Annotated in this window: 41 protein-coding genes, 1 rRNA gene and 1 other RNA gene (1 of these 43 running past the window's edge); 19 read left to right on the top strand and 24 right to left on the bottom strand. The window is 40.0% G+C overall.

Features of this window, described 5'->3' with window-relative positions; translation table 11 throughout:
* Window positions 1-73, top strand: a 5S ribosomal RNA gene (gene rrf / locus H148_RS19055); the annotation flags it as partial.
* A gap of 87 nt (window positions 74-160) precedes the next feature.
* Here rrf and H148_RS0111505 read toward each other — a convergent pair.
* Genes H148_RS0111505 through H148_RS0111495 form a run of 3 tightly spaced genes read right to left on the bottom strand, consistent with a single transcriptional unit; the run spans window position 161 to window position 1,993 of the window.
* A complete protein-coding gene (locus H148_RS0111505) occupies window positions 161-592 on the bottom strand; it encodes a DUF4268 domain-containing protein (RefSeq protein WP_029034935.1) in 432 nt (143 codons plus the stop codon).
* 1 nt (window position 593) lies between these two features.
* Window positions 594-1,262, bottom strand: a complete 669-nt coding sequence (locus H148_RS0111500) for a ZIP family metal transporter (protein ID WP_029034934.1) — start codon at window positions 1,260-1,262, stop codon at window positions 594-596.
* On the bottom strand, window positions 1,262-1,993 hold the full coding sequence (locus H148_RS0111495) for a class I SAM-dependent DNA methyltransferase (RefSeq protein ID WP_029034933.1): 732 nt from the start codon (window positions 1,991-1,993) through the stop codon (window positions 1,262-1,264). The genes H148_RS0111500 and H148_RS0111495 overlap by 1 nt, the downstream gene beginning before the upstream one ends.
* Before the next feature lie 45 nt (window positions 1,994-2,038).
* On the opposite strand from H148_RS0111495, the gene H148_RS0111490 reads away from it, so the two are divergent.
* Window positions 2,039-3,199: a THUMP domain-containing class I SAM-dependent RNA methyltransferase gene (locus H148_RS0111490; RefSeq protein ID WP_029034932.1), complete on the top strand. Its 1,161-nt coding sequence runs from the start codon at window positions 2,039-2,041 to the stop codon at window positions 3,197-3,199.
* On the opposite strand, the gene H148_RS0111485 is transcribed toward H148_RS0111490, so the two are convergent.
* From H148_RS0111485 to rlmD, 3 genes are read right to left on the bottom strand one after another with little or no spacing between them, the layout of a single operon-like run.
* The gene (locus H148_RS0111485) at window positions 3,200-3,898 is read right to left on the bottom strand and encodes a DUF6048 family protein (RefSeq protein WP_029034931.1); all 699 of its coding nucleotides are present in this window, start codon (window positions 3,896-3,898) and stop codon (window positions 3,200-3,202) included. It lies immediately after the preceding gene.
* Window positions 3,864-4,352, bottom strand: coding sequence for a DUF6452 family protein (locus H148_RS17780; RefSeq protein ID WP_051286414.1), 489 nt, complete (start codon window positions 4,350-4,352; stop codon window positions 3,864-3,866). Before H148_RS17780 ends, H148_RS0111485 begins: the two co-directional genes overlap by 35 nt.
* Entirely contained in the window at window positions 4,349-5,761 is a 1,413-nt protein-coding gene (gene rlmD, locus H148_RS0111475; protein ID WP_029034930.1) for a 23S rRNA (uracil(1939)-C(5))-methyltransferase RlmD, read from the bottom strand. Before rlmD ends, H148_RS17780 begins: the two co-directional genes overlap by 4 nt.
* 177 nt (window positions 5,762-5,938) lie before the next feature.
* On the opposite strand from rlmD, the gene rocD reads away from it, so the two are divergent.
* A complete protein-coding gene (gene rocD, locus H148_RS0111470) occupies window positions 5,939-7,183 on the top strand; it encodes an ornithine--oxo-acid transaminase (RefSeq protein ID WP_029034929.1) in 1,245 nt (414 codons plus the stop codon).
* A gap of 70 nt (window positions 7,184-7,253) precedes the next feature.
* Here rocD and H148_RS0111465 read toward each other — a convergent pair whose 3' ends face one another.
* The 3 genes from H148_RS0111465 to H148_RS0111455 are packed head-to-tail and all read right to left on the bottom strand — an operon-like array spanning window position 7,254 to window position 9,721.
* A complete protein-coding gene (locus tag H148_RS0111465; RefSeq protein WP_029034928.1) occupies window positions 7,254-7,580 on the bottom strand; it encodes a CCC motif membrane protein in 327 nt (108 codons plus the stop codon).
* 12 nt (window positions 7,581-7,592) lie between these two features.
* Window positions 7,593-7,877 (bottom strand): DUF2752 domain-containing protein, encoded by a 285-nt coding sequence (locus H148_RS0111460; protein ID WP_029034927.1) that lies wholly within the window; start codon window positions 7,875-7,877, stop codon window positions 7,593-7,595.
* A 5-nt stretch (window positions 7,878-7,882) separates the two neighbouring features.
* Window positions 7,883-9,721 (bottom strand): T9SS type A sorting domain-containing protein, encoded by a 1,839-nt coding sequence (locus tag H148_RS0111455; RefSeq protein WP_083961652.1) that lies wholly within the window; start codon window positions 9,719-9,721, stop codon window positions 7,883-7,885.
* 75 nt (window positions 9,722-9,796) lie between these two features.
* Here H148_RS0111455 and H148_RS0111450 point away from each other — a divergent pair, with 75 nt between their 5' ends.
* Window positions 9,797-10,015 carry a hypothetical protein gene (locus H148_RS0111450; RefSeq protein WP_029034925.1) on the top strand — a complete coding sequence of 73 codons (219 nt, stop codon included), beginning with the start codon at window positions 9,797-9,799 and terminating at the stop codon, window positions 10,013-10,015.
* Between the two features lie 2 nt (window positions 10,016-10,017).
* Window positions 10,018-10,566, top strand: a complete 549-nt coding sequence (locus H148_RS0111445) for a Smr/MutS family protein (protein WP_037325111.1) — start codon at window positions 10,018-10,020, stop codon at window positions 10,564-10,566.
* On the opposite strand, the gene H148_RS17775 is transcribed toward H148_RS0111445, so the two are convergent.
* Complete coding sequence (locus H148_RS17775) at window positions 10,563-11,501, bottom strand: hypothetical protein (protein ID WP_051286412.1); 939 nt, start codon at window positions 11,499-11,501, stop codon at window positions 10,563-10,565. The two genes, H148_RS0111445 and H148_RS17775, sit on opposite strands and share 4 nt — an antisense overlap.
* Window positions 11,502-11,588: 87 nt before the next feature.
* Here H148_RS17775 and H148_RS0111435 point away from each other — a divergent pair, with 87 nt between their 5' ends.
* Window positions 11,589-12,737 carry a cysteine desulfurase family protein gene (locus H148_RS0111435; RefSeq protein ID WP_029034923.1) on the top strand — a complete coding sequence of 383 codons (1,149 nt, stop codon included), beginning with the start codon at window positions 11,589-11,591 and terminating at the stop codon, window positions 12,735-12,737.
* 112 nt (window positions 12,738-12,849) lie between these two features.
* Here the strand turns inward: H148_RS0111435 and H148_RS0111430 are convergent, their stop codons facing one another.
* Both H148_RS0111430 and H148_RS0111425 read right to left on the bottom strand, forming a co-directional pair.
* Entirely contained in the window at window positions 12,850-15,303 is a 2,454-nt protein-coding gene (locus H148_RS0111430; protein WP_037325109.1) for a TonB-dependent receptor, read from the bottom strand.
* A gap of 8 nt (window positions 15,304-15,311) precedes the next feature.
* Window positions 15,312-17,003: a peptidoglycan DD-metalloendopeptidase family protein gene (locus H148_RS0111425; RefSeq protein WP_029034921.1), complete on the bottom strand. Its 1,692-nt coding sequence runs from the start codon at window positions 17,001-17,003 to the stop codon at window positions 15,312-15,314.
* Window positions 17,004-17,186: 183 nt separating this feature from the next.
* On the opposite strand from H148_RS0111425, the gene H148_RS0111420 reads away from it, so the two are divergent.
* From H148_RS0111420 to H148_RS0111405, 5 genes are all read left to right on the top strand, one after another.
* The gene (locus tag H148_RS0111420; protein ID WP_029034920.1) at window positions 17,187-17,477 is read left to right on the top strand and encodes a hypothetical protein; all 291 of its coding nucleotides are present in this window, start codon (window positions 17,187-17,189) and stop codon (window positions 17,475-17,477) included.
* A 12-nt stretch (window positions 17,478-17,489) separates the two neighbouring features.
* Window positions 17,490-17,780, top strand: coding sequence for a cell division protein ZapA (locus H148_RS0111415; RefSeq protein WP_029034919.1), 291 nt, complete (start codon window positions 17,490-17,492; stop codon window positions 17,778-17,780).
* Window positions 17,781-17,839: 59 nt separating this feature from the next.
* Window positions 17,840-17,946: non-coding RNA, 6S RNA (gene ssrS, locus H148_RS18510), on the top strand.
* A 50-nt stretch (window positions 17,947-17,996) separates the two neighbouring features.
* Entirely contained in the window at window positions 17,997-19,568 is a 1,572-nt protein-coding gene (gene rny, locus H148_RS0111410; RefSeq protein ID WP_029034918.1) for a ribonuclease Y, read from the top strand.
* Between the two features lie 106 nt (window positions 19,569-19,674).
* A complete protein-coding gene (locus tag H148_RS0111405; protein ID WP_029034917.1) occupies window positions 19,675-20,103 on the top strand; it encodes a hypothetical protein in 429 nt (142 codons plus the stop codon).
* 157 nt (window positions 20,104-20,260) lie between these two features.
* On the opposite strand, the gene pncA is transcribed toward H148_RS0111405, so the two are convergent.
* From pncA to H148_RS17770, 3 genes are read right to left on the bottom strand one after another with little or no spacing between them, the layout of a single operon-like run.
* Window positions 20,261-20,866 carry a bifunctional nicotinamidase/pyrazinamidase gene (gene pncA / locus H148_RS0111400; RefSeq protein WP_029034916.1) on the bottom strand — a complete coding sequence of 202 codons (606 nt, stop codon included), beginning with the start codon at window positions 20,864-20,866 and terminating at the stop codon, window positions 20,261-20,263.
* Window positions 20,863-22,275, bottom strand: a complete 1,413-nt coding sequence (locus tag H148_RS0111395; RefSeq protein ID WP_029034915.1) for a nicotinate phosphoribosyltransferase — start codon at window positions 22,273-22,275, stop codon at window positions 20,863-20,865. The genes pncA and H148_RS0111395 overlap by 4 nt, the downstream gene beginning before the upstream one ends.
* A 22-nt stretch (window positions 22,276-22,297) precedes the next feature.
* Window positions 22,298-23,194, bottom strand: a complete 897-nt coding sequence (locus H148_RS17770; protein ID WP_037325105.1) for a transporter — start codon at window positions 23,192-23,194, stop codon at window positions 22,298-22,300.
* Window positions 23,195-23,299: 105 nt separating this feature from the next.
* On the opposite strand from H148_RS17770, the gene H148_RS0111385 reads away from it, so the two are divergent.
* Genes H148_RS0111385 through H148_RS0111370 form a run of 4 tightly spaced genes read left to right on the top strand, consistent with a single transcriptional unit; the run spans window position 23,300 to window position 28,785 of the window.
* Window positions 23,300-23,578, top strand: coding sequence for a DUF4834 family protein (locus H148_RS0111385; RefSeq protein WP_029034914.1), 279 nt, complete (start codon window positions 23,300-23,302; stop codon window positions 23,576-23,578).
* A gap of 24 nt (window positions 23,579-23,602) precedes the next feature.
* Window positions 23,603-26,017, top strand: a complete 2,415-nt coding sequence (locus tag H148_RS0111380; RefSeq protein ID WP_029034913.1) for a YfhO family protein — start codon at window positions 23,603-23,605, stop codon at window positions 26,015-26,017.
* A gap of 21 nt (window positions 26,018-26,038) precedes the next feature.
* On the top strand, window positions 26,039-27,322 hold the full coding sequence (locus H148_RS0111375) for a glycosyltransferase family 4 protein (protein ID WP_029034912.1): 1,284 nt from the start codon (window positions 26,039-26,041) through the stop codon (window positions 27,320-27,322).
* Window positions 27,322-28,785, top strand: a complete 1,464-nt coding sequence (locus H148_RS0111370; RefSeq protein WP_029034911.1) for a lipopolysaccharide biosynthesis protein — start codon at window positions 27,322-27,324, stop codon at window positions 28,783-28,785. Before H148_RS0111375 ends, H148_RS0111370 begins: the two co-directional genes overlap by 1 nt.
* 119 nt (window positions 28,786-28,904) lie before the next feature.
* Here H148_RS0111370 and H148_RS18365 read toward each other — a convergent pair whose 3' ends face one another.
* Both H148_RS18365 and uvrA read right to left on the bottom strand, forming a co-directional pair.
* On the bottom strand, window positions 28,905-29,954 hold the full coding sequence (locus H148_RS18365) for a hypothetical protein (protein WP_156877246.1): 1,050 nt from the start codon (window positions 29,952-29,954) through the stop codon (window positions 28,905-28,907).
* Window positions 29,955-30,213: 259 nt separating this feature from the next.
* Window positions 30,214-33,000, bottom strand: a complete 2,787-nt coding sequence (gene uvrA / locus H148_RS0111360) for an excinuclease ABC subunit UvrA (RefSeq protein ID WP_029034910.1) — start codon at window positions 32,998-33,000, stop codon at window positions 30,214-30,216.
* 244 nt (window positions 33,001-33,244) lie between these two features.
* Here uvrA and H148_RS0111355 point away from each other — a divergent pair, with 244 nt between their 5' ends.
* Window positions 33,245-33,829: an RNA polymerase sigma factor gene (locus tag H148_RS0111355; RefSeq protein ID WP_029034909.1), complete on the top strand. Its 585-nt coding sequence runs from the start codon at window positions 33,245-33,247 to the stop codon at window positions 33,827-33,829.
* Between the two features lie 218 nt (window positions 33,830-34,047).
* On the opposite strand, the gene H148_RS0111345 is transcribed toward H148_RS0111355, so the two are convergent.
* The gene (locus tag H148_RS0111345; RefSeq protein WP_029034908.1) at window positions 34,048-34,710 is read right to left on the bottom strand and encodes an endonuclease III domain-containing protein; all 663 of its coding nucleotides are present in this window, start codon (window positions 34,708-34,710) and stop codon (window positions 34,048-34,050) included.
* A gap of 32 nt (window positions 34,711-34,742) precedes the next feature.
* Here H148_RS0111345 and bcp point away from each other — a divergent pair, with 32 nt between their 5' ends.
* Complete coding sequence (gene bcp, locus H148_RS0111340) at window positions 34,743-35,192, top strand: thioredoxin-dependent thiol peroxidase (protein ID WP_029034907.1); 450 nt, start codon at window positions 34,743-34,745, stop codon at window positions 35,190-35,192.
* Window positions 35,193-35,235: 43 nt separating this feature from the next.
* Here bcp and H148_RS0111335 read toward each other — a convergent pair whose 3' ends face one another.
* From H148_RS0111335 to porX, 6 genes are all read right to left on the bottom strand, one after another.
* On the bottom strand, window positions 35,236-35,607 hold the full coding sequence (locus H148_RS0111335) for a DUF4258 domain-containing protein (RefSeq protein ID WP_029034906.1): 372 nt from the start codon (window positions 35,605-35,607) through the stop codon (window positions 35,236-35,238).
* A 6-nt stretch (window positions 35,608-35,613) separates the two neighbouring features.
* The gene (locus H148_RS0111330) at window positions 35,614-36,813 is read right to left on the bottom strand and encodes an alanine dehydrogenase (RefSeq protein WP_029034905.1); all 1,200 of its coding nucleotides are present in this window, start codon (window positions 36,811-36,813) and stop codon (window positions 35,614-35,616) included.
* Window positions 36,814-36,864: 51 nt separating this feature from the next.
* Window positions 36,865-37,122, bottom strand: a complete 258-nt coding sequence (locus H148_RS18890; RefSeq protein ID WP_245583424.1) for a hypothetical protein — start codon at window positions 37,120-37,122, stop codon at window positions 36,865-36,867.
* Window positions 37,123-37,399: 277 nt separating this feature from the next.
* On the bottom strand, window positions 37,400-37,543 hold the full coding sequence (locus H148_RS18680) for a hypothetical protein (RefSeq protein ID WP_169578562.1): 144 nt from the start codon (window positions 37,541-37,543) through the stop codon (window positions 37,400-37,402).
* 278 nt (window positions 37,544-37,821) lie between these two features.
* Window positions 37,822-38,226: a tRNA (adenosine(37)-N6)-threonylcarbamoyltransferase complex ATPase subunit type 1 TsaE gene (gene tsaE / locus H148_RS0111320; RefSeq protein ID WP_029034903.1), complete on the bottom strand. Its 405-nt coding sequence runs from the start codon at window positions 38,224-38,226 to the stop codon at window positions 37,822-37,824.
* Between the two features lie 45 nt (window positions 38,227-38,271).
* On the bottom strand, window positions 38,272-39,822 hold the full coding sequence (gene porX / locus H148_RS0111315; protein WP_029034902.1) for a T9SS response regulator signal transducer PorX: 1,551 nt from the start codon (window positions 39,820-39,822) through the stop codon (window positions 38,272-38,274).
* Window positions 39,823-39,862: 40 nt separating this feature from the next.
* On the opposite strand from porX, the gene H148_RS0111310 reads away from it, so the two are divergent.
* Together H148_RS0111310 and lpxD are read left to right on the top strand one after the other, a co-directional pair.
* Entirely contained in the window at window positions 39,863-41,092 is a 1,230-nt protein-coding gene (locus H148_RS0111310; protein ID WP_029034901.1) for an HD domain-containing protein, read from the top strand.
* A 23-nt stretch (window positions 41,093-41,115) separates the two neighbouring features.
* Window positions 41,116-41,874 carry the 5' portion of a UDP-3-O-(3-hydroxymyristoyl)glucosamine N-acyltransferase gene (gene lpxD / locus H148_RS0111305; RefSeq protein WP_029034900.1) on the top strand. It continues 270 nt past the right edge of the window, so 759 of the gene's 1,029 nt are visible here — the first part of the coding sequence; the start codon lies at window positions 41,116-41,118; its stop codon lies off the right edge, out of view.

Genomic DNA, 41,874 nt, shown 5'->3' with positions numbered 1-41,874 from the left:
TTCCGAACAGAGAAGTTAAGCCCGTTAGCGCAGATGGTACTGCTATTTGTGGGAGAGTATGTCGCCGCCTTTCTTTTAAACCCTTCATCATGAATTTGATGAAGGGTTTTTTTATGCCCTATAACCACCCGCTAAAGTGTGATCGCAAGTACAACTCAAGTTACTGCTCAATAAAATCTCTATATTCTAAAAAGAATCTTTCGAGTGCATCCATTTTTTCTGAAAGCCAGCTCTGGACTTCCGGCCAATCTTTCTTATCATGGATATTCACATTCTCCTTTGTGACATAGACGCGGGAAATAATCTTTCCGTTTTCCAATTCATACACTTCAGCAAAAACTATCTCCGGTAAAAAAAACTCTTCTTTCAGGATCGTCCGGAGGCTCTGCAATTTTTCGAAGTAGTATTGTCTCATGATTTCATCTGTAGAGTCGAAGTCTATAGATACTTCAGCAAGGTTCCGGGTAAAAGAAAACTTTAGTGAAAAATCTTTTATTCTTGTGTTGTATAAAAGCCACTTGCGGGGATAATTTTTTCCGAAGCTTGTCCAGAATTCGTGCCGAATCTTTTTACTCTCCTCGCGGCTATACATTTTAAAGAAAATATGCTAAAAATATTCCGGCGATAACCACGGCAAGCTTAGATGCATTGAAACTATGGTTTTTTGAGGCTTCAAAAAGTATAGTAGTTGAAACATGAAGAAAAATCCCAATGACCATTGCGTTTATGTATGTAGAATAAGTTTCAGAAATGTCAAAATTCGAATTAATCCAGCTTCCTAGCGGTGTCATTAATCCAAAAATAATAAGAAATAGAAAGGCCCTAAATTTTCCAATTTTAGAATGGAAAAGAAAAGAAGCAAGTATTGCAGCCACGGGAATTTTATGAATTACCACTCCATGTAGTAGCTCACTGCTTTGATTGAGTGGAAAACCTTCCAGTAAAGCATGAAGGGACAAACTAAAAAGCAGCAAAAACGGGAATTTTACAGAATTGTTATCTTGATGAATGTGACCATGCTCCACCCCCTTTGAGAGAAATTCGAGAAAGATTTGCAACAGCAGACCAGCCATAATAAAGATTCCTACCTTCTCAAACCCCGAATTATAGACTTCCGGCAACATTTCGAAGACTGTAACGGCAAGTAGGAACGCACCACTAAAAGAAAGCAATAATTGGAAACCTGTCGAAGAAGTAGGTTTTAGGAATAGTGATATTAAACATCCTATTAATACCGCGGCCAATGGCAGTAAATACAGCATTACCTAAAAACGAGAATTAGACGGTCTGATGTGGATTCATCATAAGGTTCAAGATTGTAGTTACCAAAGGTATGTACGAGTTCAATCCCGGCTTTAAAGAAATATAATCTAAATTTCTCCAATGTGAGAGCCATTACTTTTTCAGTAAAAGTATATTCTTCTCCTTCATCTTCAAATTTAATATCCTTCAGAATAAAACCATTCTCTACTCTACGAGAGATTTTGAAATCTATTCCTTTTACTTTTTTTATTTCTGAGGGAACTAATTCTCTAATTACCTTCTTTACGTTCATAAAGTCAATAACTCCCCATCCACCTTCTTTTATTTCCTCTTTAATGGCTATAATGCTCTCAAGGTTTTCCTTTTCTTCATCGAAGTAGCCAAGACTGGTAAAAAGATTAAAGACTGCATCAAATTTCTGTTTTAAAGGAGTACACATGCAGTGAGTGTAAAATTTCAGGGTGTCGTTTTCAAACTGTTTGGCGTATGAGATGCTGTTTTCAGAAAGATCTACTCCTGTAACGTCATATCCCAATTCATTGAGATACACAGAATGTCTTCCCTTACCGCACGCCAGGTCCAGAATACTAGCACCCTTTGGAAGTTTTAAAAATTCCACCATGTTTTGCATGAACTCCTGTGCTTCTTCGTCACCCCGATTCTTGTATAGAATATGATAATAAGGAGTGTCAAACCACGAAGAAAACCATCTATTTGCTGCTAATTCCATATCCTGCAAAATTAATGTATTTTTGCCTCTCACAGAAATTAAGAAATGGGAAATAATTTTAAAATGGTTGCCAAAACCCTTTTTGGCTTTGAACCTTTGCTGGCAAAAGAACTTCGGAATTTAGGAGCGATAGATGTTAAGGAGGGGGTGCGATCTGTCTCATTTTATGGAGACAAGGGTTTCATGTATAAATCCAACCTCTCTCTACGTACAGCAATTAAAGTTTTAAAACCCATTACGAACTTTAAAGTTTTTTCTGAAGAAGACCTTTATCGGGAGATAAATAAAATTTCCTGGGAGGATTTTATAGATGCTAATCAAACTTTGGCAATTGATGCTACAGTTCATTCTGAAAAATTTACTCACTCCAAATATGTAGCCTTAAAATCCAAGGATGCTATTGTTGACAGGTTCAGAGACCGAACAGGAGAGAGGCCGGGAATTGATTTGGATCACCCTTCATTGCGTATTAATGTTCACATTGAAAAAGAATTTTGCACGGTTTCTCTTGACAGCTCAGGACAATCGCTACATAAGCGCGGTTATAAATCGGCAACTAATATAGCTCCTATTAACGAAGTTCTGGCTGCAGGAATGTTGCTGCATTCAGGTTGGGACGGTCAATGTGACTTTATGGATCCCATGTGCGGGAGTGGCACAATTCTTATAGAGGCTGCTATGATTGCCTGTAATATCCCTCCCAATTTAAATCGGAAGGAATTTGGGTTTGAGAAGTGGAAGGATTGGGATGAAGATCTTTTTGAAAAAATTCAGGAATCTGTATTGAAGAAGGCGCGGGATTTCCATTTTACCATTAAAGGTTATGATAAAGCACCTTCAGCTGTTCAGAAAGCCAAGGATAACGTCCAGAATGCAAATCTTGCAGAATTTATATCTGTAGAACACCAAGATTTCTTTAAAACTGAAAAGCAAACAGAAAGACATTTACACATGGTATTTAACCCACCATATGGGGAACGTCTCACTATAGATATGCCTGAATTTTACAAGGCCATTGGGGATACGTTGAAGCAAAGTTATCCCGGTACCTATGCCTGGTTTATAACTTCCAACCTCGAGGCAATTAAACATGTGGGCCTGAGGCCGTCAAGAAAGATCAAGTTATTTAATGGCTCCCTTGAGTCTAAGCTGCTTAAATATGAGATATACGAAGGTTCCAAAAAAGCAAAAAAACAAGAGGTTTAATTACATTTTGTAAAGAGGGATCAAATAGGAAATAGAATAGCCATAACCTACACCAAGGCTGCTCCCGTCATAAGTACGATTAAATCCCGGGATATAAAGATTATCAAAATTCCCGGGCTTTGTCTCGTTGACTTTTTTCTTAAGCTCCACGTGCGTGCTGAGATAAAGATTGTTTAAAACCTCAACCTTGACCCCCAGTTGGAGTTCTGCCCAGCCTGCAGTAAGGTTATTGAACTCACGTGCTTCAGTCCTAACATCGGGTCCAAAATAAGGATTTCTATTGTAGATGGAGAATTCCTGCAGTTCACTTGAAAAAGTCGCAAAGCCATAGCGTAGGCCAAAGTAAATAAGGTTCTGCATTCCGGTCCAGTTTTCATAAAAGTTGTAGTCACCACCCAACTTCATATAGCTTCCTTTGGCAGAAGCGGTAACATTGGGCTGAGAAATTACATTCTGTTCATTTCCAATTTCCCCCGCCAGATAAATATTTTCATATAACCTGTAATCTCCTTTTATTTCCAGACCCTGATAGTTTTCTTCAAAAAATGTCCTTACAGGTTTTGTTAGGTTAATCCCAACCCGTAGTCCATACTGTTCCCGCCCATCAATCGTGTCTGTCGCCTGGTCCTGTTGAGCAAAAACTGCAGAAGAATGAAACCCAAAACTAATGAGTAAAATATATATGAGCTTCTGTTTCATTTTCTATGCTTTCTTGTATAATTGTTTCTGAAAGTATCCAGTTGTTATTATCCTCATTAACCGCAACATCCAGGCTATTGTAATTCACTTTATATCCACAGGCGCGGTTGAGATATTCGGGATCTGGAGAGTATGTAAAAGATACAACATCCTCATTTTCTTCGTCAGAATTGGTGTTGGTAGTAAAAATATACTCAGTAAAATTCTCGTTGGTTCTAAGTGGAACACTTATAGTATTTACAGTTTCCGGCCCCATTAAAATATCTTCCTTTCCGCTGGCGCGAATCATAAGATTAGGAACTGCCTTAAGACGGGTTGGGTCCAGGGGATCGTAAAATTCGATCACTAAGAGGGGAGTGGTTTCCGTTCCTTCAGGACAGATATCATCTCTTTGGCACCCAAAGGCAAGAAAAATAAATCCAACTAAAAAAAGCCATTTTTGGAATCTGTTCATTGTCTTCTTTCTAAACAAACCACATTCTCCACGTGAAAGGTCTGTGGAAACATATCTACTGCTTGTGTACGGGTTACCTTATAATGCTCATCCAGCAGTGCAAGATCCCTTGCCTGCGTGGCTGAATTACAACTCACGTAAACAATTCGCTTAGGCAAGATACCAATAATTTGTGCAACCACATCTTTGTGCATTCCGTCGCGTGGAGGATCGGTTATTAAAACATCGGGATGACCATGTTTCTCCACAAATTCACCTGTGAATACCTTTTTCATGTCCCCAACATAAAATTCTGTGTTAGAAATGTTATTGTTTCGGGCGTTTTCTTTGGCGTCTTCAATAGCTTCGGGTACAGCTTCTACTCCAATTACTTTCGCGGCTTTTGCAGCAACAAACTGTGCAATGGTTCCGGTACCGGTGTAAAGATCGTAAACGAGTTCATTTCCGGTTAAGCCGGCGAAATCTCTAGTGATCTTATATAATTCGTACGCCTGGGAAGAATTTGTTTGATAAAAAGATTTGGCGTTGATCTTAAACCTGAGACCTTCCATTTCTTCAAAAATATGATCCTGACCTTTATAGCATATCACTTCCTGATCATAAATGGTATCATTTCCCTTCGGATTAATTACATATTGAAGACTAGTAATCTCCGGAAATTCTTCAGCAACATAATCCAGCAGCAACTCTCTCTTCCCCTTATTTTCTTCAAAAAACTGAAGCAATACCATAATTTCTCCCGTAGAAGTAGTTCTTATCATTAGAGTGCGCAATATTCCTTGTTGATTCCTGGTATTGAAAAAAGGAATATCATTTTCAATGGCAAATTTTTTAATGCCGTTTCGAATACCGTTGCTTGGCGCCTGTTGAAGATGACATTCTTTAATATCCAGAATTTTATCCCACATCCCGGGAATATGAAAACCAAGAGCATTGCGGTCCTGGATGTCTTTGCCGCTCTGTATCTCTTCCTGCGTCAACCAGCGGCTGTCGCTAAAGGAGAATTCCATCTTATTGCGGTAAAAGTAGATTTCCCTGCTTCCAAGAATAGGTGTGACTTCGGGTAATTCAATTTTTCCAAGGCGGGTTAGATTATTTATGACTTCTTTTTGCTTGTAGAAGAGCTGATGTTCATATCCCATGAACTGCCACTTACAACCTCCACAAACATTAAAGTGGATGCAGGGTGGTTCAACCCGTTTATCTGAAAATTCGTGAATCTTAGTAGCCGTTCCTTCATAATAGGCGCGTTTCTTTTTAGTTGTTTGCACATCAATCACATCTCCGGGCACAGCATTTCCAATAAAGATCACCTTCCCGTCTGGAGCCTTCGCTATGCTTTTTCCTTTTGCACCTGCATCAATGACTTCCAGGTTTTTGAATTCTTTGTTTTTGTTCTTTCTCGCCATGGCGCAAAAATAGGATAAATGCCAAGAATTATTGGGCGTAAGCCTTAAAAAATCAGGAAACATTTAGTAATTTGCGACTTCTGAATTCAGGATGATTTCTCTCCTCAAAATGCCATATTTTACAGGGTTTTTGAAAAGCAGGAATTTCTTATTAAGTAATTGAAAAAATAAATGAAAATGAAGATTTCAGAAAAAATTTCTTCCGCAGAAGCCATAGAACTTGAAGATAAATATGGTGCTCATAATTACCACCCACTTCCGGTAGTACTGGAGAAAGGAGAAGGTGTTTATGTATGGGATGTGGAAGGTAAAAAGTATTACGACTTCCTTTCGGCATATTCCGCCGTAAACCAGGGGCATTGTCATCCGAAGATCGTTGGAGCTATGACAGAACAGGCTCAAAAGCTTACCCTTACTTCAAGGGCCTTCCATAATGACATTTTAGGGAAGTATGAAAAATACGCAACAGAGTATTTTGGTTTCGACAAGCTATTGCCTATGAACACAGGTGCCGAGGCTGTGGAAACTGCCATTAAGATCGCACGTAAATGGGCTTATGAGAAAAAAGGTGTAGAGGAAACTGAGGCACAAATCGTGGTTTGTGAAAATAACTTCCACGGAAGAACCACTACCATTATCTCTTTCTCAAATGACGAAGGCGCCCGAAAGAACTTTGGACCTTACACTCCCGGATTCCTGAAGATCCCATATAATGATCCCGATGCTCTTGAAGAAGTGCTTAAAAACAACAGCAATATCGCCGGATTCCTTGTGGAACCTATCCAGGGAGAAGCTGGAGTCTATGTTCCTTCGGAAGGGTTTCTTACCCGTGCAAAAGAGCTTTGTGAGCAACATAATGTGCTTTTCATAGCCGATGAAGTGCAGACGGGAATTGCCCGTACCGGAAAACTTCTCGCAGTTGAGCACGAAAATGTGAAACCGGATGTTTTGATCCTTGGGAAAGCTATTTCCGGCGGGGTTTATCCTGTTTCTGCGGTTCTTGCCAATGATGATGTCATGAACGTGATCCAGCCGGGACAGCATGGTTCAACTTTTGGTGGGAATCCTGTAGCCTGTGCAGTAGCAATGGCTGCGCTTGATGTAATTAAGGACGAGAAACTGGCCGAAAATGCAGAGAAACTTGGAAATCTTTTCAGAAGGAAGCTCGACGATTATATCCGGAATTCAAATATCGTAAACCTGGTAAGAGGTAAAGGTTTGCTGAATGCGATTGTAATTAATGATTCCGAAGACAGCTCTACAGCTTGGGATATTTGTATGAAACTTAAGGAAAACGGTTTGTTGGCAAAGCCAACTCATGGTAATATCATTAGATTTGCACCACCGCTTGTAATGAATGAAGAGCAACTATTGGATTGTGTAGATATCATTACAAAAACTCTTCAGGATTTCGAAAAATAATACTGAAAAATCAGAAATAAAAAGGGGCGGAAAATACTATTTTTTCGCCCCTTCTTTTTGTGAGAGATTTTTATTGATTCTCGTAAACCTCCATGGATTGCATGAATATTTCCTGCATTCCGTCCCATCCATATATCGCTACCATCACAATGTTGACCAGTAGATAGAGTGCTGAGAGGATAATCCCGATTATCGCCAGTATTCTTCCGGTTTTTACATTGTTGTAGCCGGAGTAAGTATCAGGTTCGGCCATGTAGGTCTGTTTGGCCGATTTGGCAAGAACAAGAGCCACGATTCCGAAGATAAGGCCAAGAATTCCCCAGCAACAGCAGGTGACGATGGAAAGGATTCCGAAAATTAAAATTAGAGTTGAATTTGGTAAGGTTGGTTTTTCCATAATTTATATTGGTTAGTTGATCATAAAACTCATTTTATAGAAATAGGCGCCAATTAAGGTCAGGGCGCTAAGCACAATAAGACCGATTTTGATAAACCAGTCGCCTTTAAATTTTATAAATAAATTGATGAAAAGAAAAAGAAGCAGAATAAGGATAGGATAAATGGCAGGAAACATTTTAAAAGCTGCTCCAAATTCTCCTTGAAAAACAAATACGAGCGACCTTTGTGCTCCACAACCAAGGCAATCAAGCCCAAAAAGTTGCTTATTTAAACAGGGAAGCATAAATTCTTCCATAAAACCTAATTATTGTAGACAGAAATTTTTTTAATTGTTTTTGTATTATTCAGATCCATTACTTTCACGATATAGAGACCATTTATCCAGGGTCTGGTAGAAATTTCTACAGATCTTTGATTATCAAAATTGGTGCGATACAACATCTTTTTTCCCTGCAAATCAAAAATCCCCACTGCTTTTACCGGAGAAAGATCGTTACTTATAATTTGAAGCTCTCCCAGACGGTTATTTTGCATTATACTGAACTTTTCCTTGACCCCTTCCTCCTTAAAAAACACCTCTGGCAATGCTTCCTGCGGAATTTTCTCTGCAAAAGCAACTTTAAAACGATCGTGATAAGTCCCCGGTTGCAACTCTAAAGTTAATGGTTCTTTTTTAATAGAAAAATATTCCTTCGTTTGAGTATCGACTATAAAGATTTCTTTTACCGGAACATTTTCAAAAATTCCCAGTGAAAATGCCACCTTTGACAAGTCTGGAGCCACTCGTACAAATAATGGAATCTCTTCAGCAATATCAAAAGGACGTACGTCAATTACGTAGCTGTCTTCCCCCTTTAGCCAGCCTACATCTGTAGGGGCCAGTTGAAAGGCTTCGGCATCCATTCCGGCATCTATTCCGGGCGTAGCTTCGTCCCAAAACGCCAGACTCAGCTTTCTTTCATATTGATCATTTACAGAAATTTTGAGCTGTACACGTGATAATGGAGTTTTACCTTTGACGTAGGTATGCTTTTTCTGAGCAATTCCAGCCTTAACAGCACCCGGTATATTTTCTTCCGGCGCCATTTTTCTATGAGTATTCTTAAAGATTATTTTCCCGGTTGCAGCCCCTTGGATCATGAAACCCTGAGCTACTGGAAGAAAGCGACGATCAAAATCTTTTCCCCTCGTTCCGTCTCCTTCTCCCTTCGTTGTCTTAAATACCGGCGGCTCATAAATACCATCTGTACAGGGATCTATAGGGCTGAAAGTCCCATAACCTCCCATATAATCTTCTACGTAATGTGACGAACCATTTTCTTTTGAGTCCCAGAAATAAGCAATTCCTGTTGTGACATTGCGGCGGGTCACACTGCCGTAACATGTAGTATTAATTGTACCATTACCTGAATTTTCAAACAGGAAAAGGCTCAGGTCAAATGTAGAAGGATAAGGATTGCCAACCAGTAGGTAAGCGTCCTTTTCAGTCGGGATTTCAATAATTCCGGAATTTGGTCTCCCCCTAAAGTCATATCGCTGCGCATTTCCGGGATTATTTGCTCTACCATTTACTAAAGTAGGATCTTTACCCTCTGTTCCTTTCATAGAAAAGCCATAGCCAGGGGGGATAGCAGTACTACCTCCCACAAAATTCCAGTTGGAATAACTGTTGCCATTGAAGGTGTAGATCCAGCGGGTGGATATAGTGAAAGGATTTGCCGTTCCGTTTAAGGCTGAAGTTAACTGAGCTTGTCGGCTAATAATTTCTGAAACAGGGGAATGCAACAGTGAGATGCCAAAAAAGCCATTTTCGGGAGCTGTTACAGGAGAACTCCAGTAGTTATAATCGTGTGCATTTGTACTACCTTCGGCAAAAATGGAAATACTCCCGGTGCCGGAATTCGCTTTATTCTGTTGATCTCCCTGAAATAATTGAGCACCAGAGCGCAGGTAAATCGATGGCTCCTGTACAGGCGACGGATTTTTCATCAACCTTAGATCATTTTTTACAAATAATAGATTATCGTTAACGTACAGGTAAGTATTATTTTGACCATTCCCTGAGGGAGCTATGCTCAATTGTCCAAATACAGTTTGAAAAACAAATAAAGATGCAGTAACTAACAAAAATCCTCTCATTTTACCGAAATTTGTAGCTTAAGTAATCAAGTTACCACTCTTTTTTGAGTTTAACCTTCTGGTAAACAAATTATTATGAAAAAGCCTTCTTCACAATTCGTAAATTCAATGCTTATACTGGTAGGTGGTGCAATCCTGATTTTTCAAATTTCAGGAGAGGAAAGAAATGTATATATGTTGATTCTGGGTATTGTGATGTTGATGTATGGCCTTTATAATGCTACAAATTACTGGGTCGAGACAAAAGATGATCATAAAAAAGAGGAAGAAGAAAAAAATAATAACTCATTTTAATCATGTTCAAACCGGGAGATAAAGTGGCTGTTCTTGATGAAGACCTGGAAGGGAAGGTTCTTTCGATCAATGGTTCTGAGGTGGCGATCGAAACTTCTGAAGGATTTTTAATGTCATTTAATGCCGACGAATTGGTGAAAGCCGGACCTTCCCTCCCCGATATCCTGCCGCCCGAGGTAGATAGTATTTCCGAAGTCATTAGGGAAAAAGAAAATTCCAAAAAGAGAAAATCTTCCAGAGTGAAACCCAAGGAGCGTACTCAACCTCCCATGGAAGTTGATTTACACATTGGCAAACTTGTGCCAAAAACCGGGGGGCTCTCCAATTACGAGATCCTAAATATCCAAATGGATACTGCTAAAAGACAGCTTGAATTTGCCATGAGCAAACGTATCCAGAAAGTGGTTTTTATTCATGGTGTGGGAGAAGGAGTTTTAAAAGCTGAATTAGAGACCCTCTTCAACAGGTATGAAAACCTTAAATTTTATGATGCCAATTATCAAAAGTATGGTCTGGGTGCTACCGAGGTCTATATTTTTCAAAATTACTAATCTTCTTCCTCGTTATCATCACTATTTGTTGGTTCAAGAGTGATGGTTTGATTAGGGGAGGTGATCACTCCCAATTCATAATCCTGTAGACGAATTTGTTCTCCATCTCCTCCCTGGTTAACAAGCGTAAGATTATTAATGGTTACCAGATATCTAAAGCTTCTGGAGATTTCATTTTCTCTAACTCCTTCCACCTCAAAAGAATCGGTAATTTCAGGATTTAAATAGTGAGGTATACCTTCTGCATTCTGGTCATCTGTAGGATTTAGGTTAAGATTCCAGTCTTCATTTCGGGTAGGCACTCCGTCATTGTCATCATCGGCATCTAAGTAATTGGGTATCCCGTCGTTGTCTGAGTCAGGATAGGTATTTACAGTATTTTCGGCTTCTACTTCTATTTCAACCCGGGTAAGAACGTTATCTCCATCATCATCAATATCTAAATAGTCTGGAATTCCATCGCCGTCCGTGTCTCTCAATTCGGCCATACCTTCTTCTATTGAGGGAACTCCATCCCCGTCATGATCCGTCGCATTTGCCACGGTGGACACGATCACCACTTCACCTCCGGTGGTGCTTCGGAATTCTTCAATAACCTGAGGGGAAACCGGCGGGATCTCATTGCAAAAATAACTGCGATCTACTTCCCCGTCAAAAACCCGGTAAATAACCTGATTGGTTGTCCCGTTAAGTGGAATAACCTTTCTGCCTTCTTCTTCCAAAAGGAACTGTAAGGTAGGAGTATTGAGATCAAACCTAAAAGCAATTGCTTCATTTACACCTGTATTGTTGATTTTATAAAGAACCTGGGATTGGGTATCCCCGCACCAGTTAAGTTGAGGATCTTCAAAATTGAAATCGGTCACAATAATATCCCCGTCATCACATGAAAGCAGCAGGGAAGCTGCAAAAATAAGGCTAACAAACTTTTTCATAAAACGGGTTTTCGGCAAAATTAAAAGTAATATATAATTTAACCGAGACAAGCTTAAATTATTTTAAATCTGTTATTTTTGTTGACCATGAAAAAAGTCTATTTTGATAACGCCGCAACCACGCAAATTCGCGAGGAAGTGGTTGACCGTATGGCCCAGGTGATGCGCGAGGTTTACGGAAATCCTTCTTCCACCCATGCATATGGTCGCAGTGCCAAAACACTTGTGGAACAGGCCCGCAAAACCGTGGCGAAGATTCTTAACGTGGCAGCTTCAGAAATCATTTTCACCTCTGGCGGTACAGAAGCCGATAATCTCATTTTGAATTCGGCTGTAAGGGATCTTAAAGTGAAGCGGATAATTACATCAAAAATTGAACATCATGCGGTATTATACACCTTGAATAAACTGCATGAGGTCTTTGGAACTGAAATTCTTTATGTAAATCTCGATGACTGCGGAAGAGTAGATTTGCAGCATCTTGAAGAATTGCTGGATGCTTCCGGAGAGAAGACCCTGGTTAGCCTGATGCATGTTAACAACGAGGTGGGAAATCTTCTTGATATAAAGAAAACAGGGGAGTTATGTAAATCACACGATGCCCTTTTTCATTCGGATACGGTACAATCAATTGGTCATTATGAAATTGATCTTTCCCAGGTTAAGGTTGATTTTACAGCTGTAAGTGCTCATAAATTTCACGGTCCTAAAGGTGTTGGATTTGCTTATATAAGGAAGAACAGCGGATTGCAACCCCTTATTTTTGGTGGTGAGCAGGAGCGGGGATTTCGTGCAGGGACAGAAGCTGTTCATAATATTGTAGGTTTAGAGGAAGCACTGAAACTATCCTACGAAAATCTTGAAGAGGAAAGAAATTATATCACCTCTCTAAAAAGGCATTTTACAGACCTCTTAAAAAAAGAGGTTCCTGAAGCAAAATTTAATGGCCAGTGCGATGATTTTGAAAACAGCACATATACCCTTATTAATGTGTGCCTGCCTATGTCACAGGAGAAAGCTCTGATGTTGTTGTTTCAGCTTGATCTTCACGGCATCGCATGTTCAAAAGGCAGTGCCTGCCAAAGCGGAAGCGATCAGGGTTCCCACGTGCTTAGTGCCTTTCTTCCGGAAGATGATCTAAAAAAGCCTTCTTTGAGGTTTTCTTTTTCGAGATACAATACAAAAGAAGAAGTAGAATATGTGGTAAAAGTCCTGAAGGAGTTTATTGAGAAATAGATTTTAAGTAGACTGTACCCAGAATTGGTAAGCAGTCAATGTTCAGAAAAATCTTTACTTTCTGGATGAAATAAAATTACCAGTCTTCCTGAAATTTCCTCCGGTTAGGGTTCTACAGTTTAAATCCAACTCTAATGTTATAGATCCGCGGGGTGAGGTAATTGGGAACCGCGTATTGTGTTTTGGTATAAACATCCCGCACGAAAGTATTGGTAATTGAATTTTGGGTGTTAAAAATGTTGAAGATCTCTATGCCTACAGAAACTTCTTTAAAACCTCTGAAAAAATCTTCTTCGGAATTGCCATTTTTGAGAAGATAAAAAAGTCCAAGGTCGGCCCGCTTGTAATCGGGTAAGCGGGATTGGTATAGGTAGGGGTCGGCATAAGCCGGCGATCCACCTGGGAGTTCCGTGTTGTAGACCATATTGAGATACATCTTTAGACGGGGTATTGTGGGAACGTAGTCCTGGAATAACAGTCCAAACTTCAACCTTTGATCTGTAGGCCGGGCAATAAAACCTTTCCCATTAATATTCTCCTCCGTTTTTAAATATCCGAAGCTGAGCCAGCTTTCCGTGCCGGGGACAAATTCTCCGTTAAGTCTAAGATCCAAACCGTAAGCAAAGGCTTCAGCATTATTATTTGCTGCATAGCGTATCCTCACGTTTTCAAGAGTGTATGGATTAACGTTTTCCAGATCCTTGTAGTAAACTTCAGAAGTAAGCCTGAACGGCCGTTCATAGATCTCAAAACTATAGTCATTTCCTAATCCTAAATGCAACGCTCGTTGCGCTTCTACCTCAGGATTCAGGGTACCGGAATAGCTGCGGAGTTCCCGATAAAACGGAGGCTGGTGATAAACACCTCCTGCTAGCCGGAAGAGCATATCAACTTTCCATGCCGGTTTTAAGGCAAGCTGTCCCCGGGGACTAAAAACAATTTGTGCACCAGCTGTTTCATCTTCTGAAGAAACAAACCAGGTATGCGTTCTTGCCCCGGCATTGAACCAAAACTCGTGATCATTAATGTCAATGCGGCGGCTCCACTGCAGGTAAGCCTGAACCCGGTCAATTTGTATGTTATTAAAACCTCTAATGGACGTAAATGGCTTGAGAGGAGCTTCATAAGGTACGTATGGCTGATTATTCTTAAAATCGGGGAGGGGAGGGCGAAGGGAAAACCCTGCAGAATCCACAATTTCATATTCTCTTATCCTGTCGCGAACGTCTTCGTGAGTATATTTTATGCCATAATTGAAGTTATGGCCCTCAATATTCAGATTACCAGTGTGTTCTAAATTAAAAATAAGAGCATCCAATTTGTTTCGGGCATGGGTCAAATGAGCTCCCACACCTTCTGAAAACTCTACTTTTCCGAAATCTTTTCCGGTAAAATTCGCGTTAACTTTCCCAAGAAGGTATTGCGCAATAATATCATAGTATTCCTTTTCCTGTGTATTATAAGCAGAAGCGGTAAGGTGCGCAGTGAAGTTTTTATTTATCCTGTAAGAGCCTTTTACTGCTCCAAAAAAGGTTTTATATACATCTTCTTCCCTCCCGGTGTAGTGTACAACAAGAGCTCGGGGATCCTGCAGAGTGCCAAAATTGGTCTGTCGGGTTAAAGGTTGATAGCTGTAATCATTTAAAGAAGCGTTACCTAAAAAACTCATTTCGAATCCGGAACTAAAGCGATAGATCAAATTTACCTGAGCATCGGCAAAAAGAGGTTCAAAGTTGGTTTCGGTTTCCCTTGCATCTACTAAAAGACTGTTATCGCGATACCTGATTCCACCAAGGGCACTAAATTTTCTATTTTTCGAGACTCCTTCCGCAGCAAGATTTATTCCCAGGAAACTGGCATCGAGAGAAGCTTGAAAATCAACAGGCCGCCGATAAGTTATATCTAAAACCGAGGACAGCTTGTCGCCGTACTTTGCCTGGAAGCCTCCTGCCGAGAAATATACATTACGAATAAGGTCGGGGTTGACAAAGCTCAATCCTTCCTGTTGCCCGGAACGAATGAGAAATGGTCTGTAAACTTCTATCCCGTTTACGTACACCAGATTTTCGTCGTAATTTCCGCCGCGAACGGAGTATTGAGTGCTTAATTCATTGTTGGAACTTACTCCGGGAAGGGTTTTGAGCAAGTTCTCTACCCCGGCATTGGCTCCGGGAAGATTGCGAATATCTTCCGGGTCTATAGCAGTGATCCCACGAAATCTTTCTCTCTTTTCCGGCTGAAGAACTACTTCTCCTATCTGCTCAATCCTGCTGCTTAGTACCGGATTGAATTCAAGAACTTCATCCCGACTTAGAAAAGCCTTAAAAGTGACATTTTTGAAACCAATATGTGTAACCGTTAGCTGAATTTCCCGGTCGGCAGGGACTACCCAATTATAGAAACCGTTTTCATTGCTTGAGGTCCCTCTATCCTCCAAGGAAATACTGGCACCCGAAACGGGATGTAAGTTTTCGTCGAGAATAATTCCCTGTACTACTGCTGTTTGCGACCATAAGCTATTCGAAAAAAGCAGGCAGCACAGTAGGAAAGCAAAGAATTCTCTCAAATGAAGATCTATTTTCTAAAGAAGGTACTTTCAAATATAGTAGTATTTCCTACATTATCTATTACCTCAATCTTCAATTGGTTTTCGGTATCTGTTACTACGCCATCTGCAAAGTCGTGGGTCAGCAAATTCTGTTTGTATTCATATTCCATAAGAATGAACTTACCATTGACTGTGGCCCGGTAACTCTTTATTCCCGAAAGATCATCAGAAATTTTCACTTTTAGATTTTTATTTCCCGAGATCCACTGGCCATCTTTGAAATTTACCGGCACTACCCGCGGGGCCTGAGTGTCCCTACCAAGAGTATAGGTGCCAAAGTTGCGGGTTTTGGTTGTAAATCTTTCCCCATCTTTGGTGGTAGTGGAATAATTGGGATTTCCCCATTTGTTGAGTCTCGCAATGAACATTTGTTCCCGGTCTTCCGGCTGGTACTTGCTAAGGTCGAAACCTATAGTAATATTGGTGTGAATGGGAATAACATCCTCATGAAGGATCACTTTTTCATCTTCAAAGGAAATATCCAGGGAAGCATCCTGATAGAGGCTGTTCTTTGGAATATATACATCAATACCATTACCTTCAAACTGTGCTCCAGCATTTGCCGGCACATAGAAGTCGGTAATTTCAGAAGGATCTTCTTTAATGTCATTTTGATGCTTTCCTTCAATAGGAATAGTTACAATTCGTTCATTTCCGGAGAAATCTGAAACGCGAATTGTGTAGTTGTAGGAAAGACTGTCCTTCACGTTAAGTAGGCCTTGATTGCTCACATCGCTGTAGATGCTTAGCGGGTTTGAAGGCTCAACAAAAAGCTTTTGAATGCGGCTGTTATTTCGGGCGTAGTAGTCGTAATCAATTAACTGGTTAAGATGTCTGGTTTCACTAAAAGAAAATATTTCAAAATTTGCCTGGAAAAGCTTTTCTCCATTTGCGCTGGTCTCAATTCTATAGACCCCATTATGATTTGGAGCGGCATTTAGTTGGTCAACAGCATTAATACCGAAGCCAATTTCGCCACAGGCGTCAATTTTTTCTGCTCTAAATGACCCATCCTGCTGCGGAATTAACCTTAGCTTCTGTCTTTGCGCGGAACCATTTACATGTGCATTTTCTCCTTTAGGATAGACAAATACCCCCGAAACAATGGGAGCCCTCGTATCTTCTAACTCGATTCCAAACATAAGAGGATTCATAGGTCGCTGTTCTCCATCTCTTATCTCATAATGGAGATGAGGGCCGCCGCTTCCCCCTGTATTTCCGCTATTAGCAATTAATTCCCTCCTTTCTACAGGTAATTCTGAAGCTTCCGGATAGACCTGGACCTCATAACTTTCCTTTTGATACTGAAGTTTCTTAATGTATTCTTCAATTTTGGGTGAAAAATTCTTCAGGTGTCCGTAGACAGTAGTGTAACCATTGGGATGCTGAATGTATATAGCCTTCCCGTAGCCATAGTGCGCAACATTGATACGGCTCACAAAACCTTCCGCAGAAGCATAAACAGGAAGACCTTCCCGTTGCTGGGTTTTAATATCAAGTCCGCTGTGAAAGTGATTGGACCGTAGTTCACCAAAAGTACCGGACAGGGCCAGGGGTACTTGCAATGGATCATCAAAATATTCTGTAGGTACATTTGGGGCCTGAGCAATTACTGTAAAGCTGAATAAGAATAGAAGAGGGGCAAAGATCCTTTTCATGAAGATTTTTAATTTTACTTTTTAATAGCGGGTTAAAGATACCAAACGAACGTCAAAAATTAAACCCTTATTTCTGAGGAGGTTAAAATTATTTTAAATGCTAATCCAAAATAGAGTTCAAAATATTGGGATATTTCGGCAGGTATATTAACTTTGTGAGGGTAAGCAGCAGGTTTAGCTTTAATGAACGATTTAACAGAAATAGTTGATAATCTTGAAGGTAGGATTGAGAAGTTGCTTCAGAATTACAAAAAACTGGAGCAGAGACAACAAAGCCTTCAGGAGGAATTAACCTCCTTAAGGGCCGAAAAGCAGGAATTGCAGGCAGGTCTGGAAGCCTCTGAAAATCGGGTGCAAACTCTTAAAGCCGCCAATGCCTTGCTTGGCAGTAATGATTATAAGAAAGAAACCAAGCTTAAAATAAACAGCTTGATCAGGGAAATTGACCAATGTATTGTTCACCTCTCTGAATAGAAGAATAAAAAAATGCCGAATCAGCTTAAAATAAAGATCTCAATTGCAGACAGGGTTTATCCCATGACCATTCTTCCTGAACAGGAAGAGGGTTTACGTAGGGCTGCAAAAAAGATTGAGTTCATGATTAAGCAATTTGAACAGAGTTATGCCGTTAGGGATAAGCAGGATGTTCTGGCCATGTGTGCCTTACAATTTGCGGCCCAAACCGAGCAAAATACAATTGATCGCAGCAGCGAAGTAGTTTTAGCTGAAGATAAATTGAAGGCGCTCAATGATCTGCTTGATAAGCATTTGGTTTAACTGTTCTTTGAATTAGAAAATAAAGGTTACTGCCTGTATTAGTTAATTTATTTTGATAAACTCAACACCAATTCTTTAAAGAGGGTGAGTTTAAGTTGTAAAAGCAAGCCGCCTTTGAGCGGATCCTTGATCAGCTTGTTAGCCCTAAACGTGATTTAGAGAGTTTATACAAATCAACAACTAGTACAGGCTTTTTTTATACATAAAAACTAACTAATGGATACACTAACTATAGCGCTTATTATTATTTCCCTTGTCCTGGGGCTTGCAATTGGTTTTGGTTTGGCAAAATATCTTGAAAAGAAAAATGCCTCTAAGATCATCCAGAGAGCTAAAAAATCGGCAGCAGGAATTCTAAAAGAAGCCAAACAGGAAGCCGAAAGCATCAAAAAGGACAAGATCCTGCAGGCTAAAGAAAAATTTATTGAACTGAAATCTGAACATGAAAAGGTCATTCTTTCCCGCGATAAAAAGATAGGAGATGCCGAGAAGAGAGTAAGAGATAAAGAATCACAGGTTTCCAGCGAACTTTCCAAGAATAAAAATTTAAACAAGGAGCTGGAAGAAAAGATTACAGACTATAATCACCGCAATGAAGTTTTGGAAAAGAAACAGGAGGAAGTCGATAAACTTCATAACAGTAAAGTGCAACAGCTTGAAGTGATCTCCGGCCTTTCTGCCGAAGATGCGAAATCCCAACTCATTGAATCTTTAAAAGACACAGCCAAAGCAGATGCAATGTCCCTCGTGCAGGATACAATAGAAGAAGCAAAACTTACCGCACAGCAGGAAGCAAAAAAGATAATTGTTAATACAATTCAGCGAATAGGTACAGAAGAAGCTATAGATAATTGTGTTTCTGTTTTCAATCTTGAGAGCGATGACGTCAAAGGTCGGATTATTGGTAGGGAAGGTAGAAACATTAGAGCCATTGAAGCTGCTACAGGTGTAGAGATCATTGTGGATGATACTCCTGAAGCTATTATTCTTTCCTGTTTTGATTCAGTAAGAAGAGAAGTAGCACGTTTATCCCTTCACAAACTTGTAACCGACGGAAGAATCCATCCGGCTCGTATTGAGGAAGTAGTGAAGAAAACTACGAAACAAATTGAGGAAGAAATTATCGAAGTAGGAAAAAGAACAGTGATTGATCTTGGGATCCATGGACTACATCCTGAATTAATTAGGACTGTAGGCCGTATGAAATACCGTTCATCTTATGGTCAGAACCTTTTGCAGCATTCAAGGGAAGTAGCAAAACTCTGTGGAGTTATGGCTGCAGAATTGGGATTAAATGCAAAACTTGCCAAACGAGCAGGATTATTACATGACATTGGAAAAGTACCCGAATCTGAAACTGAAGTTCCTCACGCTATTCTGGGAATGCAATGGGCTGAAAAATACGGGGAAAAACCAGAAGTATGCAACGCTATTGGAGCACATCATGATGAAATAGAAATGACCTCTTTATTGTCACCTATAGTACAGGTTTGTGATGCTATTAGCGGGGCAAGACCTGGTGCGAGAAGACAGGTGCTGGATTCTTATATTCAGAGATTAAAAGACCTTGAAGATATAGCCTTTGGGTTTGGAGGTGTGAAAAAAGCTTATGCCATACAGGCGGGTAGGGAATTAAGAGTTATTGTCGAAAGCGAAAAGGTAAGCGATGAAAAAGCAGCTAACCTCTCCTTTGAGATTTCTCAAAAGATCCAGACAGATATGACTTACCCGGGGCAGGTGAAGATCACTGTGATACGGGAAACACGTGCGGTAAATATTGCAAAATAAAGAAATAAAGCTCATTATAAATTAGCTCCCGCTTACAAAAGAAGCGGGAGTTTTTTATTAGAACCGTTTTGTTTCCGTAATTTAAGGGCTGCGAACCGGGATCCAAATGCGAAAAAAAAATATACTGAGATTTCTCTTTTTGGCGGTACTGTTTTACCCCATTTTCACCTTGTTTAAAGCAGTAGGGAATCTCGATGGGACCGAGCTGCAGGAAGCACTTGATTCGGTGTTACACTACCAGATAAGTATTTGGGTAAGTTGGCTTGTGCTGGTTTCGGCTTCTATTTACTTCAAGTGGACGAAGAAGAAAAATTTCTTTTTTTTCTTCACCTATGCTTTTCTAGTAATAGCTTTTGCTTTTCTCGGTTATTTAAGTCAGGTGCTTATGACCGGGTACAACCTTCCCAATAAATTTCGGGATGGCTACTCTTTCGGAGTGTTGCATGCGTTGCAGCATATAATTACCTCAGTGGTTTTGACTGGTTTTCTTCAGGCGGCAGTATGGTGGTTTACCCGCAGGTGGCATCGGAGATAATGAGAGTTATGGAGTTATGAGTTATGAATAAAAAAGGTTGGCGACAAATTCCCGAATAATTTCCTGTTCGGCAAACGTAGTCCGTTATCGTTCCTTAATGATGCTTGTCGTTAGGCCATGCAAGAATTCATGGAACAAGTCTCAAAAATGTCATTTTTTACACCTCATCTGAGTGAGTAATTCTCCCTCCCCTGGATATTATATCCCGTCGTATTTTATCAAATCCTTCGGGCAGCAGAGGAACAGCCGCATCTTCAATAAGTGTCGCTTTAAAACCTTCTTTTAGCGCGTCTAAAAGCGTAAAATAAACACAAATATCTGCAGCTAGTCCGCAGAAGTAGAGATCTACGGCCCCTTTTTCTTTGAGATAACCGCTCAATCCTGTGACCTTTTTATGTCCATTGTCAGAAAATCCACTGTAGCTGTCTATTTCGGGATCCATTCCCTTTCTAAAAATGGCTTCTACAGGTTTTGTTTTAAGATCTGGGTGGAAGTTTGCCCCTTTTGTCCCTTGAACACAGTGCACGGGCCAAAGCTTTTGCTCGAGACCATTAAGATCAATGACTTCAAATTCCTTTTTCCCCGGATGGTTTACCGCAAAACTTTTATGATTCGTCGGGTGCCAATCCTGTGTCGCCACAACGAGCTCAAAATGAGGTAAAATTTTATTAATTACAGGAATAATACGGTCTCCGTTTTTTACTTCCAACGCACCTCCCGGCATAAAATCCACTTGTGCGTCAACAATGATCAAAGTCTTCATGATCTTTTATTTTTGTGTTCCTCAATAATGGCGTTCCGCTCATCTCTGAGTTTCTCACTTATTCCCACTTTGTAAATGTGGGGATTATTAAACCGCTTATATTCCGGGGGAAGTTTTGCCAACCTTTCTTTATTAAACTCTTTAATTTCCTGAATGGTCTTCTTTTTATCAGATCTTGTTCGATTATCAAATACAATATTTAAAAGCTCCTCTTTTTCTACATCTCCAACAAACCTGAATTTGAGCGGATCGTATGGGTGATACATCATTTCAGGATTTTTTTCATTTGCCAGGCAAACCACGTCTCCTCCAAGGAAATTTCCGGACTCATCAAGAAGCCGGTGTACCTGCTTTTGGTGAGGTAAGGTTACTTTTGAAATAGTTTCAGATAGTTTTATCCTCGGTTTACCTTTGAAAAATGATAATTTATAAACCCCGTCAAGGGCGGCATCAGGTTTTCCGGTCACTAAGCTCGTTCCCACTCCAAATATATCAATAGGGGCCTCCTGATCAAGCAAGCTTTTGATCACATGTTCATCCAGCTGATTGGAAGCTGAAATTTTTACGTAATCCAAACCGGCATTGTCCAGCAGTTCCCTTGATTTTCTGGCCAGATAAGCAAGATCGCCACTGTCCAGGCGTATCCCCTTCAGCTTATCCCCACGTTTTTCCATTTCCTTTCCCACCTGGATGGCGTTTGGAATTCCGCTTTTTAAAGTATCATAGGTATCTACCAGTAAAATGGCGTTTTTAGGATGTGCCTCGGCAAAATCCCTGAAGGCATCCAGTTCATGCTCATAACTTTGTACAAAGGAATGTGCCATAGTTCCCGAAACCGGAAACCCAAAATCCCTGCCGGCCCGGGTATTACTCGTAGCCTCAAATCCGCCAATTATAGCGGCTCTGCTCGCATGATAGCCACCAAAACCCTGGGCTCTTCTTAACCCGAAATCAATTAAGGTTCTGCCTTTGGCCTGGATGGCCATTCTCGCCGCTTTAGTGGCAATAAGAGTTTGAAAATTTAGAATATTCAGCAGCAGGGTCTCTATGATCTGAGCTTCGATGATATTTGCTTCCACCCTTAACACCGGTGCCCCGGGAAATACCAGGTCTCCTTCCTGCATACTGTAGATCTTTCCGCGGAAGCGAAAATTCTTCAGGTAATCCAAGTAGTCCTCAGAAAATTCCAGGCTTCTTAAGTAATCCAGGTCTTTCTCTGAAAATTTTAGTTTTTCCAGATAATCCAGAAGGGTTTCAAGCCCAGCAAATACAGCGAACCCCCCGTTAAAAGGTAATTTTCTGAAAAAATAATCGAAAACTGCCGTGTTTTCTGTTTCCCCTTTGCTAAAGTAAACCTGCCCCATGCTGAGCTGATACTGATCTGTGTAAGTACCGCTTATGTCAATCATCCTGCGTTCTTTTGATTTTTTATTATAGCTCTTCCTGGGCTTCCAGGTACTGGTCTTGCTTATGCCAGTCGAACCTATAGGAAAGTCCTCCGGCTACCTGCCACCTGGAGGGAGTATCTTTAAAGTTTATAAGCCCGGAAATATCTGCCTGAAAGTTCTTATGAAAAAGATAAGCAAAACCACCACGGGCAATCTCATCGCTGTAAATGTCACTGATTAAGGTCTGGAATTCTCCAAACATGGCAAATTTAGAGGAGAAGGAGTGGGTAAGAGTCGCAATCCCAGAATAAGAAGGATACTCATCACCTATGCGATCGCCAATTACATTTAAGACCAATACCCATGGACCCCAGTTATTTTGCGTGATCACGGCTGCACGGGGAGTATATTTTCCCTGTCCCTCGTACAGGTATGGATTATCCCCAAAAGAGAAATTAGCTCCAGCGTATAATGCAACGGCAGGAATAAAAACACTCCAGTCAAAGCGTTGATTTGCTTTCCAGCTATAGAGGTTCGGCTTTTTTTCCTTTGCATTTTTGTAAGGATCATAAATTAAATATTTAACGCCTATGGCATTAGAATTAAAATTACTTATTCCGTAATTTTCAGTATTAGCTCCTACAATGTAACTAGTGGTTTGGTCTAAATAAGAGCCCATCACATTGATCTCCAGTTCTTCCAGGAGAAACCCGAATCTTACTGCGTAATCTATCCCCCAAAGCTCTGTATCTGTCTGAAGCAATACGTGTTCATCGTGTCCAAATTGGCCACCTGCCTCAATTTGTAGCACCATAGGTCCCACGGCAAAGGCTCCCTGTGAATTTCCGGGTCTGTTAGAATTTATAGTTTCAGTATATTGTGCAGTGGCAAGAAAACTTCCGCAGAGGAAGAGAAGAAAAAATATCGCGTAGATCCTCATATTGGGACTGATTGGTTACAACCAAATATAGAGATTTTCTCATTTTTTTTGGCTGCAGCAATGGTTTTCTTTGAGCAGAATGGTAATTTTACCAAAATTTTTAGAATGCACGAAGCTTCACTAACCCAGGTGTTAAAGGTTATACTAATAGTTCTCCTTATTTACTTTGGTTTAAAACTTATATTTCGCTGGCTTGGACCTATTATTCTACGTTGGGTGTTGAAGAAGATCGGGAAAAAATTCCAGCAGCGGTTTAGTCAGTTTGATTCCGGTAGGGAGCAACAACGACGGCAGGGGGAAGTTAGCATTGATAAAAAACCCAAAAGGAAGCAAAAGTCAAAGAATGACGTGGGAGAGTATATCGATTATGAAGAAATTGACTAATTTCCGCTCCAAAATCCTCTTCCTATGAATTTGTCCCTAAAGAAAGTATTTCCTCATGTTTTTGTTGTCCTGGGATTTATAGTTGTTTCTTTAGCATATTTTTATCCCGTACTCCAGGGAAAAGAGATATTTCAAAGTGATATAGCACAATACATCGGGATGTCTCGTCAGCAAACTGAGTTCCGAGCAGAGACAGGGGAGGAGCCTTATTGGACAGACGCGGCTTTTGGAGGAATGCCTACTTATCAATTGGGAGCGAATTATCCACACAATTACGTAAAGGAACTGGACAGGACATTGCGATTTCTGCCAAGGCCGGCAGACTATCTTTTTCTGTATTTCATCGGAATCTATATCTTATTCCTTGTCCTTAAAATCGATTACAGGCTGGCTGTTTTGGGAGCTCTGGCTTTTGGTTTTTCCACTTATCTTATTATAATTTTAGGAGTGGGACATAATGCCAAAGCCCATGCTATAGCTTATATGCCCTGGGTACTTGGAGGTATACTCCTGTGCTTTAGGCAAAAATATATTTGGGGATTCCTGTTACTTGCCTTCGGGATGGCGCTGGAGATAAGTGCCAATCATTTCCAGATGACTTTTTACCTTCTCCTGCTGGTGATTGTCATTGGAATTGTCTATCTCATAGATGCTTTTAAGAAGAAGAAATTACCACAGTTTTTCAAAGCTCTTGTTGTAATGGTGGTAGCTGTACTACTGGCCATAGGTGCGAATGCAACCAATTTAATGGCCACCCAGGAATATGCCGATTTTAGTACCCGTGGCGACACCGGACTCACCATTACTCCTGAAGGTGCACCCGATAAATCTTCCGGTCTTGATTATAATTATATTACCGAATACAGCTATGGAGTTTTAGAAAGCTTTAATCTTTTCATCCCGAGGTTTATGGGAGGTTCCAGTGCAGAAAATATAGGAACAGATTCTGCAATCTATTCTCAGTTGCTAAAGCTTGGAGCCAATCCCTTACAGGCCGCACAATTTGCCGAATCAGCACCAACTTATTGGGGTGATCAACCTTTTGTTGGTGCGCCTGCTTACATTGGAGCCACCGTACTTTTTCTGTTTGTTTTTGCTCTTTTTCTAATAAGAGGAAAGCTCAAGTGGTGGATCGTAGGTGGTTCTTTGTTAGCTCTACTATTATCCTGGGGGAAAAATTTTAGTTTCCTTACAGATCTCTTCATCAATTATTTTCCGCTTTATAACAAGTTTAGAGCGGTGTCTTCCATACAGGTCATTATTGAACTTTGTATTCCAGTGTTGGCTATTGCAGGACTTGCAAGACTGTTCTTTAGAGAAGAAACTGAAGACCGGAAAATCTATTCCCTAAAATGGGCAACAATAATTACCGGAGGAGTAGCTTTGTTGTTCCTGCTTTTTAGAGGTGCTTTCAGCTTTACAGGCGCAAGTGATGGAGTTTTGATTCAGCAGTTGGGGCCTGAATTTGTTCGGGCACTAAAGGAAGATCGAAAATCTGTTTTTACTACCGATGCTATTCGCTCCCTGAGTTTTGTTCTATTGACCGCTGCAGTACTCTGGCTATTTCTGAAGAAAAAATTAACCCGAAATCTTGCAATAATAGCATTGGGAGCATTGATTCTTGTAGATCTTGTGGCGGTAGACAGAAGGTATGTAGATGGAGACGATTTCGTTAAGTCGAGCCAGGTAAACCGACCTTTCCAACCTACCGGAGCCGATCGGGAAATCATGCAGGATGATTCTCACTACAGGGTTTTTGACCTTAGCGGAAGCCCGTTTAATACCGCCCGCACCTCTTTTTTCCACAATTCGGTAGGGGGCTATCATGCTGCCAAGCCGGGAAGGATGCAGGAACTTTATGATTTTTATTTATCTCAGAACAACCTGCAGGTGCTCAACATGCTTAACACCAAATACTTCATTATTCCAACCGAAGATGGTCCCGTGGCCCAGGAAAATCCAGAAACCAATGGCAATGCCTGGTTTGTTCAGGAGGTAATCCTGGTGGAGGATGCGAATGAAGCTATCCTGGCGCTGGAAGGAATAAATACTAAAAGAGTAGCGGTAGTTGACAATGACTTTGCCGAATTTATTCCGAAAAAGGAATTTGCGCCCGACTCTACTGCACAAATCGAACTGGTGTCTTATCAACCGAATGAACTGGTCTACAGCGCTTCTTCAGAAAATGATCTTCTTGCTGTTTTTTCTGAAATCTATTATCCTCATGGATGGCAGGCTTATATTGACGGGGAGGAAGTACCGCATTTTAGAGCCAATTATGTTTTACGCGCAATGATGGTGCCGGCCGGGGAACACGAAATAACTTTTAGGTTTGAGCCGCAGGTAGTAAAAACCGGGAGTTCGATTGCATTGGGCAGTTCTATACTACTGGGATTATTGTTGATTGGCGGTATCATTTGGGGAATAAGACGAAGATAAGTTTGCATTTTAAGCAGGGCAATGAAAAAAGTACTTATAGTTACTTATTACTGGCCCCCGGCCGGTGGCCCGGGCGTGCAGCGCTGGCTTAAATTTGTAAAATATCTTCCTGAAAATGGTATTGAACCTATTGTTTATGTCCCTGAGAATCCTCATTACCCTTTAAAAGATACCTCTCTTGAATCTGGAATACCTTCAGAAATAAAGGTGCTCAAAAATGCCATTTTTGAACCCTATCCTTTTGCAGGCTTATTGTCTAAAAAAGATACTCAGGCTATTAGTTCCGGAATAATTCCAAAGGAACAGAAGCAAGGATTTTTGCAGAAATCTATGCTGTTCATTCGGGGAAATTTTTTCATCCCTGATGCCCGGAAGTTCTGGATCAAACCTTCGGTAAAATTTCTTTCGGAATACCTGAAAGAGCACAATATTAATACGGTTATTACTACCGGTCCTCCTCATAGCATGCACCTTATTGGGTTACAACTAAAAAAGGAGATGGGAGTGAAGTGGCTAGCCGATTTCAGGGATCCATGGACGCAAATTGGCTATCACAGTAAGCTAAAGCTGCTTTCTAGTTCCCGAAAAAAACATGAAGATCTGGAAAAAGAGGTGCTGCAAACCGCAGACATGATTATTACCACCAGTTTTACTACCCGAGAGGAGTTCCTGTCAAAAACCAATCGTCCCATTGAGGTGATCACTAATGGTTATGATGTAGAGCAGGTTGAAAAGCTACCAATGGATGAGCAATTCAGTCTTTCCCATATTGGGTCTTTGCTTTCCGGAAGAAATCCTGAAAACCTGTGGCAGGCAATTTCAGAATTGATACAGGAAAATGAGAATTTTGCAAGGGATTTCCAATTAAAACTTGTTGGGGCAGTGGGAGAGCTTGTTCTGGAAAGTATTCAAAAATCGGGTTTAGAGGAATGGCTTGTTTTGAAGGATTATGTCTCTCATTCGGAAGCTTTGCAACTTCAAAGAAGTTCGCAGCTGCTCCTGTTGATTGAGATAGATAGTGAAGAAACAAAAGGTATAATTCCGGGGAAACTATTTGAATATATGGTGAGTGATCGGCCTATACTTGCTGTAGGTCCCGAGGGAGCAGATATTCAAAAGATCATTCAGAAAACCAATACGGGATCATGTTTTCTATACTCTCAAAAAGGGGAAATTAAAGGCTTTCTTCAGGAAAAGTATGAGCTTTTCAAAAAGGGTGAATTAAAATCTTATCCTATCGGACTTCAGCAATACAGCAGGAAAGCCTTGACAAAACAGTTGGCCACACAAATAAAGCAGCTTTAATGGGGATCATCATTAGCCAATCGGCCAAAAATCTTTCTACTACTTATTTTGGCTTTGGTATTGGAGCGATCAATACCCTGTTTCTCTATGCAAATTTTCTCACCCCCGAATATTATGGGTTGGTGGGTTTTCTGCTATCGGCTGCAAATCTCATCTGGCCGCTTATGGCCTTTGGAGTTCACAATACCCTGGTGAAGTTTTACAGCTCATATGATTCGGCCGAAGAAAAAGATAAGCTGCTAAGCGTCATCCTGCTTTTACCGCTGGGAATTTCTCTAATTCTTGCCCTTATTGGTTATTTGTCCTACGACTTGCTGCTCAATTACTTTTCCGACGGTGACGGATTGGTAAAGCCATATATCTGGTTAATTTTTGTGATCGCCGTTGCGACTTCCTATTTTGAGATCTTTTTTTCCTGGGCCAAGGTTCATTACAAAAGTGTCTTCGGGAATTTTATGAAAGAGGTGTTTCACCGGGTCTGCATTTCCCTGCTGTTGCTGGCGGTCTACTTCGGGTACATTTCTATTGAAAATTTTATTTATGCCGTGGGTGGGGTTTTTATTTTGCGCCTTATTATAATGATGTTCTATGCCTTCAGCTTATATTTTCCGAAGCTTAGTTTTTCTTTTCCGCGTAACCGATCTTTTATTCTGAAGTATTCTGCATTGATCCTTATTGCAGGATCTGTCGCTATGGTGTTGCTGGATCTGGATAAGGTGATGATAGAAAGATTTCTTCCCATAGAAATGGTGGCCGTATACGGGATCGCTGTATATGTATCTTCTGTGATCGCAGTTCCTTCAAGAGCAATGCACCAAATCACTTATCCAATGACAGCTACTTTACTCAACAAAAAGGATAAAAAAGGACTTCTGGAACTTTACGAAAAGAGTTCTCTAAACCTTTTGATCATTAGCGGACTCATTTTTTTGTTGATTATCACCAACATTTCTCAGCTTTACGAGCTAATTCCGGATGAGTATCAGATTAGTTATTCGATTGTTATTTTAATTAGCTGTGTCAAACTCTATGATAATTTACTTGGGAATAACAATAGCATTCTTTTTAATTCAGATTATTACCGGCTGGTTTTAGCTATAGGCGTGTTTCTGGCTATTCTGGCTTTTGTACTAAATATTGTTCTGATTCCAGTTTTAGAGCTTTTAGGAGCGGCGTTGGCCACCTTCCTTGCCTTTGCCTGTTATAATACAGTAAAGCTGGTGATAGTGTTGAAAAAATTCAGAATTCATCCATTTACTAAAGAAACCGGATACAGCCTTCTTCTCATCCTTATTTTTAGTTTCGGGTTTTACTACTGGAATTTCACATGGCATCCTGTGGTGAATATAATGCTGAAGTCAAGCATTATTGCCCTTCTATACGTACTGACTATTTATTTGCTGAAGTTTTCTCCGGAAATAAACAAGATCATCAACCAAAGTTTTAAGTTCCTAAAAAAGTAAATTGATCCGCCACAACAACTCTTTCCATGAATTCGGAGGAATTTATAGATTTTAGACAAAAAAGATCCCCGGCGCTATCGCAACCGGGGACCAACCAACTAACCAACCAAAACTAAATTTTAATTTCTTCCTCTGGAACTTCTGCTTCTTGTTGAGGCAGGAGTTTCCTGAACTGTTGCAGGACTCACAGTTGTAGACCGTTGTGTCCTGGCCTGAGCCTGTACTTGTCTTGCAGGAGTTGCGTTTACAGATGCACTTCTGCTTCTCTGTTGTACACTTCTTTCAGCAGGAACATTGGCTGCACGGTTTTGACGTACTACCCGTTGCTGTACTGCAGGAGTTTCTACTCTTGAAGCCCGGGCTCTGGCATCTGCTCTATTAGTTGCAGGCGTAGAGCGGCGAATTTCTCTCTTTTCTTCTCTGTATTGCGCTGCAGAAACAGCTGATTCTCTTGGGGATGCATTTTGAGTTCTAATTCTCTTTTGCTCCTCTGTTCTTTTTCCTCTGTGATAGGAGGTGACTCTTTCTCCTGGTCTGTAATAGCTCTTTTGAAAAGAGTTATTGTTGTAATAGTTATTGTGATAATACTTCTTATAGGAATTGTACCTCATTCTGTTGGGCTCATAATACAATCGATATGGCTGGTGGTACACTACCGTATATTCTGAAAATGGTCTCATATAATGATCGTGCCATGGTCGATAGACGTAATGTACATTTCTGTTATTGATAAATCCTGAAGTATGGCTGTAACGATGGTAAGGATCATAATGTACAAACAGGTTTCCTACTCTGTGTACCATTCCAAAGGCATTATAACTAACCTTAACCCGTCCTGCCTGAATAATTCTTCCATAGTAGTCGTAATAAACCGGAACATTCTCGATTTGGATCACAGCTCCAAAATCATCATATTGTACGAATGGGCCGTAATCATAACCGGAATTAAAACTATAATTAATATGTGACGGAATTCTGTTGAAATTATTCCTCGGATTGAAGAAGAAATCAAACTGTCCGTCAGGAAAAACGGCAAATTCAACCCCTCTTTCCACAAAAATAACAGCATTTTCGTAACCCCGGTGATCAAAGTTCCCTTCGGCTGCAGGTGCAGCTTTGGTAGAAAACCCAACCACCATTAAAACCAATAAGAGGTAAAACTTTTTCATGATAAGGGATTTTAAGATTAAACGATTGTATCCATCTTTTGATACACTTATATATATTCAAACTACGTGCCAAAAATTAGAAAACCCCGTGAGCATTAAGCTTCACGAGGTTTCCAAACTAACCAACCAAAAATTATTAACTACAATTTATTATGAGAAATTAACTCTGTAATTAATACTCTTGATTCAAAGGCTGTGCCAAATTTATAATTTGCTTGTTTCCTAATGTTAAATAATGAAGTCTCGAAAGTGACATTTTCTATAACTTTTCGCGGAGAAAAGGTGCAGTATATGATTCTTTATTTTCCGAAACTTCTTCGGGCGTACCGGTTGCTATAAGTCGACCACCGGCATCACCACCTTCCAGCCCCAGATCGATCACATGATCTGCACATTTAACCAGGTCCATATTGTGTTCAATTACAATAACCGAATGACCTTTGGCCAGAAGAGCATTAAAAGATTTCAATAACTTCTGAATATCATGAAAGTGCAAACCTGTGGTAGGTTCATCAAAAATAAATAAAGCTTTTTCCTTTGAATTTCCTTTGACCAGAAAAGAAGCAAGTTTGATCCTTTGAGCTTCTCCCCCCGAAAGGGTAGAGGAGCTTTGGCCTAACTGCACGTATCCTAAACCAACATCCTGTAAGGGCTTTAGTTTTGAAGTGATCTTGTCTTCGCCATTTGATGAAAAGAAATTAACGGCATCATCAATGGTCATGTTGAGGATATCATCAATATTTTTATCGGCAAACTTTACTTCCAAAATCTCCTTTTTGAAGCGTTTTCCGTTGCACACTTCGCAAACAAGGTGTACGTCGGCCATAAATTGCATCTCAATAGTCACTTCACCTTCTCCTTTACAGGTTTCACATCGCCCGCCATCTACATTAAAAGAAAAATGCTTTGGCTTATAACTTCTTATATCACTTAATTTTTGATTTGAAAATAAATTCCTGATATCATCATAAGCCTTTATATAGGTCACCGGATTTGAACGCGAGGACCTGCCAATAGGATTTTGATCTACAAATTCTACCAATTTCACATTTCCAAATTTGCCTGCAATTTTTGTGAATTGTCCCGCTTTCTCGCCATATCCACCAATTTCTTTGCACATCGCCGGGTATAAGATCCTCTTGATCAATGTACTTTTCCCACTCCCTGATACTCCGGTTACAGCTGTAAATACACCAAGCGGAAATCTTACGTCAATATTCTTAAGGTTGTTTTCCCTTGCCCCGATTACATCAATAAAGTATTTTGACTCTCTTCTTTTTGCAGGCACCTCAATCCTGAGAGTATTATTTAAGTATTGTGAAGTCAGGGAGTCAGAAACCAGGATATCACTAAAGGTTCCGGAGGCGACAACTTCTCCACCGTTTGTTCCGGCTTCGGGACCAATATCGATAATTTCATCGGCGGCCTTCATGATATCTTCATCATGCTCTACAACAATCACGGTATTACCAAGATCACGAAGAGATTTAAGAACTTCAATAAGTTTCAAGGTATCGCGGGGATGTAAACCAATCGAAGGTTCATCAAGAATATACATGGAACCCACCAGACTGCTTCCCAGGGAAGTTGCAAGGTTGATTCGTTGTGATTCCCCACCCGAGAGAGTATTGGATTTTCTGTTCAAAGTGAGATAAGTTAATCCCACTTTTGAAAGGAAACCAAGTCTATTCCTTATTTCAGTCAGTAGCCTTTTTGCAATGGCAGCATCAGATTCACCGAGCTCTAACTGTTCAAAGAATTCTGAAACTTTATTTATCGGCATTTCTACCAGCTGAGTAATATTGGCTCCTCCTATTTTTACATAATTTGCTTCGGGGCGTAACCTTTTACCTTTACAGACAGAACATCTCGTTTTTCCGCGGTAACGGGAAAGCATCACCCGGTTTTGGATCTTGTAAGCTTTGGATTCCAGAAAAGCGAAAAATTGATTTAGTCCTTCAAAATGTTTATTTCCATTCCAAACTAAATCCTTTTGCTCCTGGGTCAACTCAAAATACGGTTTGTGAATAGGGAAATTAAATTTATGGCTGTTGTTCACCAATTGATCGCGATACCAGCTCATACTTTCTCCGCGCCAGGGGAAAATCGCGTTTTCATAGACAGATAATCCTGTATTTGGTATCACGAGATCTTCATCAATTCCAATAACATCTCCGTACCCTTCACATTTTGGGCAGGCTCCATAAGGATTATTGAAACTGAACAAGTGGACGTTAGGCTCAAGAAAGTTCATCCCGTCCAGCTCAAATTTATTACTGAACTGTCTTATTTTTTTATCTGAAAAATTTTCAATGAACAATTCCCCTTTCCCTTCAAAAAAGGCAGTTTGAACGGCATCTGCCAGACGATTCATGAAATCTTCATCATCTTTGGTAACGATCCTGTCCACAACGAGAAACAAATTTTTTTCTGCTATTTTTGAGAGATCTGTTTCATCGATCCTAAGGACTTCGTCTTTAAATTTTATACGGCTGTAGCCTTGTTGCAGGAGGACTTTCAGTTTTTCCTCGGGGGTGCGACTCTGTTCTACATGGACAGGTGCTAAAAGAAGCATTTTTGAGCCTTCAGGAAAAGTCTTTACATAATTCACTACATCGGTAACCGTGTCTTTTTTCACCTCATCACCCGAAACCGGAGAGTAAGTTTTTCCAATACGGGCAAAGAGCAGTTTGAGGTAATCGTATATTTCTGTAGAAGTTCCCACGGTAGAACGCGGATTAGTGGAGTTTACCTTTTGCTCTATAGCAATGGCCGGGGCAATTCCTTTTATAGAATCTACCTGTGGCTTATTTAGCCTGCCAAGAAATTGACGGGCATAGGAGGATAGACTCTCCACATAACGCCGCTGACCTTCAGCATATAAAGTATCAAAAGCCAGAGATGACTTTCCCGATCCTGAAAGTCCGGTAAGGACCACTAGTTTATTCCGCGGAATTATAACATTTATATTCTTTAAATTGTGAAGACGGGCTCCTTTTATAATTATATTCTCCTTTGGATCTATTCCTGAGATATCTACTTGCATACTAAAATTTGAAATGAGTCTGCAAAGATACTTAATCTTCAAATTTTTAGGCTTCCGGGAAAATGATTATAACTATATGAAATTGACATTGTTAAAAACATTAACCTTTTATTTGTTTTAGTGAAAATTTTCCTGTTATATTTGCTGTTATTAATTCTAAACCAGATTTGCCTATAGCATAAAGTTACTTTGAACTTATAATAACTAACCCAGGCCACCCCAACAGCCTGTAAAAGTAACTCTTATGAACAACGCCGAGGCAAATGATGCTTTTCTCGTGAAAAGCTATATGGAAGGAGACGAGCAGTCACTTTCTATTCTAATTAACCGTCACCAACAACGTATATACAGTTTCATCTTTTCAAAAGTCTTTGATAAAGATATTGCTGAAGACATCTTTCAGGATACATTTATCAAAGTCATCAGAACCCTGAAAAGAGGAAAATACAATGAAGAAGGTAAATTTCTTCCCTGGGTGATGCGAATTGCGCACAACCTGGTGATTGACCATTTTAGAAAAAACAAAAGAATGCCAAAGTTTGAGAACAGTGGCGATTTCAATATTTTTTCGGTCCTATGTGACTCCGGACTAAATGCTGAAAAGCAAATCATTAAGGATCAGATCGAAGCAGATGTTCAGGAGTTGATCAAAGAACTACCTGAAGATCAACTAGAGGTTCTTGTAATGAGGATCTATAAAGACATGAGTTTTAAAGAAATTTCAGAAAGAACAGGGGTTAGTATAAACACTGCACTTGGACGAATGAGATATGCTCTAATAAACCTACGTAAGGTTATTGAGAAACACCAGTTAACTTTAACTAATTAACTACGACATTCCAGTACAATAAGATTAAAGTTGGTCCGTTATTAAGTTACAACCTTAAATAACCAATAATGGCGAAACTTTACTCTCGAAAAAAATTGAAAACAATGACCCCAAAAAAGGAAACCATTAATTTCCTTTTGAACTATTCTAAGGCTTTACGAATAAGCTCTTATAAGAAGCTGGAATTTGAAACAATTTTAAACTAAAAAAAAGACCTGCTATATGCGGGTCTTTTTTTTATCGTATTCTTCCAGCACCTTTTTTCGGCCGATGGTTTTGGTAATAATGTCTTTTTCAAGATCCCACCCTCTGGCGGGAGAATATTCCCGACCGTACCAAATTATTTGCAAATGAAGTTCATTCCACAGTTCTCTGGGAAAAAGTCTTTTTGCATCCTTTTCTGTCTGCACCACATTTTTACCATTTGATAAATTCCATCTATACATAAGTCGGTGGATATGAGTATCCACAGGAAATGACGGAACATTAAAAGCCTGGGACATCACCACACTGGCAGTTTTATGTCCTACTGCAGGAAGTTCCTCCAGGGCATCAATATCTGCCGGGACCTCCCCGTTATACTTTTCAATAAGTATCCTGGAAAGACCGTAGATTCCTTTAGCTTTCATAGGTGACAAGCCTACAGGTTTAATAATCTCCCTTATTTCATCTTCAGAAAGTTTTGCCATAGAATAAGGATTGTCTGCCCTGGCAAAAAGGAGAGGGGTAATTTGATTTACCCGTACATCTGTACTCTGTGCCGAAAGTAATACTGCAATTAATAAAGTGTAAGGATCTTTATGGTCTAAAGGAATGGGAACATTGGGGTAAATTTCTGCTAGAGTGTCTATGACGAATTGAACTTTTTCCTGCTTGGTCATTAATATGTAACTTTGAAACAAAAGTAATAATTATGACAACACTTCAACCGGGCGATAAGGCGCCAAATTTTTCTGCCAAAGATCAAAATGGAAATCAACATAAGCTTGAAGACTACAAAGGAAAAAAACTGGTGGTTTTCTTTTATCCCAAAGCCAGTACTCCCGGCTGTACCGCCGAGGCTTGTAATCTTAGGGACAACTATAAAGCTTTTCAAAACAAAGGTTATGAAATCCTTGGTGTGAGCGCAGATTCCCCTAAACGCCAGCAAAGTTTTAAAGAGAAAAATGATCTGCCTTTCCCGCTATTGGCCGATGAGGACAAGGAAGTGATAAATGCTTTCAAAGTTTGGGGTCCCAAAAAATTTATGGGAAAAGAATACGAAGGCATTCACCGTACCACCTTTGTAATTGATGAAAATGGAGTTATCGCTGATGTTATTTCAAAAGTAAAAACCAAGGAGCACGCAGGGCAAATCCTTTAAAAAGTTTTATGGACAAGCTTAAAGTAATAACTGAAGTATAGTTCTATTTTTTCCAGATCTTCTGGAGAGTGGCGATAGAGTCGCAGTTCTCGAAGAGCATTTCCAGGTCACCTGAATCGGTGTCGCCGGTAACCATGTAAACTTTACAGGAATCCAGATCTGTCTTGCTACGGCTAAAGTCAATATCTCCATTGCGGAGGACTGTGGAGATAGCTGCCGTGTCGATCATTTGTTCCTGCATTTGGGCTATGGCTTCTTTTGAATACGCTCTTTCCTTTATTCTAATATTCTTTAGAACACGGGCATCAATGCCGTAGGCGCATGAAGTTTTTTTTCCGCTTAAAAAAAATGCCAGGATAACAAGGCCAATGGCAAAACCTCCCAGGTAATAGCCGAGTCTGTGAATAAATTTCATGGAGAATTAAAAGATAAGGAGGTTGATATCCCGGTACGAGAGATCAAACCAGTCTGCAATAGATTTGTTGGTTAAAATTCCGTGGTAAAAGTACAAACCATTTCGCAGATCTTTGTCAAATCTTAAAGTATTTTCAAGTCCGCCCTGCTCGGCAATGTGCAGGAGGTATGGCGTGAAAATGTTGCTTATGGAGAGAGAAGATGTGCGGGCGTAGCGGGATGGAATATTTGGAACACAGTAATGAACAACACCACTTTTCACAAAAGTTGGTTTGTCGTGAGTGGTTACCTCACTGGTTTCAAAGCAGCCTCCCATATCTATACTTACGTCGATAACCACGGCACCTTTTTTCATGTGTTCTATCATGGTTTCGGTTACCAAAATAGGAGAGCGATTTTTCCCCCTTACTGCCCCAATGACAACATCACTTCTTTTCAAAGCTTTTATAAGATTTTTTGGCTGAATGGTGGAAGTGTGTAACGGTCTTCCAAGATTGGCCTGAACGGCCCGTAACCTGGTAAGGGAATTGTCAAAGATTTTGACATTCGCACCAAGACCCAGGGCAGACCGAGCAGCGAATTCCCCCACCGTACCGGCACCAAGAATGGTCACTTCAATGGGTGGTACTCCGCTAATATTCCCGAACATGAGCCCATTCCCTGCAGGATTATTGCTCATGATTTCAGATGCAATAAGAATAGAGGCTGTGCCGGCAATTTCACTTAATGCTCTTACGGCAGGGTAGGAGCCATCGTCATCTTTAATAAATTCAAAGGCCAGGGCAGTAATCCTCTTATAAGCAAGTTTTTGAAAAAAACTCTTCTTTTGTGTCTTTAGCTGCAGTGCGGATATAATAGTTGTCTGCGGATTCACAAGATCCAGTTCCTCCATGGTAGGTGGCTCCACTTTGAGGATCATTGGACAGGAAAATACTTTTTTGGTTTCTTTTGTGATTTCGGCTCCGGCTTCAGAGTAATCTTTATCACTGAATTTCGCTCCTTCCCCTGCATTTGATTCAATGAGTACGCGATGCCCGTGTGCGGTCATTGCTGCAACTGCATCGGGACTCAGGCAGACCCTCTTTTCCTGGTAAGCATTTTCTTTGGGTATACCAATAAATAATTGGCCTTTGTGCTTATAGACTTCCAGGGTTTCTTCCTGCGGAATCAATTGTTCCCTGGTAAAAGGAGATACGTGTTCTGTCATAATTTGTGGGTCACAAAGATAAAATTACGACTTTTTAATAAGTGGTGGAATTTAGAGTTTAGCGTAGTATTCTTCCTGAACTTCATTGTTCTGTTCTGTGCTTTCCCTAAATTCCTTAATTTCATCATATTCCTTATCTGAAAATGGAGAAAAAGGAGAAATGTTTTCCCGTTCGATTTCGGTGAGGTCAATACCGTAAATGCGATCAAAGATTTTTAACCTGATTAAATATACTATAGACAGAATTATTATAAAAAAAGGAGCAAGATATATTAATCCATCAGTGTCCATCCAAAATGCGGTCTCCATATAAACGTCTTGGTAGAAGACAACAAATATTTGGTATAAGTACATTACAATAGGGATCAAAATTGCATGATACCACCAATGTTTGCAGGTGAAAAACCATATAAATAATAGAAAAAGAGGCGTTAATTTCCCCAGATATGTCCAAGCTGCAGTTAAGACATTTTCATAGTAATAACTTTCATATCTAAAAAAGGAATTTTCCCAAACACGAGTGCTTGGGAAAATTTCATATAAATAAAAAAGGTAAGGTGACAAAGCTATAGAAATAGCTATGATGCTACCCAGCAGCAGGAACTTTGATTGTTCTTTTGTCGACAGCGGTTTTCTTAACTTCATTATTATTATCGTTATCTGAGGTTGAAGTTACAAAGAAAGTTGCTCCAAAGATAGAAACGGCTAGGAAAAGGGCTTTAATTTTCATGATATAGTTTTTTTAAGGTTGTGTATGTTCCGATTTGTTGATACAAACCTATATAAAACTAAACCGCTAATAATTAATGCATTATTCGTACTTTTGCCGCTTTTTTGAAGGAAAAATCTTCAAACTCTTAAAATATTATATTTTTTAATATTCAGTTAAAATAATTCTTATTTCGGTCAAAGACTTCCGGGTTATAATAATATGTTAAGCGAATCTTAAAAACGAAAGAAAATTCGTACATCTATAATCAATTAAGCTCCAGAAGAAATTCATCAAAATTAACATAACTTTAACTTTCTTGAATCTTTTTTAAGTATGAATATTTCCACTTTTTGGTATTCTTCCTCTATAAAATTTTCAATTTTTTGAGGCCATTCTATAAAATTCCAATTCCCGGATTCTAAATATTCCTCAAATCCCATATCCCAGGCTTCAGATTCATCTTCAATACGATAAAAATCAAAATGATTTACCGTTCCGTTTTCGGTTTCGTATACATTTACAAGGGAAAAAGTTGGGCTGGCACCAGTATCCTCGGCACCTAAGGCTTTGAGAAGCGCCTTAATTAAGGTAGTTTTACCTGCTCCCATTTCACCATAGAACAACAAAGTCTTGCTTTTGGTTTTTTCCAAAAGTTCTCGGGCAACAGTTTCAATTTCATATAGAAAGTAGGTTACTTCCATTCAAAAGTGTTATGATTTGGGACGATAAAGATAGTTAAATTCTTGTTATCTAGGAGATAACACGCTAAATGGAATGATCATTTCTTCCATTGAGACTCCACCATGTTGAAAAGTGTTACGATAATAACTTACGTAATGGTTATAATTGTTGGGATAGGCAAAGAAGAGATCGCCCTTGGCAAAAATGAAGGAACTACTCATATTAATTGTCGGCAAATGGATCGATTTGGGATTGGGAGCCGCCAGGACTTCCTTTTCTTCATAGGTAAGGCTTTTTCCGGTTTTGTACCTTAAATTCAGGCTTGTTTGTTTGTCCCCGATCACCTTAGATGGGTTTTTCACATTAATGGTTCCGTGATCTGTTGTCATTATGAGTTTAAATCTAAGGTTTTGGGCCTGCTGGATGATCTCCAGGAGCGGAGAGTTTCTAAACCAGCTGTGAGTGAGCGAACGATAGGACTTATTAGTGGAGGCCAGTTCTTTAATTACTTCCATTTCAGTTTTTGAATGGGAGAGCATATCCACAAAGTTATAGACGACAACTGTAAGGTCATTATCTTTTTGACTTCTAAAATTCTCCACCAGCTTTTTACCGGCTTTAAGACTGCTTATTTTGTGGTACTCGTGCTTTATGTTGCTGCCCAACCGTTTTAGTTGTGCCTGTAGAAATTCAGCTTCATAGAGGTTTTTTCCGCCTTCCTCTGTATCATTCTTCCAAAGATCAGGAAAGAGTTTTTCCATTTCGCTGGGCATAAGGCCCGAGAAAATTGCATTGCGGGCATATTGTGTTGCCGTAGGGAGGATACTGTAAAATGGTATTTCCTGTTCTTTTTTATAGTAGTTGTTCACTACAGGTTCAAAAGCCCGCCATTGGTCATACCTTAGGTTATCAATTACCACAAGAAGCGTTGGCTGTTCCTTACTTAGCTCCGGTAGAATTTTTTCCTTGAATAAGGTATGGGACATAGTGGGGGCATCTGCATTCTTTTCAAACCACTTTGGGTAATTCTTATCAATGAATTTACAAAACTGAAGGTTGGCTTCGGTTTTTTGCGATTCCAGAATTTCGAACATCCCGGTGTCTTCAATATTTTCCAGCTCGAGTTCCCAGTAAATAAGCTTTTGATAAAGTTCTGCCCAGCCCTCATAAGAATTGATCATTGCCATGTCCATGGCAATCTTTCTGAATTCCTGCTGATAACTGGAAGTAGTTTTTTCAGAAACCAGTCGGGAATGATCAAGGTTCTTTTTAATGCTTAGGAGAATCTGGTTCGGGTTTAGAGGTTTAATGAGGTAATCGGCTATTTTAGAACCGATGGCTTCTTCCATGATATATTCCTCCTCGCTCTTGGTAATCATAACCACGGGGATGTTTGCCTGCTTTTCCTTTATTTCTGAAAGGGTTTCCAGTCCCGAAAGTCCCGGCATGTTTTCATCCAGGAAAACAATATCAAAATTCTCCTTTTCTATTTCTTCCAAAGCTTCGGTCCCGCTTTGGCAGGTGTAGACTTTATAATTTTTGCTTTCGAGGAAAAGAATATGGGGTTTTAGCAGGTCGATCTCATCATCTACCCACAATATTTTGATATCGCTCATATATGTATCTTTGTTGACATTAATTAATAAAGGACAAGGCTTGCTTTCAGGAAACAAACTCAAGATTTTAAACGATCCAATTTACGGATTTATTACAATACCCAACGAGCTGCTCTTTGATATCATGGAGCACAAATATTTCCAGAGACTTCGACGAATTTCCCAAATGGGTTTGTCTTATCTTGTTTATCCAGGCGCCCATCACACGCGCTTTCATCACGCCCTGGGATGTCTTCATCTTATGCAAAAGGCTGTAAGGGTGCTGCGTTTAAAAGGGGTAGAGATTTCTGCTGAAGAGGAAGAGGCTCTTCAAATCGCTATCCTGCTTCACGACATTGGGCACGGGCCGTTCTCTCATGCCATGGAACACAGTATTGTTGAAGGAGTGAGTCACGAGACTATTTCCTGCCTTTTCATGGAAGAAATGAACCGGAAGTTTAACCAAAGATTAACTATGGCTATTGAAATTTTCCGCGGAAAATATCCCCGAAAATTTCTTTGTCAGTTAATCTCGAGTCAGATGGATATGGACCGGCTGGATTACCTGAAGCGCGATAGTTTCTACACCGGTGTAGCAGAAGGGAATATCAATAGTGAGCGGCTCATAAGCATGCTCACTGTGGTGGACAATGAGCTGATGGTAGAGGAAAAAGGAATTTATTCGGTAGAAAAATTTCTATTGGCCCGTCGGCTTATGTACTGGCAGGTGTATTTGCACAAAACCGGTGTTGTAGCCGAACAATTATTAATAAGAGTCCTTCAGCGGGCGAAGGAGCTTGTTAATTCTGGTCGCACTTTATTTGCAAGCACTGCTTTAAATCACTTTTTGCAGCAGCAGGTAACCGCTGAAAATTTTTCAGAAGAAACCCTTCAGGTATTTGCACGACTTGACGATTACGACATATTATCGGCCATGAAAGAATGGACACATGATAAAGATTATGTGCTGAGCAGGTTATGCCAAATGATCATAAATCGGGATCTTTTAAAAGTCAAACTGAAAAAAAATCCTCTCTCTGAAGAAAAACTGGAAAATCAGTTGCAAAAAGCCATGGCTCGTTTTAATATTAGCAGGGAAGAAGCCAGGTATTTCGTTTTTAGCGGGGACATAAGCAACCTTGCTTATAAGCGAGAAGATGAAAAGATACATATCCTCTTTAAAAGTGGAAAAATTACTGATGTTATTAAAGCCTCAGATCACTTCAACCTGAAGGCACTTTCTAAACCGGTAACGAAATTTTATATCTGTTATCCAAAACCTAAAGATTAACTTATTTTTTTACTTTTGCCAGCATGAAGTTTACAGCAACTCAAATAGCAGGTATCCTTGACGGGGAGATAGAAGGAAATCCGCAGGCAGAGGTTGACCGGCTTGCAAAGATCGAAGAGGGAACTGCCGGTTCCATTACTTTTTTGGCAAACCCTAAATATACCTCCTTTATATATTCGACCAAGGCAACTATAACTATAGTCAGTGATAATTTTAAGGCAGAAGATGGGTTATCTACGACTCTTATAAAGGTAAAAGATCCATATACTGCATTTTCAAAGCTTCTTGAATATTACAATCAGGTAAAATTGAATAAGTCGGGAGTTGAGCAGCCAAGCTTTATTTCAGATTCTGCGACCTATGGTGAAAACTTTTATCTGGGGGCTTTTTCATATCTTGGAGAGCAGGTGAGAATTGGCAACAATGTCAAGATTTTTCCTAATACCTATATAGGTGATAATGTTCAAATAGGGAATGATGTGACGATCTATCCGGGTGCTAAAATATACTCAGAAACTATTGTAGGAGATAATTGTGTACTTCATGGAGGCGTGATTATTGGCGCCGACGGTTTTGGTTTTTCGCCAAACCAGGAAGGAGTGTACTCTAAAGTGCCACAAATAGGGAATGTTATTATTGAAGACAATGTTGATATTGGTGCCGGTACTACTATAGATAGAGCAACACTTGGTTCTACAATAATCAGGAAAGGCGTGAAACTGGATAACCAGATCCAGATCGCACATAATGTCGAAATTGGAGAAAATACAGCAATTGCAGCC

Source organism: Salinimicrobium terrae DSM 17865 (assembly GCF_000424665.1).
GTDB classification, from domain to species: domain Bacteria; phylum Bacteroidota; class Bacteroidia; order Flavobacteriales; family Flavobacteriaceae; genus Salinimicrobium; species Salinimicrobium terrae.
This window is presented reverse-complemented; position numbering and strand designations above follow the sequence as displayed.

Excerpts from the sequence above, each read along its gene's own strand:
- H148_RS17780 (WP_051286414.1), bottom strand. The coding sequence starts at position 4,352 with ATGAACAGATTCCAAAAATGGCTTTTTTTAGTTGGATTTATTTTTCTT.
- H148_RS0111355 (WP_029034909.1), top strand. The coding sequence starts at position 33,245 with ATGAACAACGCCGAGGCAAATGATGCTTTTCTCGTGAAAAGCTATATG.
- H148_RS0111380 (WP_029034913.1), top strand. The coding sequence starts at position 23,603 with ATGAATTTGTCCCTAAAGAAAGTATTTCCTCATGTTTTTGTTGTCCTG.
- tsaE (WP_029034903.1), bottom strand. The coding sequence starts at position 38,226 with ATGGAAGTAACCTACTTTCTATATGAAATTGAAACTGTTGCCCGAGAA.
- H148_RS0111370 (WP_029034911.1), top strand. The coding sequence starts at position 27,322 with ATGGGGATCATCATTAGCCAATCGGCCAAAAATCTTTCTACTACTTAT.
- H148_RS0111420 (WP_029034920.1), top strand. The coding sequence starts at position 17,187 with ATGAACGATTTAACAGAAATAGTTGATAATCTTGAAGGTAGGATTGAG.
- H148_RS0111395 (WP_029034915.1), bottom strand. The coding sequence starts at position 22,275 with ATGATTGACATAAGCGGTACTTACACAGATCAGTATCAGCTCAGCATG.
- uvrA (WP_029034910.1), bottom strand. The coding sequence starts at position 33,000 with ATGCAAGTAGATATCTCAGGAATAGATCCAAAGGAGAATATAATTATA.
- H148_RS17775 (WP_051286412.1), bottom strand. The coding sequence starts at position 11,501 with ATGAAAAAGTTTGTTAGCCTTATTTTTGCAGCTTCCCTGCTGCTTTCA.
- H148_RS18890 (WP_245583424.1), bottom strand. The coding sequence starts at position 37,122 with ATGGAGACCGCATTTTGGATGGACACTGATGGATTAATATATCTTGCT.
- H148_RS0111405 (WP_029034917.1), top strand. The coding sequence starts at position 19,675 with ATGCGAAAAAAAAATATACTGAGATTTCTCTTTTTGGCGGTACTGTTT.
- H148_RS0111450 (WP_029034925.1), top strand. The coding sequence starts at position 9,797 with ATGAAAAAGCCTTCTTCACAATTCGTAAATTCAATGCTTATACTGGTA.
- H148_RS0111495 (WP_029034933.1), bottom strand. The coding sequence starts at position 1,993 with ATGGAATTAGCAGCAAATAGATGGTTTTCTTCGTGGTTTGACACTCCT.
- H148_RS0111345 (WP_029034908.1), bottom strand. The coding sequence starts at position 34,710 with ATGACCAAGCAGGAAAAAGTTCAATTCGTCATAGACACTCTAGCAGAA.
- H148_RS0111485 (WP_029034931.1), bottom strand. The coding sequence starts at position 3,898 with ATGAAACAGAAGCTCATATATATTTTACTCATTAGTTTTGGGTTTCAT.
- H148_RS0111425 (WP_029034921.1), bottom strand. The coding sequence starts at position 17,003 with ATGAAAAGGATCTTTGCCCCTCTTCTATTCTTATTCAGCTTTACAGTA.
- H148_RS0111505 (WP_029034935.1), bottom strand. The coding sequence starts at position 592 with ATGTATAGCCGCGAGGAGAGTAAAAAGATTCGGCACGAATTCTGGACA.
- H148_RS0111460 (WP_029034927.1), bottom strand. The coding sequence starts at position 7,877 with ATGGAAGAATTTATGCTTCCCTGTTTAAATAAGCAACTTTTTGGGCTT.
- H148_RS0111455 (WP_083961652.1), bottom strand. The coding sequence starts at position 9,721 with ATGAGAGGATTTTTGTTAGTTACTGCATCTTTATTTGTTTTTCAAACT.
- H148_RS0111330 (WP_029034905.1), bottom strand. The coding sequence starts at position 36,813 with ATGACAGAACACGTATCTCCTTTTACCAGGGAACAATTGATTCCGCAG.
- H148_RS17770 (WP_037325105.1), bottom strand. The coding sequence starts at position 23,194 with ATGAGGATCTACGCGATATTTTTTCTTCTCTTCCTCTGCGGAAGTTTT.
- H148_RS0111435 (WP_029034923.1), top strand. The coding sequence starts at position 11,589 with ATGAAAAAAGTCTATTTTGATAACGCCGCAACCACGCAAATTCGCGAG.
- H148_RS0111385 (WP_029034914.1), top strand. The coding sequence starts at position 23,300 with ATGCACGAAGCTTCACTAACCCAGGTGTTAAAGGTTATACTAATAGTT.
- H148_RS18365 (WP_156877246.1), bottom strand. The coding sequence starts at position 29,954 with ATGAAAAAGTTTTACCTCTTATTGGTTTTAATGGTGGTTGGGTTTTCT.
- rocD (WP_029034929.1), top strand. The coding sequence starts at position 5,939 with ATGAAGATTTCAGAAAAAATTTCTTCCGCAGAAGCCATAGAACTTGAA.
- H148_RS18680 (WP_169578562.1), bottom strand. The coding sequence starts at position 37,543 with ATGAAAATTAAAGCCCTTTTCCTAGCCGTTTCTATCTTTGGAGCAACT.
- H148_RS0111490 (WP_029034932.1), top strand. The coding sequence starts at position 2,039 with ATGGGAAATAATTTTAAAATGGTTGCCAAAACCCTTTTTGGCTTTGAA.
- rny (WP_029034918.1), top strand. The coding sequence starts at position 17,997 with ATGGATACACTAACTATAGCGCTTATTATTATTTCCCTTGTCCTGGGG.
- H148_RS0111465 (WP_029034928.1), bottom strand. The coding sequence starts at position 7,580 with ATGGAAAAACCAACCTTACCAAATTCAACTCTAATTTTAATTTTCGGA.
- H148_RS0111375 (WP_029034912.1), top strand. The coding sequence starts at position 26,039 with ATGAAAAAAGTACTTATAGTTACTTATTACTGGCCCCCGGCCGGTGGC.
- H148_RS0111335 (WP_029034906.1), bottom strand. The coding sequence starts at position 35,607 with ATGAAATTTATTCACAGACTCGGCTATTACCTGGGAGGTTTTGCCATT.
- H148_RS0111415 (WP_029034919.1), top strand. The coding sequence starts at position 17,490 with ATGCCGAATCAGCTTAAAATAAAGATCTCAATTGCAGACAGGGTTTAT.
- pncA (WP_029034916.1), bottom strand. The coding sequence starts at position 20,866 with ATGAAGACTTTGATCATTGTTGACGCACAAGTGGATTTTATGCCGGGA.
- rlmD (WP_029034930.1), bottom strand. The coding sequence starts at position 5,761 with ATGGCGAGAAAGAACAAAAACAAAGAATTCAAAAACCTGGAAGTCATT.
- bcp (WP_029034907.1), top strand. The coding sequence starts at position 34,743 with ATGACAACACTTCAACCGGGCGATAAGGCGCCAAATTTTTCTGCCAAA.
- H148_RS0111445 (WP_037325111.1), top strand. The coding sequence starts at position 10,018 with ATGTTCAAACCGGGAGATAAAGTGGCTGTTCTTGATGAAGACCTGGAA.
- H148_RS0111500 (WP_029034934.1), bottom strand. The coding sequence starts at position 1,262 with ATGCTGTATTTACTGCCATTGGCCGCGGTATTAATAGGATGTTTAATA.
- porX (WP_029034902.1), bottom strand. The coding sequence starts at position 39,822 with ATGAGCGATATCAAAATATTGTGGGTAGATGATGAGATCGACCTGCTA.